Source organism: Peribacillus glennii (genome assembly GCF_003429105.1).
GTDB lineage: Bacteria > Bacillota > Bacilli > Bacillales > DSM-1321 > Peribacillus > Peribacillus glennii.
Window position 1 is genome coordinate 173015 of record NZ_QVTD01000010.1, and the last position, 57671, is coordinate 230685.

A 57671-nucleotide genomic window follows, 5' to 3' on the forward strand; every position below is an offset into this window, starting at 1 on the left:
TTGGTGTATTTTTAAGACCTTCAATCGTAGTAATTGCTTTCTCTTCCCCTTCTACTGCCAGCATTAAACATGATTTCATCGGTGTACCATCCACTAATACTGTACAAGCGCCACAATCACCATTCAAACATCCCGGCTTTGAGCCTGTAAGTCCCAGATGTATACGAAGTGCATATAAAAGTGTGTCAGCCGGTCTCACGGTTACCACGTTTTCTTCAGAGTTTACAACTAACAAAAAGCTGCATAACGGATTATTAGACACCTCTTTCACCCTCTAACTCCCCAATGGCATCAATCATTGTATTTTTTAATACAAACAAACGATATTCGGCTGAACCCTCGACATCACTTAACACAGGCCCGGGCATAGATCGTAATGCTGTTTCTACCCTTTCTTCTACAGGAAGCCCCTTTTCGTTCAACGCCTTTTCCATCTCGAGCGACCGAAACGGAAAAGGACAGACCCCGCTAACTGCCATTCTAATTAAATTTTCTTTTTTAATGGCCGCAACTGTTACAAGCGGATAACCAACGTCCCACTGTTTTCTCCGTTTAATACTGACAAACGGCATAGTTACATACATCTTATCTATAAGAATAGAAAAAATAAATTCTCCTTCTTTTAAATGGATTTGTTTATTAAAAATCTTGTGTATAGGTTGATAGACTATCCCCCCTGCTTCAGAAATTCCTAATAAGCAGTCTGATATCAGTAACGGCAAAATTGCTTCACGGTAAAATATTTGACCGCATATGTTTCCTCCAATGGTGATTTTGTTACGGGAAGTCCGATCTGCAATCTCACTCGCGGTTTTACCCAGCAATGGAAACACATTGGCTTCCTCAATAGCGGTTAAGGTCGCCCCTCCACCTATGACTAAATAATTTTCATAAAAGAAAATAGACGAATACTCATGAATTCCTTTTAAATCAATAACAGCATCTGCATACACCAAATTCAGCCGGCCCAACGTAATCAATTCGGTACCGCCGGAAAAGTAAAATGCCTTTTTATTTTCCCGATTATATTCGTAAAATTGCCTGACTGCTTCTTGAATCGTTTGGGGTTTACTATATTGGAAATTAAACGGTATCATTGATTTACCTCATTGCTGATACGCCATAATTGCTCCGGTACAAGGGGTAGTTTGTTTAGCTGAACACCAAGGGCACTTGATAAACAGTTGCCTAAAGCTGCAGGCATTCCAAGCAATCCATGCTCACCAGCACCTCTGGCTCCATAAGGTGCAGCAAGGTGAGGGGTTTCCACAAACTCTATGATATATTCAGGCTGTTCCCCATAATGGAGAGGCCGATATGTTCGAAGTTGTGGATTCAATACTCTGCCATAATCATCAAAAACAAATGTTTCTCTCCCCCCGAAGGCAATTCCCATACTCATTGCACCCATCACCTGGCCTAACGCGGCTTTTTCATTCAATACTTTTCCTATATCAATAACAGAGTAGGCTTTTAGAATTTTATAGGTGTAATTTCTTGTATCCAATTCAACTTCCATTCCTTGAGCCCCTACCGTCCATTCAGGTCCCGGATCCCCTTTCCCAGTTTCTGGGTCTATATAAGTCATATGGGGTATCGTGTAGTTTCCACTGACAATGATCTGCCCTCCAATTGTATTTCCATTGGGAAATGTATATCCATAGGCCAAATCTTTTATATCTATACTAAAGTCCGGGTTATCCGCTACATACACTTTTCCATAACCAACCTGTAAGTCCTCGGCTGGCGCTCTCAATATGCAAGCCGCCCGATCCTTTAATTGCCTAATCGCATCATTCGCTGCCGCTAGTACTGCCCTTCCTGCCATAAAGGTTCCCCGGCTTCCGACCGTCTTCCAATGTTCAGGAACGGTTTGGGTGTCAACGAGCATCTTAACATGGATCATATTTATGTCTATCTTCATTCGTTCAGCCAAAATTTGCGCAAGCACAGTTTTTGTCCCTGTTCCAATCTCAACCACTCCGGACATTAGATTAATGCTTCCGTCTGGGTTAAAAGTAAGGATCACACCGGAAGTTGCATCGGGATCAAAGGTTGATGTTTTCCAAATACAGCATGCACCCTTGACTCTAATCTTTCCGCCATCCATTTCATTGATTTGACCCTCTCCCCATTTCATCAGTTCCTTTAACCGTTTAATGCAAAGAGGCAAGTTTCCAACCCTGCTTGAGTCCAATAATACTTGTGTTGGCGTTGTATCACCTGGAAGAATGGCATTTTTATAGCGTAGATCTAACGGGTCCATTGATAATTTTTCAGCCAGTACATCCATCGTCCGCTCAAATGCAAATAATACTTCAGAATGGCCGTAACCTCTATAGGCGCTGGCATAAGGGTGATTGGTATACATGCAATAACAGTTACACCATACATGGTCGATACGATACGGCCCCGTACAATCCACCGCTCCCGCCCGGCTTATATCTACCGCTTTATCAGAATAGGCACCGCCATCAAATAAATATTGGATTTCGGCCGCCTTTAACATTCCATCCCTTGTCGCCCCCAGCTTAACAGTAGCATCAAGTCCAATATGAACAGGTGAGGTAATCATATCCTCTTCCCTTGTATTGAATAGTTTTACCGGTCTGCCCCCAGTTGCTTTGGATGCTAAATAAGCAATAACCTCTAACTGGATCGAAGCCTTTCCCCCATAGGCTCCGCCAACAATTGGCGTTTTAACGATAACTCTTCCGGGCTCAATGCCAAAATACCATTTCATTAATTTTTTTAGTGCAAAAGGAGCCTGGCTGGAAGTAGTAAAAATAACCGTTCCATCCGGACGAATTTCAGCAATCGCACATCGTGTTTCCATTGCTGCATGATCAGAGGGATGAAAGGAGATGGTAAACTCCGCCACTACATCACTTTCCATAAAACCCTGTTCAATATTTCCTTTTCTGATTTTGTTTAGATTTGCAATATTCGTGTTGGGAATTGGATACACCCGCTCCTGTTTTTCATAGCTCTCCATATCTTCATGAAGGAGGGGGGCATCCTGTTGAAAGGCTTCACGAGGGGAATTTACAACTGGAAGAGGTTCATAGGAAACTTTGATTGCATCCACCCCCCTCTTAGCAATAATCGGGGTTTCTGCCACAACCACCGCAACAGGCTCGCCATGGTATCTCACTCTTTTGTAGGCTATCGGAGATCTGTCTTTAATTTCTTCTCCGACTAGCGGATAGGGTTCATCACCCAAAACCGCTTTTATTCCGGGAATTTTCCATACTTCTGAAAAATCGATCGAAACGATATTTGCATGGGCATACGGGCTTATCAGCAGGTTAGCGTGCAGGGTTCCTGCTTCTTGAAAATCATTGGTATATTTCGCTTCACCGGTCACTTTATCTAATGCGTCTTTCCGAATGACACTCTTCCCAATATAGTCCAATTCATTCTTCACCCCTCCCTCTCATTCGTATATCTTTCGACAACCGACACAACAAAGAATAGTCATCCAGTGTATCCACATCATAAAAAAGCATTGGGTTTTGAAAATCAATGATTTTCCCATGGCGAGCAAGCTTTCCACAATTGAAACAAGATGGAAAACATGCGGCAGAAAACAATACAGGCGGCATCGGTGACTCACCTTCTCCAGCTGCTATAAAGAAAAGGCTGCGTTCTTTTTGATAATGATCAAAGAAAGCATTTATGATTTTTGATGCAACAAAAGGTTGGTCTGCCAGAAGAATTATGATAGCATCAGGATCCAACTTCATTGCTTTCTTTAAGCCGCATTGTATGGAATGCCCCTGGCCCTCCCATGCACGGGGGCAATCCGCACGGTTCCATTTACTTAAAAGGCAATAAAAAAAACGAAGGCAAAAGCCAATCCGATGAGTCTTCGTTTCTCATAACCACTACAATATGATGAAGTTTTGAATATAACGCTTGTTTAAGTGCAACAGACCCTAATGGTATTTGATTTAAAGGCAAGGATCGTTTATCCAACCCCATTCGTTTGCTTTCACCGGCTGCCAGGTAGATTCCTATGATTCTCATACGTTCACTGTCCCGGTGCTACGCATTTTATGAATCATCTCGCCTACAACACTTACAGCAATATCTAAGCTTTCCTTTATTAACAAAAGGTTTAGCCGAAAATCCTCTTTAACCGGCTCCAACAAAACCGTGATAACCCCATTGCAGCCTTGTCCCTGCCCCCATGACAAATCATGTTCTTCGCTCATATTATATTGGACTGTCCAGGTCTTTCCTGCTGCCCACACCTGTTTTGCCCTTTCGCTTAGATCCTCTTCAAGGCAACCTGCTGTTAATGTTCCAACTCTCATGCCATCTCCCGTTATCAACATGGAGGATCCTTCTTTCTTATAAACGGATCCTTCTGCTTTTATGTTGATAGCCAAAACCATAGGTTTATTGCCGGAACAAGCTACGGCATATAAAATTGAATAAATGTCCTCCACGTGCTACCCCGATTTTACATCTCAATCCTACATCTCTATATAGATATTCCGTTTCACATCCATTTATGTTAAGTTTTTTACTAATTTCATTATTCAAGATAGAATGATTCCTCAAAAAAGTGCCTGTCACTCCCCGGATTTTGTCGATTCCTATTCGACATATTTCGGGTGGTGACAGTGGTTAACCCCCTTATAATGGACAAATAAGTTACTATAGAGATACGACGTATCTGAATTTAAGGGGATTACTAACATGAATAACAAACGTTCATATTCACATACTAGTGTCGAAGTAAAGACAGAAGCAGTACGGCAAGTTTTGGAGGGGGAAAAATCCGTCATTGAAGTGGCTACTGGATTAAACCTACACCGCGACACGGTAAATCGCTGGGTGAAGTCCTATAAAGAGAGAGGAAAAGAAGGCTTAGTAAATCCAAACGCTCACACATCGGCAGATTCAAAAAATAATAAAAAAGTGAGAGAGTTAGAGAAAAAGCTAAAGGAAAAGGAACTGGAGAATGAGATATTAAAAAAGTTTCAGGCCTTTCTCAAAGGGAACGAATGAGCAAGAAATTCGAGGCCATTTCCTTCTTGAGAAAGGATTATTCAGTTACCCTTCTTTGCCGCATATTAGGTGTTTCAAAAAGTGGTTATTATGCCTACATTAAAAGACCAAAAAGAAAAGTACCTAGTGGAGACCGGCAGCTGTTAACAAAAATTAAACGGGCTTATGCGCTGCATAAAGGAACCTATGGAGCAAAGAGAATTACAGGATATTTAAAAGCAAAAGGAACGATTGTCAATCACAAGAAAGTGGCTCGCATCATGAAGGAGGCCAATATAAAAGCGACTATAAGACGGTCAAAAACAACGAAAAAAACAAAGGCGCAAGCTGCTGGATATGTATATGAACATCTTTTAAAACGTGATTTTCATGCCAATCACCCCAATCAAAAATGGGTAACAGATATGACAGAAATCCAAATTGGGCAAGAAAAGTTTTATATTTCCGCTATTATGGATTTATTTAACCGAGAAGTGATTGCCTTCGAACTAAGCTCTAGCCCCAATCAGGAGCTTATTAAAGCTACTGTTGAAACATCCAGAAAAAAGAGAAAACTAAAGAACGTTGAAGGGATCATCATACATAGCGATCAAGGCAGTGTGTATCGCTCTTTCGATTATCATCAGTTGGGGCAGACTTTGAGATTCACAGCAAGCATGTCCCGGAAAGCAAACTGTTGGGATAATGCAGTAATCGAAAGCTTTTTTTCTCACTTGAAAGTAGAGTATCCTTGTTTTTTTCCGAATATTCAAGTTCAAACTTTACAACAGGATTTAAATCATTATATCCGTTATTTCAACGAAAAACGAACCCAATATAAACTTGGATCCGTTTCTCCTAAAACATATTATTTAAATTACCAAAAAGCAGTCTAATGTCGTATTTTACTAGAGTCTACTTTTTAGGGGCTTGACCACAGGCACTAATTAATAATAGGAGCGCCGTCACTCTCTGAACGGCGCTCCTATCTTTTACGGTTTCATTGTCATCCAACTGCCAACATGGTGAACGGCGATTCCACTATACCCAGGTGTACCGGCATAAGAATCTTTAACCTTAACCAGTTCCTGGTTCATATAGGCTTGTCCTTCTTCAAAGAAGGTCAGCATTCCGCCTTCACTCGTCTGTCCAGTTTCTACACCGATAACCAGCTGTTTATTATATTTTGCTGCAAGGGCCATTTCTTTTGCGACTAATTCAATAATCATTGAGGCTGAATCCCTATAAGCCATAATTGTAACACTGTTTGTATTCGCTATCATCCATTCAGCAAGAATCCCTTTTCCATATGTGTTTTTATACGAAATTTCATCAAACCAAAATGGTATGTCAGCCTCCAGTGCAAGAGCTATAGCCGTTGCACTGCTTTTAGCTTTCATGATTAATGCTTGATATGTTTTGACAGTGGATGCTTGGTTAGTGGACCATCCACTATACAAGTAAGGCTCTACGTCTAAATGTACACCAGCAAACTTTTGGAAAGAAGAAGATTCATTTTGGTAAGTTTTTAACCAATTCATTAATCGATCCAAGCTTTTGTAGCCATCTGGAGCGACCCACTGAGGAGCGCCATCCAGTGCATAAATCTTCATTCCCTTGGAAGAGGCTTTCTCAATGAAGCTTCGGTAAACAGTTACAGGAATGTCACGGTCGATTTGCAAATACACTTTGTTCAGATTCTTCTCTTCCAAAAAAGCAATAGTTCCTGATTCGTCGTTTACAATCATCCATGGATTCCAAAGCCATGTAGCCTTAGTCTCAGTTACCGTCGCTTTCGCACTCCCTCCAACGCCCCCGGCAAAAGATAGGAAAACTACTAGTGCTGCCATTATTAACTTTTTCATGAATTGCCCTCCATTCTGTCAGCCTAGGCCCACAGAATGGAACCTGGCAGCCTGACGACCATACACAACAAATTGTGCTTAGGCTCACGGCTTTGCGTCCTTCCCTTTCGAAGAAGTTTGCCTTTTTTCAGAATAATCATTTTATTTATTATACCCCACTGCCTTTGTAAAGTAATTATAATATTTGTCATTTTGTTGAAAAATAATTTACCAATGATTATAAACTCATTTCATCTGCATAATTTGCACTTTAATAGTTGTATTTTACTGCACGTCTTCCCAAGCAGAAATTTCTTCCCGTACAATTGGTGCCACTTCTTTCCCTAAAAGCTCAATGGCTTTCATCACATCCACATGTGGCATGCTCCCAACTGGGACATGCAGCATAAACCTTGTGATCCCTACTTTTTTTCGGAGGTGAATGATTTTTTGTGCCACGGTTTGCGGGTCCCCGACATACAGTGCTCCTTCAAAGCTGCGTGCCGCATCGAATGCTGCCCGGTCATAATGACCCCAGCCCCGCTCCCTTCCAATCACATTCATGGCTTGCTGGGTGGGAGGGAAAAATTTGCTTGCTGCCGTCTCGTTATCCTCGGCAATGAATCCATGCGAATGGGAGGCAACCGGCAATTTGGATACATCATGGCCCGCCTGAGCCGCCGCTTGTTTATAAAGCTGGACAAGTGGAGCGAACTGCACTGGACGGCCTCCTATGATTGCCAGAACAAGTGGCAGCCCCAGCAGCCCTGCCCGGATGACCGATTGGCTATTGCCCCCGCTCCCAATCCATACAGGCAAAGGCTCTTGCACGGGACGAGGGTATACACCAAGATTGTTTATGGCGGGGCGATGTTTGCCGGACCAGGACACAACTTCGGACTTTTGTAATGTCAGCAGCAAGTCCAGTTTCTCATCAAAAAGCGCATCGTAGTCTCTTAAATCATAGCCAAACAGCGGAAATGATTCGATAAAAGAACCACGTCCTGCCATGATTTCTGCCCGCCCATTCGAGATGCCGTCAAGCGTAGCGAAATCCTGGAATACCCGAACCGGATCTGCAGAGGAAAGTACGGTGACCGCACTAGTCAGCCTAATACGCTTTGTCCGTGAAGCTGCGGCAGCTAACACAACGGCTGGAGAGGATGCTGCATAATCCTTACGGTGATGCTCCCCTACCCCAAATACATCCAATCCTACTTGATCGGCAAGCACAATTTCCTCGACGACTTCACGCAAACGTTGCGCATGACTGATCACTTCCCCCGTTTTAACATCCGGTGTGGTTTCTACAAACGTGCTGATTCCAATTTCCAATTACATCACTCCTGGATTCGCATATTTTACAATTCAACATATTTTTTGTTCCCGCTTCTTCCTATTTATAGCAATTTATATTAATATACCTTACATTCGAGATTTATTCATTAAGAAGGATCGAGCAGGAAAACCAATAAAAAAAAGTGCCTGTCACTCCCGAGATTGTCGACTCCAATTCGACTGATCAGGGTTGTGAAAAGCACCATGTTAATTTTTTGAGGCATCAGCCATTTTCTACATCACTGGGTTTGGCTATAAGATAAAAATCTAATTTTCCCTTAATCAGGTTCGGGTGATTTTTGATATAGGCATCCCTGCGGTTCATATACCTCTTTTTGTGCATACTTTTTGCCAGTGCCATCATCGGCAGAGAAATGATCAGTGGCGTAAACGCATACCATACCGTAAAAAATGTTGATTATAGTAGAAACAATTGTCCATGATAAAATATGATACCTATTCCCTCATTTTTCGCCCAAAGGATTAACTATAGACTGGCTCTTTTTCGCTTAGACCTAACGTCTCGGCTGTAGCCGTATGAATTTTGTTCAGAAGCTCTGGGTTTTCCATTAATGACACGCCATAAGATGGAATCATTTCTTTGATCTTTGTTTCCCAGTCTTTTATTTGCTGCGGGAAACATTTCTTGATTACTTCAAGCATAACGTGAACTGCCGTAGAAGCACCCGGAGAAGCACCCAGTAATGCTGCAATCGAACCATCAGCAGCAGTAATCACTTCCGTACCAAATTGAAGTGTTCCTTTACCGGCCTCAGTATCTTTGATTACTTGTACACGTTGACCCGCTACTACTAAATCCCAATCCTCGCTTTTCGCGTTCGGGATAAACTCTCGTAACTCTTCCATGCGCTGTTCTTTCGATAGCATGACTTGCTGGATCAGGTATTTTGTCAATGACATCTCTTTTGCGCCTGCCGCTAACATCGTCAAGACATTATTCGGTTTTACGGAAGTGACTAAATCAAGCATTGAACCAGTTTTTAAGAACTTTGGCGAGAATCCGGCAAATGGTCCAAATAGCAACGATTTTTTCTTATCAATATATCTTGTGTCAAGATGCGGAACGGACATTGGCGGTGCACCAACCTTCGCTTTCCCGTATACTTTGGCATTATGCTGCGCTACAACTTTTGGATTATTACATACCATAAATATTCCGCTTACTGGGAATCCCCCAATATGTTTGCTTTCAGGAATTCCGGTTTTTTGCAGTAAATGCAGGCTTCCGCCCCCGCCTCCGATAAAGACGAATTTTGCAGTATGGCTCTCCACGCTGCCGCTATCGACATTACGCACTTTTAATTCCCAGGAGCCATTGCTGGTACGTTTAATAGTATCAACACTATGTTTGTATTGGATATCAACGTTTTTAGTCTTTAAGTGGTCAAATAACATGCGTGTTAAAGCACCAAAATTGACATCCGTTCCAGTGTCGATTTTTGTTGCCGCCAGCTTTTCATTCGATGTACGGCCTTCCAGAATAAGTGGAATCCAATCCATCAGTTTTTCCGGGTCATCGGAAAATTCCATCCCTTTAAACAGGGGATTCTTTGATAGCGCTTCAAAACGTTTCTTTAAAAAAGAGACATTTTCTTCCCCTTCCACCATACTCATATGAGGCAGTGGCATGATAAAGTCCTGCGGGTTGTTGATGAGCTTGCTTTTTACAAGATAGGACCAAAACTGCATTGAAACCTGAAACTGTTCATTAATTTTAATTGCTTTGCTAATATCTATAGATCCGTCTGGTTTTTCGACAGTGTAGTTAAGCTCGCACAATGCGGCATGCCCTGTTCCCGCATTATTCCATTCGTTAGAGCTTTCCTCGCCCGCTTTTTCGAGTTTCTCAAACACTTTGATATTCCATTCCGGCACTAACTCTTTCAATAGTGTCCCTAAAGTCGCACTCATGATTCCGGCACCAATTAAAATGACGTCTGTTTTAGTTTCCCTGCTGCTCATTTTTACCATCCCTTATACCCTAAAATTTGCAGAAAAGATTGCAGGCACGACCTAGTCAGCACACCTTTTCTGACTCACTTACCCGTATGAATAATTATTAGATTCAAAATATCTACTATTATCTAATAATTATATACTATTTAAAGCTGGTAAAAAAGTGAGAAGTCCGTTCAAAATGTACTAGAAACACAAAAAAACCTTAACTTACTTCTAAAAAGAGTTAAGGTTTTTGTTTAGCCGTTACATATCCTCCGGTTATCCGTGACTTTTTTAAATGCGTTGTGACAAAATAGCTTATAGTTAAAATCAAACAAAAAAGGAGAAGGGAAATCAACATCATACGATTTCCTTTGTCCTTTTAAAATCATTCGGTCCCTCTTTCTATAAACGAGCTCTTTAAGATAAAGTTTACCGTTACTTATGTTGAAGTTGTTAAGCAGGAAGAAAAATCTCGTGAATTTGCGATAGAAATGAGGTGCAAAGAAAAAGGCTGCCGAATTTTGACAGCCTTCCTTTACTTCCTCAATATGGATCAGCTTCGTGGCCTTTCTTCACCGCATCTTCTGTTGCTTTGTTTGCAGCTAATGAACCTTGTGCATATTTAGATTTGCCTGCTTCACGTCCTGGAATTTGGTTTTCCATGTTCATTCCCTTGATTTCTTTCATTTTCATTTCGATGCCTTCCTTTACACGGCGGCCATACTCTTCATCGGCTTGTGTAAAGTGCTCAACCATAGCATCCTGGATTTTTTTGTCGCATACCGCTAGCGCCCCGGACAGGTTTTTAATCAATTCATCGCGCTCCCAATCCTCGAAACTGCGATAAGTTTCGCCCGCTTGGCCATAATTATTGGGACGATCAATTGGTGCACTCATTGCCGCCGCATTAAACGTTGGGCGGTGCTGTGGACGTTCTTCTTTATTTGCTTCCTGATAGCCGCCGAGCATGGATGGCTCATAGTTGATATGTGGATTATCTCCAGACTCCTTCGGGTCACGGATATCCATTTGGCCGCGATGCTGATTCGTACGGACAGGTGCTTTCGGCGCGTTAACAGGCAGTTTTAGGTAGTTCGCTCCTACACGGTAGCGCTGCGTATCGGAATAAGAGAAGGTACGGCCTTGCAGCATTTTATCGTCCGAAAAGTCCATTCCGTCGACGAGCACCCCTGTACCGAATGCTGCTTGCTCAATCTCTGCATGGTAATCAACCGGATTGCGGTCTAAAACCATCCGTCCAACCGGGTGCCACGGAAATTTATCTTCCGGCCAAAGTTTCGTATCATCAAGCGGATCAAAATCGAGTTCCGGATGGTAATCGTCCTCCATGATCTGTACAAAGAGCTCCCATTCCGGGTATTCCCCTCGTTCAATTGCTTCATACAAATCCTGTGTCGCATGGCTGACGTTCTTCGCTTGAATAGAATCAGCCTCTTCCTGTGTTAAGTTGCGGATCCCTTGTTTCGGTTCCCAGTGGTACTTCACCAGTACAGCCTCACCTTTATCATTTACCCACTTATAAGTATTAACACCAGAACCCTGCATGTGCCGGTATGTTGCTGGTATGCCCCATGGAGAGAACAGGAATGTAATCATATGTGTTGCCTCAGGCGTACGTGAAACAAAGTCAAACATCCGTTGCGGATTCGGCACATTTGAAGCCGGATCGACTTTAAACGCATGAATCATATCAGGGAACTTCATGGCATCACGGATAAAGAAAATTTTAAGATTGTTGCCAACCAGATCCCAGTTGCCATCTTCCGTATACATTTTTACTGCAAATCCACGCGGATCGCGGGCTGTTTCCGGTGAATCTTTCGCGCCTGCCACTGTAGAGAAACGAACCATTAAAGGTGTTTTCTTCCCGGCACCCGAAAATACTTTGGCTCGGGTATACTTCTCTACCGGTTCATCTCCAACTTTTCCATACGTTTCAAAATAGCCGAATGCCCCCGCACCCCTTGCGTGTACAACCCGCTCTGGTACCTCTTCACGGTCAAAATGGGAAATCTTTTCAATGAAATGATAATTCTCAAGTGTGGCCGGACCACGGTTGCCAATTGTACGGATATTCTGGTTATCCGGTACCGGATGGCCCTGTCTGGTTGTCAATATTTCCCGTTCAACTTCTTGTCGGTTTGGAGCATTCTTATCCTGATTTTCCGCCAAAATGAAAAACCTCCTCATAATTAGTCAGAATGTCTTTACCCACTTTCACTAAACATCATGCAATGTTCTGCCTATTTATTTATAATTTTTCTTTTTCTATAACGATTTTAATTAGTTTATAATTTCAAAAATTCCCGGATAGGAATTAAATAATAGAAAGGCACCTTACTTTATTTCTGAATAATAGAGGAACACCCTTTCATTATACTTATAAACGGATTGCCGTGATGTATGTAAATAGGGTTAAGCATTTCTGCTATTTTTTGGACGATGAGAGGTTTTTAGCTTTTTCAATATTTTAGTTCTGCTTTTTGCAAGCTTCAGGTTTTTGGTCGCTTTACCTTCATCAAAGAAAGTAAGCGTTGCTCCTTTACTGGTCAGCCCTGTCTGTACACCCTAACAATATGTCTAAGTGATATAGCCTATTTCTATACGTACTTCATTTTTCTTTATATCTTCATTTGAAACGCACGAAAAAAAGAGATGATAACTCTTTAAGAGCAAACCTCTCCGACCCTTTATCATAATTAGTTGTCCTATATATTCACCCGCCAGTGACTTCATACAAAGCTTATAGGCTTAATAAGTTCACTATCTTTCAATAGGCCAATCCCTAAATCCCGTAGCCCCTGTTTATCCTGTAATAAGTAAACAACATTCGATGCATCGCCATCATAGAAAAATACCCAACACGTTAGATCTTTCTTAAATTCAACCGGAATACTTGCCTTAAGCTCCCCGTCCTTATGTCGTCCGCTGATATGGCTTTAACACCTACTTTCCAATCTTTATATGCCAAATGTGGATGGCTGTTCCTCCATATAGTGTCTAAATACTTTAATCACGCTCATGTTATTGCTCGCTCCCCTTATAGGTTGATAAAAATGGAAAAAGGAGAAGATAAATCATCGTCACTGGATTGATTTATCTTCTCCCTACTTTGTAAAGTGCCTAACCACTTCATTATTCATTTGAATTTGTATCGATTCAATTTTACGGTCATTAGCTATCGTAATTTTATTGATTAGCAAATGCAAAAGCTGTTTTCTCTGTTCGTCTGTAATGGAATTCTTATAACAATCCTCAAAATGATTCATTACCCGTTTGACCATTTTAAATGATATTTCTTGCTTGCTGCCTTGCCCCAATTTTTGCTCAATCGGCATAATTCGGTCATCCAATAGCCTTTTTTCTTCATCTAACTTTTCCAATCGGTCCTTTAAATCGGTCTTGTTTTATATTCCATCTTCGCACTTAATTTTTGGTGTATTTTTCTTACATTTGGATAGCCAAAAGCCTACGGTATTAATTCCGTAGGCTTTCGATTATATGAAAATTCAGGGAGGAATGTAGAATTAGCTTAATGATTTTACTAAAGCTTCTCCAAATTCTTTAGCGCCATCTGGACCATCACCAGTGATAATATCATCATGAGCAACAACATGTTTTTCAACATATGTTACTTTATTCGCTTTTAATTGGTCTTTTTGTACATCTACTGGATAGCAAGTTGCTTCTCTTCCAGTAAGTAAACCCGTTTTAGCTACAGTAACCGCACCTGCACAAATTCCTGTTACAAGAACTTTATTAGTATACGCTTGCTTCAAGTAGTCTTGTAATTCTTTATTTTCCCATAGATGATCGTTCGTACCAGATCCACCAATAACAGATACAACATCATAGTCAGAAGCACAAACGTCTGAGAAAATGACCTCAGCAGTTGCTTTACCTTCATAATCCCCTATGATTTCACCTGTTTTTGTACTTGCAATTGTCACATCAATTCCGTTGCTTTCCAATTCCGCTTTTGGTTGAAATAATTCGTCTTCATTGAAACGTTCCGGTGGTATAATTAAAAGTGCTTTTTTACTCATTTGTAGTTCCTCCTCATTAATGAAAAAGATTTGCCGGTAAGACGACCATTTCATTCTACTGCTTGTTTTCTTCACTGTGAAGAATGCACTTTTTTGTAAGGAGGTTACCGACAGGTTACAATTGATACAAATAAGGAGGTAAGAATTTATGCCAGATACATTTAGAGATGAAGTTAAAGAAAAGATCATAAATGGTGATTATAATTGTGAAAAAGAACTTACCTTATCAATTATAAGTGGTAAATGGAAAATTGTTATTTTATGGCATTTGGGAGTAGAAGGACCACATCGATTCAGTGATCTCCAAAGACTTTTTCCAAAAATATCTCATAAAATATTAACGAATCAATTAAGAGAACTGATGGAAGATGGAATAGTTCATCGCGAGGTTTATCCAGAAGTTCCACCGAAAGTGGAATATTCCATGACTGAATTGGGGATGACTTTACTTCCTATCGTTGAAATGATGTATGAATGGGGAAAAAATCGGATAGCAGAAATCATAAAAGAAATGGATATATCGGAATTAAACAATTAAGCATAAGCTTACATTTATAATGTTGCTTTACAAAACCTATTAGAAAAGAAGCACCTCAAACTGAACGATGCCTATACTCCTCTTTACGGCGGAATACCAAAAGATGGGCGTGTTGCACAGCCTGAAGATATAGCGGAAACTGGTACATCGGTACTTATCGATGGTGGAGCTCATTTAATCTAATCCTGCGATATCAAATTCGACTGATTAATTGATTTAGAATAGAACTGATAGGGATGACTCAAAGTGTCAGATACTTTGAGTCATCCCTGCCTTTTTGTTTTTTTGTTACTAATAAAAGCAGAAATAACCACCTCAGCAACAAAGAATGATTTTATTGGTTTGTACTTTATATTACGTGACATGAAAATTCTTCTTCTACAAGACACCAATATAGAAAAGAAAATAATGGAGATTTAAAAAATGCATTAGCAATTGCGGTTATTGAAATCCCTCTTAGGTTGTTAACTCCCTCATCAAGGGTCCAATCAAATTTTCTCAATGAGTTTAGGAAATGCTTAATCAAGTCTATTGAGATTATTTTCAGTCAATCTTTGCTGCTTCAGCAATTGCTAAAACGTATTCTTCTTGCACTGCGTTTGGAATGGCGATGACGTTATTCGATCGGATCTTCCAAGCAAGGGCGCATTGTAATAACTAGTTATTTTTTTTAATGTCTCTTATTTTTTCTGTTAACTGGAAAAGCTAATTCAATCCAAAAGCTTCATTTACTTATGATAAGGTGCATCATATCATGTTTGAAGCGAAATTTTTAAGTACCTTGAAAGGGTTCCATATATTTGGCAAGGGATTTGGGGACTTGTGGGGTTTGAACCCTGTCCGACAATATCGGCTTCAACGGGGCTTTTCGATGGAGAATATGACTGTCCAAAACGCCTTTTTCGGTTCTCCCACTTCGTTAAACAACAACGGCCAGTTTTTTCTTCCTTTTACGGGGGAATATTTCAACCAACTTGTCTGTAACTCCCCAGAATGTGACACCCGAAATTAAATCCGGGTGTATTAATTTAGATAAACTTCAAATATTCCTTTGCCCCTTACCACGTCCTGAGGCGTTAACTTTCTCAGTTCTTCAGGCGTTGGGAAAAGGAGTAGTGTCGCCAATGAGCCTCTGCACATCAGGTTCTTAAATACTTGTCGCAGTTCAGGGAACACACGTCAACCCAACGATGAATTTGATTCTTCACACTAACGAATCTCGTAACGACGGAGTCTTTGTTGGAGAGAAAGACTCGAAGCTCTTCAAAAGCTTCAGGCGTGTTGTGAATGAATAGTAGCCGTTTTTCACCATGTCTGCGATGACGAGGGCATCTTTTTTGTCGCTCTTCGATGGTGTATTGTCGCGGTTTTCCTTATTCTTTTTATCCCTCTGATCTTAATCCAGTGGAAGCTCAAAAACAGTAGTATATCCCTTTTCTTTAAGTTTTTTACGGCTTCAGTTAATTTTGACCCTGGACGGGATATGATACTGCTACTTTTGCCCCTTTATCAAGAAGGGCTTCTGCCATGGCATAACCTAAGCCGTCGGAGGCACCGGTAATGACAACATGTACATTTTCTAATGCTTTTACCATTCTTTCACTCATTCAAATTGTTAGAGTGCTATCCACTTGATTATAAACAATTATGTGAAGAAATCCCCTGTTCCGTTAAACTCCCGTTAATAAATCCCTGCATTTTCAAACCTGATATTCCCCCATTTTCAGTCCTGACCGCCGATTTTTTTCCGTGGAACAATTTCAAAAAAACGGCTGTGTTCGCATCGTTTTCGAAAGAGCCGTTTTTCGTTTTTCTCCGGATTGCTCGACATAGCTGCCCAAGTTACCAAAAAAGGGGACCAGACACCTTCACAAAATAACTGATTTTATACAGATGTCTTTATCAAAAGGAAATATTTGTAACAGTGCACGCACCTGATATATACTTAATAATCGCAGGTATAATATTCAAGTCCTTACATGTCATTTTGTCTCCTTCATTTTAATATTTTAATCACGTAATTTTTATCAACTCCTGTATTGCGTCCACAAACCGTTCCTTTCCGTCATAACACACTTTAGGATAATACAATTGAGAGCAAGAAAAGAAGCGGAATTTTACCCGCTCCATTCATGGATGTACGAATGCCTATGATGACGGGATCGAATGCATATCTAAAGCGTATGATTCATATCATGTATCGATCAGTCGAGAGGGAGAGGATGCAGATGTTGAAAATCACTCTGGAGGTCGCCAAAGTGTTGATTCACGCAGCGGAACTCCGGGCAAGGGAGCTCGGGATCGCGGAAGTGATTGCCATCGTAGACGATGGCGGGAATTTCGTTGCTTCTCATCGGATGGACCATGCCTGGCTGGCCAGTGTCGACATCGCCCATAATAAGGCATGGACGGCGGTCGCGCTAAAAATGCCCACGGCGAGCCTTGCTCCGTTGGCGGTCCCGAGCGGGGAGCTGTACGGGATTAATACGACCAACCACGGACGCGTGGTCGTGTTCGGAGGGGGGATTCCGTTGTCGTTCGAAGGGAGAATCGTCGGGGCGGTCGGCGTAAGTGGCAGTAATGTTGCAAACGACATTGAGGTTTCGAAAGCGGCGGTGCGGGCTTTCGAAACCTATCCGAAGGCGCGGATCGGGTCTTCCGGGAGCTTGCTGTAGACCTGCCGGTTTTAGCCCTATAACGAAACTAGGTCCCGCCAATATTCCCGAAAAATCGGCAAAACACATGGGGCTGTCCTTCAGGGTACAATACCCCGTGGCACAGCCCCTCTTCTCATGCCATCATTTAAGGCTTAAGGACGAATTTAATGCATTCGTCCGCATGGTTGTAAAAGGTGTTGTACGCGTTATGCGCCTGATCGAGCGGCACTTTATGCGTGATGATCTCCGTCGGATCGAACTCGCCTGCCATAATTTTTTGATACAGCATTGGCATGTAATGAATCACGGGCGCCTGTCCCATGGTCAGCTTCACGTTTCGTTCCCAAAGGTTTCCGAACATGAACTGGTTGTATTTAGAACCGTATACCCCCGTAATCTGAATCGTGCCGAATTTCCGCACCGCATTCATCGCGATGTTGATCGGGCTGAGCGTTCCGCCAACCAGCTTGGCCTTCTGCTCTTCCTCCTCCAATGGCGTCTTCTTGCCGTCCATTCCGACGCAATCGATGACGACATCCGCACCCCCGCGCGTTATTTCTTTTATATGCAGCCCCATGTCTTTGAAATCTTCAAAGTTGAAGATTTCGACGTTATTCATTTTTTTGGCATGGTTCAGCCGGTACGGGAGATTGTCGATCGCGATGACCCGTTTGGCCCCTTTCATCCAGGCGAATTTTTGCGCCATCAAGCCAACGGGGCCGCAGCCGAGCACCACCACCGTATCCCCCTGCTTCACGCCGCCGTTGTCCACGCTCCAATAGGCCGTCGGCAGCACGTCGGACAGGAACAGGAGCTTCTCATCCTCCAATTCACATGACTCCGGAATAACGAAAGGCATGAAATTGCCGTACGGCACATAAAGCAATTCGGCTTGTCCGCCCGGATAATTCCCGTAACGTTCGGTAAACCCAAAGTAAGCTCCCGTATCCACTTGGGGATTGGGGTTGGAGTTGTCGCATTGGCTCTCCATTTCATGCTGGCAGTAATGACAGCTGCCGCACGAGATATTGAAAGGGAGCACGACCCGGTCCCCTTTTTTGACCTTTGTCACCTCAGGGCCCACTTCTTCGACGATGCCCATCGGTTCATGTCCGACCACGTATCCGGTTTGGGCTTGAATCGCCCCCTGGTATATATGGAGATCGGAACCACATATGGCGGTCGAGGTGATCCTGACGATAATCCCGTCTTTTTTCTGAATCGTCGGATCCGCGACCTGCGTCACTTGCATGTTCTTCACGCCATTGAAAGTTACAGCCTTCATAATCACCCTCCTGTTATAGCATGCCTTGATTTTGATACATGCTTCTATTATGGAATTGGAGAGTGAGGATTATACATTCGATGTACGGTATTTTCGACAGCCGCGGAGCGCCTAAGAACAAGAAAGGAGAGGGAAGACGAAGCGTTAATGAATACCGCATGGAGTCACTTTCGCCGGTTTGAAGCCGCTCACCGAAATAGCATATGGCAGGACGATGTGCAGCACACGCTTTATCTACCGGATCCGGAAAAGCCCGGCAAGAAGGCGATGTCCTATCTGGTTATTTTCATTCACGATGCCTTATGTAAAGATTTACATAAGGCATCATCGATAAAGGCGGCAAGATACATTTGTTTCTTCACTCCATTTGAAGCAATCGGCAAGTAAGGGCCATACTTGAAATCTGATTGCCAGAGTTGGTTTCGATTCCGTTTATGGAACCTCCGGGCAGCTACTCCCGTCTGGGAATAGAGTCACATATGTCGTGTGCTGTACCCTTTTTCAGTCAGCTTTTCCTGGAGTGTTGACCTTTTGATTTGTCCTGGGCCTGCCAGCCCGTCCCATTCGAGAATCTGGATGATTTGTGCTACTTTCCGGCTTGGCACTTCCTTACGAAGAAGTATTAACACTAAATTTCACTGATGCTTAGAAACTATAGGCTAATAGTAATTATTTTAAGCCATTACTAATAACAGGTATACTAATAAGGAAAGGATGTGGTTCATCATGAATACAATGAAGGCGGTAGGATTGACTCGTTACCTTCCAATTGACAATCCCCAAAGCCTGGTGGACGTAGTTGTAGAAAAACCAAAAGCAACGGGTCGTGACATTTTGGTCAAAGTTGCGGCCATATCGGTCAATCCTGTTGATACAAAGGTACGAGCTCCTAAGGAAAGAGTTGAGGAAGTTCCTAAAATTCTAGGTTGGGATGTAGCAGGAGTCGTCGAAGAGACAGGACCGGACTGTTCATTGTTTCGTCCGGGAGATGAAGTTTTTTACGCTGGCAGTATTGCACGACAAGGCGGAAACAGTGAATACCATTTAGTTGATGAACGAATCGTTGGGCGCAAACCTGTTTCCTTAAGTTTTGTGGAAGCCGCAGCTCTTCCCCTAACCTCCATTACAGCTTGGGAAGCGTTATTTACCCGAATGTCTATTTCCCAAGATCCGGGCCCTAACAAAGGAAAGGCTCTGCTGATCATTGGTGCAGCCGGGGGTGTAGGTTCCATTGCCACTCAGCTTGCAAAACAAGCGGGGCTTACTGTAATCGGGACTGCTTCCCGATCGGAAACTGTTAGCTGGGTTAAATCAATGGGCGCGGACTATACCATTAATCACCATGACCCGCTCCTACCACAACTTCAAGCAATTGGATTTACAAACGTTCCGTACATTTTTTGCCTGAATGCTTTGGAAATGCACTGGGCCGGTATTAGCGAAGCTATTTCTCCGCAAGGAGTTGTGTGCGCAATTGATGATCCAGCCTCTCCGCTGGACCTCAAATTGCTTAAGCAAAAAAGCGTCACCTTCGTGTGGGAGTTTATGTTTACTCGCCCTGTTTACGAAACAGATGATATGATTGAGCAGCATCTATTGCTTAATCGCATTGCTGATGCTGTGGACCATCAAAAATTAAAGACAACACTGGCCGAAGTCCTTGGACCGATATCAGCAGAAAATCTCCGTCAAGCCCACAAATTTTTGGAGAGCAATAGGACGATTGGTAAAATTGTACTAGAAGGTTTTGTTTAAAAACCTGTTTGCAGAGAGAATAAAAAACAATGAGGTTTCCCGTTAAATCGGTGATTCGATAATTGCAATTGGATAAAAATATAAAGCCGACTGCTGATCGCAGCCGGCTTTAATTACACAGAAAAACTTTCTTTTACTTATGATATGGTTCTTCGTAATCTAAATGAGGTTTTCTATATTTATCTGGCTCACTTACGGCCCAATTTTTTCATTTTTATTTATTGGATTTTTTACATTAACATAGGGGGTTTTGAAAGCTGAACTAAAAACTGTCGAGGATTAACAAAGCAAGTTAAAGATGGTTTAAGTTGGACTACTTTCTTCTTTGGTTTTCTAACGGCGTTATTCCGCCGAGATTTAAAATGGGCTATTATAATGCTTAATTGTGGAGTATTTGGATCATTTACGCTATGGATTGGTTCAACTGTAACAGGGATTGTGTTTTCTTTTATTTAAAATGAATTATACATAAAAAGAACTAATTGAAAAGGTTACCAGCCCGCTAATGATGAATCAAGGGCCTTATTAGAAAATAACCAAATCATTTCCAAAACTGCATAATCCAAAAGGCTGGCTAAAAGAAATTTCTGTTTTTTAGTCAGCCTTTTTGCTTGAATAGCCTGTCAACATCCTTTCACAGTGCTAGTCAATTTAAAGACTGGATTAAATAGATTAAGTGTTTTTCAATGTTTTGATTCTTATATTTCCTCAAAAACCTCATTTACTTATGATACGGTTCACCATAACACATCTAAGTGAGGTTCTTTTATTTACCTTAATGATTTTCTAGAACCCCATTTGTCTATGTTAAGTCCTCGCTTGACAGGCTTCTAGAGTTCTATGTATAGCATAGTTTGCTAGAGTAATTAGTTCTATAATGAATAAACTGCCCAAAGAGTAAAAAACACTACAGACAAATGTAAAATTCACCTGTAGTGTAATTCATAATCATAAACTATATTCTATTAGCACATAAATAATTTCTTAGACTAGACTATGTTCAACATGTTTCCTAACCATATTTATTGGATAGGTGTTTCTTTAGATGTTAACTTCTGCATTAACACTAGTATTTTAAGGGTCGTTTTCTTGAAAAATAATGTTTTAATTTAAAATATCTTCAATAGAATTTGTCACACGAATAGCGCGTGGTTTATAGTCGGAGACATAAGTGACTGACCCTTGGCCGCCAAGATAGAAGGCTATATCAATTTGCTTTTCAGCAAATTGATCCAATCTTCGCAGCAGCTGAGGATCTGTTTCAAATGGTATGGTAGTTGTAGCAGATAACAGAACTATATTCGGATTTAATTTACACACCAATGATTCAATTGCGCCTGGGGCAGGGGAAGCTCCAATTAATTGAGTTTTCCATCCCTTTATCATGAAACGCAATAGTACCAGATGTAGCGGTACTTCATGATGTTCATATGGCAGACATGCTCCGAGAACAAATGGAGCAGATTTCCGATATTGATAATTTCGTCGAATTTGAACCAAGAAATCCCTTACAATCAGGCTCGATACAGATTCCTGATATTCATCCCACTCATGATTTTTCCACTTTCTCCCTACCTCTTTTAAAAAAGGAACGGCGATATGCGTTAAAAAACGCTCTAGCCCTACATGATGATACGCTTGTTTTAAGATCAAATTTAATTCTATTTCATCACAGTGACTCCCCTTTTCTAGAAGCTGGAAGACATACTCATTCCACTGCTCATTATCGAGTGATTCCCCCTTTTGGATCGGTACTTCGAGGTCTTCATCTACATCTTTTGCAAAAAGAGCGGCTTGTTTAAGCAAGTGACCTTGTTCCGAAAGTAATTTGACTTTTAATAGCATTTTGACATCCTGTTGACTATATATTCTATACCCATTATCCAATCGGTTCGGCTGAATAATCTCATAACGTTCTTCCCATTTTCGAATCACTTGTTTCGATAATCCGGTTATATCTGCAACTTGTTGAATCGTAAATACTCCATTTTCATCGGATTGAATCATCCGTTTCATCTCCTTAACACCGTATCCGAATATCCATAGACATTAGTATAACGAATACATGTACTTTATACAAAGTTATCCGAATAAACATTATACAAACATTAATGTTGATAGCATTTCCCCTTAATGCACCTTATATTTTATGTATAATGATTTGTATATTTAATTATACAAATCATTGACAATAAAATATTTCCGATTGATAATCAAATAGAAATTGAATATTTTAATTTAGAAATGGGAGTGACAGTGTGTTTTTAGCCTGGCAGGAAATTAAAAAAAATAAACTCCGTTTCACCTTGATTACTGGAATTTTAATGCTGGTTTCTTTTCTTGTATTTTTTCTTTCTGGACTTGCAACAGGTCTCGCTGATCTAAATAGGGAAGCGGTTGATAAATGGGAAGCATCTGCTATTATCCTTACCGAGGAATCCGATAAAAGCTTGTACCAATCATTCATGTCGACCGATCAGCTAAAAGACGTTGAAGCTGAAAAAACAGCTGTACTTGGTCAGCTAAATGCTATTGCTACCAACGGCGACAACAAGAAAAATATATCTCTCTTTGGGATTAACAAAGAAGAATTTCTATTGCCAAATGTGACAGAGGGTAAAGCTTTTGAAAAAGCAAATGAAGTTGTGGCTGACGATTCACTGAAAGACGAAGGATTCGATTTAGGTGATACATTATCCTTATCCTCCAGTGACCAGCAGTTAACAATTGTTGGGTTTACAGAACAAGCTCGATTTAATGCTGCACCTGTTCTATATGCCAGCCTCGAAACTTTCCATTTAGTCAAATTTGGTGAAGTAGCCGATCAGAAAAAGGATCAAATTAATGGGATTGTTGTTCAAGATGATTCGATTTCAAATCTCACTCAAAATGAGGAGCTGAAGGCCATTGAAATAGAATCATTCATCGAAAGTCTACCTGGCTATACGGAACAAAAACTTACCTTGAACTTCATGATTTACTTCCTTTTTGGTATTTCATCGATCATTGTAGCCTTTTTCTTATATGTGTTGACGGTGCAGAAGATCAGTATGTTCGGGGTTATGAAGGCGCAAGGGATTTCCAGCTCTTATCTATCTAGGTCTGTTGTGGCGCAAACCTTTATTTTATCGTTCATAGGAACAGTGATAGGATTTGCCTTAACACTTATTTCAGGAGCTTTTTTACCGGCAGCTATTCCTGTTTCATTTGATCTGACCTCGATGATGCTCTATGGAATCATCCTAATAATTGTTGCAATGGTTGGTGCTGTTTTCTCAGTCTTGACGATTGTTCGAATTGATCCACTGAAAGCGATAGGAGGATAAAAATGATGGCTGTGTTAGAATTACATCAAGTAAAGAAGAGTTATGGTAGCGGTCATACGAAAGTGGACGCCTTAAAGGAAACCAATTTTCTTGCCGACCGAGGTGAGCTGATTGCCATCATTGGTCCGTCGGGGTCTGGAAAAAGTACCTTTCTCACGATTGTCGGGGGACTATTATCCCCAACCTCAGGTGATGTCATCATCAATCGACAAAATCTGACGGATTTGAATGAAAAAACGCGCTCACAAATCCGACTCAAAGAAATTGGATTCGTGTTACAAGCGTCGAACCTAGTTCCCTTCCTCACCGTGGCCAATCAATTGAAACTATTGGACAAAGTGAAAAAGGGAAATATATCGAAAAGCGAGCGAAATCAACTAAACGAGGACTTAGGTATTGCTGACTTACTAATGAAATATCCGTCCGACTTATCTGGCGGGCAACGTCAGCGTGTAGCGATCGCTAAGGCTCTGTATAGCAACCCTTCCATTATTTTGGCTGATGAGCCCACAGCCTCCCTTGACTCGGATCGTGCCTATGAAGTGATGGAGCTATTGCAAAAAGTAACGAAGCAGAAAAAAACAACAACTATTGTCGTGACTCACGATATTCGGCTCGTGGACTTTTGTGACAAAGTTTACAAAATGACAGATGGTGTCCTTTTAGCATTAGAGAAACAGGATGAGAAGGAAATCAATCATATACCTCAATAAGAGGAGATAAGAATATCATTTATCGAAACATACCGACACTCGTTGTTTCCCTTTTCCTTCCCGACCAACTTAATTCGGAACTAAAAGGTAGCTCTGGCCTGTGCATAGAGCTACTTTTGTTCATGCTTAATGATTACAATTTACCAATAAACAAACGTCCATCAGCATAATGATTTAAAAAACGATAGGAGTTGATGGCTTGAGTACTTTTAATTCAGAAAAACTATCTGTGGAATACATGGAAGGGTTGCTGCTAGGAAACCAGTTATGCCAAGGCGTTACACACTAACCCACTCTGATTTAACGGGAGAACTATTTTTAACCATTGGAATCAATTATGCTTGGGGAAAAATTAATTCTTTAAGAGATGAAGTTTTGGGGGATAGAAAAATATGGAAGTTCTTTATGTTTTTATGTTTGTGTATACATAGATCAAGGACAATATCCCTCGTCTGTTTCAGCAAAACGGACTGAAATATTTAGACGTGAATTACCACTTGCATTAACAGCTATAAGATATGGCGATAGGTTTCTTTTCAACACATTCCCTCATTTAGATCAAGCTCCTATCATTATTCACTTTATGTCCGCTTATCCCCAGTTTGCATTACAGGAGAATTGGGGGACCTTTCAAAAGATTAGCACCTAAATATAATTTCTTTCCTGAAGCAAGCAAGTAATGAAAAAGGAGCAGCCTTACAGAACGTCACAATTATTGTGGGTTCAACAGAAGAAAACATGGCGCCAAGATGTTGTCCTAACTCCAACGGCAAGTGCACCATTTCCTTATACTTCTTTATAAATGGGAAAGGTAAGCCTTGTTTATTTGCATACCTTTCTACATTATCCTAATGGTATATAATTTTTGCTGGTTCATTTTTGATTTTGAATTTACAATTCTTATCAAAAAACCTCATTTACTTATGATACGGTTCACCCCGATTAATCCGAAACGCCCGATAAATCTGCTCCACCAAAATCAACCGCATCAGCTGGTGTGGAAAAGTCATTTTTGAAAATGAGAGAGCTTCATCCGCTCGCTGCATGACAGAAGTGCCAAGTCCCAAAGATCCACCGATCACAAATACCACTTTGCTTTTCCCATAAGTCGCAAGCTTGTCCAGGGTGTCGGCCAGTTCGTCAGAAGATTTCATTTTCCCTTCAATAGCCAGGGCTATGACATGGGCATCCGCGCTGATCTTGCCAAGAATCCGCTCCCCTTCTTTTTCTTTGATTTGCAGCATTTCCACATCACTTAGTGTTTCAGGCGCCTTTTCATCGGGAAGTTCTATGATATCAACCTTTGCATAAGACGATAGCCGTTTTAAATATTCGTCGATTCCTTGTTTCAAGTACTTTTCTTTTAGTTTACCAACCGTTACAATTGTTATATTCACATTTCATCCCCACTTTACAAACAGTTTACAAACAACTTATCCACAGAACTTATCCACATGTCCACAATTTCTATCCACATGTTGTATGGGAATATTAGTTCCCTACCATATATACTGCCACATTTCGACAATATTCACAGCTTGTTGATAATTGTTTTTCCTTTGGGATCTCATTCAATAGCGGGTATGTTTCATGCTCATCAACTACTGTATCCAAAGCTAATTCCACATGTTCCTGGCAGCAATAGATCATCTATATCTACTCCCTTGATTTATTAATAATGGTTTCTTTCCGTTATCCATATAAACAGTTTTCGACGTTTGCATCCCATTTATCCACAATGTATCGTAACAAAACCCTGAAAGGGCAGCAACCATTTACATGATTCCCCATTAAAATACATCATTGCAACAAAAAAACAGGAAGCCGAAGCCTCCTGCATTCTCTTTTTTTACATCGTCTCTCCCGTTAAGCGAATTGTAGTATTCTGTTTCTTACCGTTCCTGTAATAAGTGACCTTCACTTCATCGCCGATTTTCTTCTCGTTGTATAGATGTTTTCTCAATTCCACAACATCTTCAACTTTCTTATCATCCAACTCGATAATTACGTCGAATTCCTTTAATCCTGCTTTGGAAGCCGGTGATCCCATTTGTACGCCAGTAATTGCGACACCGCTTGTAACATTGTTCGGCAGATTTAATGTGTTCTGCTGGTGGTAATGCGAAATCTCTTCTACAGATGCCAAATTCACACCCATGTATGGGCGTTTTACTTCACCATATTTCTCAATATCTGAGATGATTGGAATGGCTGAATCAATTGGAATGGAAAGTCCAATCCCTTCAACTGCTTCCTGCGCAATTTTCATGGAATTGATTCCGATGACCTGGCCATTTAAGTTGACCAATGCACCTCCACTGTTCCCCGGGTTGATGGCCGCGTCTGTTTGGATGACCTCTGCGTTCCAATCAACTTCACCGTCTTGGTTAATATCAATTTCAATTGTACGCTCTAAACCTGAAATGATTCCCTGAGTGATTGATCCGGAAAATTGCAGTCCAAGGGGATTCCCAATTGCCAGAACCGGTTCACCTGGTTTCAAAGCGGCTGATTTTCCGAATTCTGCAACGGTTTTTACATTATCGCTATCTACTTCAACAACTGCCAGATCAGTCCATGGGTCGCTTCCTCTTATCTTGGCAGGGATTTTCGTGCCATCCTGCAGTGTGACTTCGAGCTCATTCGCTCCTTCAATAACATGATGGTTAGTCACTATCCATGCTTTTCCGTCTGCCTTTTTATAGACGACTCCGGAACCGGTACCTGCTTCATTACCATCCCGTCCTCCACCTTGGTCCCAAAAGTCGGAACGTTGTATATTGGTTATGCCCACAACCGCGCCGCTTGCTTTATCAACCGCCTCTGTAACCGCCGTATTTACATTCACAGTTACATGCTGTTTAATGCCATTTGTCTCCGTTTCACGGCCGGTTTCATCTTGAGTTACAGCATTTTGGCCATCTCCAGCGAAATCGCCGATCCCAAGCCTCGGAAACGCGACCATCACCAGAAGAGCACCAATAATGATCCCCGCCAAAGCGGCTAGGAAATAGCCTTTACGGCTCCCTCTGTTTCGCTGGTTTCGATTTTCATAGTCTTGATCATAATATCCCAAGTCTGATCAACCCTCTCTATAAAAGATGAAAATTATAGCAATTTCTAGTCTTTCTTTATACCCTTAATTATACTCATCGAACAAAAAATTTCTAAAAAAAAGATCTTTCGGGAGCTGTCCTTTTATTTTTCAGGGAAAAGCTTAGAAATAAAAAAGGAATGAAAGCATATGCTTCCATTCCTAATCATTAATCACACAGTCACGAGTTCCGTAGGCGTTTTGGGATCAGTGTCATACAGCGAGAATTGCTGGCCAATGGTGATACCCCTCGTCTGCAACGTCTGTTCCACAGACATCCTTGCGAGATCCTTCATATTGTTATCAAGGCTCAGGTGTGCCAGGTAGATTCGTTTTGTTTTGTCGCCTGCGACTTCACTCATGGCAATGGCCGCATCCTCGTTGCACACATGGCCCACATCGCTCAGGATCCGTCTTTTTACACTCCAAGGATATCTTCCCATCCGCAGCATTCCCACGTCATGATTGCTCTCAAAAATATAGGCATCTGCATTGGAAATAATCCCTTTCATCCGATCGCTCACATACCCTGTATCCGTAATCAGCACAAGCTTCTTATCTTCCTGGTGGAAAACATAGAACATCGGTTCAGCCGCATCATGGGATACGCCGAATGATTCAATTGCCAGGCTGCCGAACGTTTTGACCTGTTCCATCTCAAACGTAAATTTTTGCTCAACAGGGATTTCACCAATGGACCGTTCCATGGCGTTCCAAGTCTTTTCATTCGCATAGATTGGAAGGTTATATCTTCTGGCCACAACGCCCAGGCCTTTAATGTGGTCGCTATGTTCATGGGTTACGAGAATTCCTGACAGCTTGGACATATCCCGCCCAATCCCTGAAAAAAGTGCTTCCATTTGCTTGCCGCTAAGGCCGGCATCCACGAGAAATGCATGTTCCTCCGTCTCCACATAAAAGGCATTTCCCGTACTCCCGCTTGCGAGAACACTAAAATGCATGGTCATGAAACTCACTCCAGTTGTATTTTTTCTTCTGTATCCAATTCAATAACTTCCCCGTCAAATGCTTTCACGTACATATCCTTGCCGTTGACCTTAATCCGCCAGGTTGGTGTTAATAAATAGGAAGAGGAGGAGGATTTAAGCAAGCTGTAATAACCAAGTTCCACATCCTCATTCGTTATCTTCGTACTTTCGGGAAGAGAGCCCTTATTGTACAACTGGACAATTGCCTTGTTTGCCGGCAAAATTTCTTGTTTTTTGTTCATTGGTTTGATATCTTCCAAATACGTTTGTTCATAGGCTACAATTTCCCGTTTCTCATTCAGCCTCAGGGTCAATTTTGCATTCGTATTATTATAGAATGTTTTGTTCCCGTAACTTTGGTAATAAATAATCCTATTGGAAGGCTGATCAAACTCCCAGAATTTATAGCTTTGTCCTTCATAAATATTCTCTTTCAGGAATCCAGCGAGCTCATTTGGGTCAAAATCTTTACTCACAGTGGTCGTTTTTTTAAAATTGGCAACCAGCCTAGTTTTGTCATCTAAAGACAATTCCTGGTTTTTAAATTTCTTGCTGTCGTCCTTTGAAAACTCTTTTCTATTTCCCATTAGGATACTTTCTTTTACCGGTTCGTTTTGAAATTCGGGAAGGGTAATCCGCTCTTGCTTCATTTGCTCTTCCGCAGTAGTTTCCGTCAAATAATCGGGTTGGTTTGTTTTTTTCTTCTCATAAAATTGATAGAGAAGAAAAATATCCAGCACAAGAAAAACCATGATAAAGATTGTCTTTGTTTTACTCCAGTCCAATTTTTCCACCTACCGGTTTATTGATCGGCAAAACAGTCCATGTACCTCCATATAGGTAATACCAGGAAGGCTCAAGCACAATCAATTTTGGCTCCAGCGGATCCCTTGATAATTTATACCCGACACGGATATCCTCTAAGTCCTGCAGTTCGATATTCCTGTTTTCTGTGAATTGCTGCAAGATCTGTTGTCCTGAAGGAAGCTTGACTTTATACGGATAATCCGTTTCAATAGCGAAAGCAATGCTGAAGTATGGCCGCCTGAAACGGTAAATTTCTTCATCGCCCCACGTCTGCTCAATTTCAGACATGCCCTGTTCATTGAAAACAGGGTATCCGCCCTTGAATAACCGGAATATGACTTTCTGCCCATCTTCACTTTGGGCAGAATAACGGAATCCGATGGTCTGCTGCCCATCTGTTTTCCTGCCCTCATCGTAATGATCTCCCCACCCGCCATGATTGCTTACGAAATCGATACTTTTTTGCAGCAGATCCACCGGGGCCCCATTGGAATAACTTTTTTGGGCCGGGTTCACAAATTCAATCGTCGAGAAATCCTGGTATTCAGACAGAAGCTTTGAACCATCTGTATATTCCTTTCCCCGGGTAACAGAATCCTGCACAACTTTATCCGGGTTCGTAAAAAGCGTTTCTTTAAAATTTTCATCAATATCCAAATAGTTAATGTAATATTTGACCTGGCTTAATTGTACGGCTTCCTTCGGCAAGAAAAGCGTACGCTGTGGATTAATCTCCTTGGAGATGTATTCTGGAAATCCTTCAGCCCGGCTTGCAAATGCATTGTTAAAATTCTTTAAATGTGCGGTGCTAACCTGTGATTGGTACACTTTCTTTTGTTTATAGTTGACGAAATAAACCTTTCCTTCACTTATGCCCGGCTCTGTTTTAAATATGATCCGGTCGAAGGACACCTTCGGTAGTTTTCTGTCATCGAAATTTAAAACCGATTTATATAAATTCAAGGGAATTTGATCAGGAAAAATCACTTCCGTATTTCCATCCGCATGGACAAAAGAGAGGAATTTCTTGTTTCCCGCCAGATGCGACGCATCTTTAAAATTAAAGAGGGTCCATTTGGCGATCTCTGTTTGAATTTTAATTATTTCTCCCTCATCATGGGTCTGAAAATGTTTCCCTTGGGTGTGGAAGAGCACGCGGTCGGGCTTTATCACTTCTGATAATTCCTGTTTTTGACTGTCGTCCCTAATAAATTCACTTTGATCAATTTTTTTAAATTCGGGCTGATAGGTCCATATATTCCAGGTCAATAACGCACTGGCAGCAACTAAAGTGGTCAAAATGATATTTTTTGCGCCCTCAAAGCTCATGACCACTCATCCTCTTGTTCTTGCTCATAAGGAAGTGTAAAGAAGATGGTTGTCCCTTTCCCTTCCTTGCTTTCTGCCCATATCTCTCCGTCATGGGCCTCCACCATTTCCTTGGCGATCGCAAGGCCCAATCCGGTACCCCCGAGATTTCTGGCACGCGCCTTATCGACCCGGTAGAATCTTTCAAATATCTTGCTAAGATTATTCTTTGGAATTCCCACTCCCTGGTCACTGATACTGACCACAATTTTTTCCGGCTGCTCTTTGATGCGGAACGAAATTTTCCCGCCTTCGGGAGAGTACTTAATCGCATTGGAAATGATATTGTAAAGCACCTGGGTAATCTTATCCTCATCAATATCTACATAGTAGGAGCGGGAAGGGATGTCCCGTTGAAACGTGATATGCTCCTCTATGGTCATCTCAAAACGGTCAATGATATGGTCAAAAAACTTGGTAAAATTCACCCAGCCTTTCGATAGATTGTAATCTTTACTGTCCATTTTGGACAACTGGAGTAAATCATTGACCAGCCGGATCATCCGCTCCGTTTCATTTTGGGTGACACTTAAAAAGGAGGGAGCAAGCGATTCATCCTTCCAAGCCCCATCTGCCAGGGCCTCCAGATAACTTCGCATCGTTGTTAGCGGCGTCCTCAGCTCGTGGGAAACGTTCGCAACGAATTCACGGCGTTCTTCCTCAATTTTTTCCTGTTCCGTAATATCATGAAGTACTGTAATAAGGCCATTTACAAAGCCTGTTTCTTTTTGGATGACTGAAAAATTGGCCCGTAAGATATACGGATCCTTATTGGTGCTGTAATCAAGGATTACGGATTCCCTTTCCTCAAGCAGCTCGTCAAAGGTGTATCGTTCCTCAAGCCCCAGCAACGTAATAATGGGCTGCGTTAACACTGTTTCACGTGAAACATCCAGCAATTTGGCTGCAGGTTCATTAATGAGGATGACTCTTCCTCTGCGATCAGTGGCAATCACTCCATCAGTCATATAAGCCAGAACGGACGACAGCTTCCGCCTCTCCCCTTCAGTGGTTGAGTTGGCATCCTGCAACTTCCTGGTTAGGTTATTAAAAGTGACGGCTAACTGCCCGATTTCATCATTGCCATACACTTTTACTTTTCTTGAATAATTTCCTTTTGCGAGCGCAAGCGCCTGTTTACGCATATCCGACATTGGCCTGGTAATTGTCCGGGCCAGCAAAATGCCTAGAATGGCCGTAATGCCAAGTGCGATTGCGGTTCCGGTTATGAAAATCTGATTGATCTGCTTCATCAGTTCGTACACTGTTTCCATTTCAGCAATCGAATACACTATACCGATAACCTTATCATCTTTGTCTTTTATCGGAGTTGCCAGGACCCACAAACGGTTTCCCGTTTTTCGATCACGGCGCGTTTCTTCTTCCTCAGTTCCCAGGGCATGCGCCCTTTTCACCAAGGTCTGGGTAGTTTTTTTGCCTACAATTCCTTGATTGTCATTTTTCGATGTCCCGATTACCTTGCCGCTGCTGTCAATAACACGCACTTCATGGAGATCAGTAGAAGGATTATCCTCAAGAATCGTCCGGATATTTTCCTTGTATCTGGCTTCATCCGCCTCATCCGGAACACCGCTTTGCAAATATGTCCTCATTTCTTCGCCAAGGCTGTATGTGAGAAGGTTAATATTATCCGAAGTTGAACTTTTAAAGTTATCAACCAATTTCTTTTCGAGGCCCTGCACAAAATATACACCAATGATTTGCATCGCAACCAAAATAAGCAACACATAGATGAGTACAAATTTTAAGTGTATAGAACGGAAAAAGCTTACCTTTCTCATCTATCTACTCCTGTTCAGGATTGCGGAGGTAATAGCCTACCCCTCTTCTTGTTACGATCCAGCCGGGGTGGCTTGGATTATCCTCAATTTTTTCCCGGAGGCGGCGCACGGTAACATCAACTGTCCGCACATCACCGAAATAATCATAGCCCCATACTGTTTGAAGCAAATGCTCCCGGGTCATGACCTGTCCGATATGTTTGGCCAGATAGTGGAGCAATTCAAACTCCCGGTGGGTCAGCTCTATCGTTTCGCCCCTTTTGGACACCACATATGCATCCGGATGGATTACCAGGGTTCCAATTGCAATTTCCTTCGGTTCTTCCTCAGAATCAGGAGCAGGGACCGCTGCTTGGCGGCGCAGGTTGGCCTTTACACGGGCAATGATTTCGCGGGTACTGAACGGCTTTGTCACATAATCATCCGCCCCTAGTTCAAGCCCGAGTACTTTATCAATCTCAGAATCCTTTGCTGTAAGCATAATGATTGGAATTTCATACTTCTTCCGTACTTCACGGCAGACTTCCATGCCATCGCGCCCGGGCAGCATGATATCGAGCAAGATCAGGTCCGGTTGAATTTCATCCACCAACCTAACCGCGTCATTGCCGTCATGGGCACATGTAACCTCATAGCCTTCCTTCTTCAGGTTAAACTGCAATATATCCGCAATTGGCTTTTCGTCATCTACAACAAGAATTTTCTTTTCCATGGATTTTCTCCTTTGAATATATTCTGCAATATTGGAAGATGGCCCACAACTCTGAATAGTGTACGGGGCCAATCATAAAATTCATTTTTAATTTCATTCATCCTTATTAAAGGACAAAGACGCATGTTTTCTATTCTACTTTATCATTTTATACATATTAATTCACCTTTTAGGTGATTTATCCCTGATAGAATATTTACCAGTTTCATAGGTTTACGGCTTTTACTCTCTGAAAAAACGGGGAAGAAACTTCGAATGTCCTGCTGTTACCGCGTATGCGGGGCAATATGAATAGAGGCAAAATAAAAAAAACGCCAAATGGGCGTTTTGAAAGATGGCTCAGGACGGAATCGAACCGCCGACACAAGGATTTTCAGTCCTTTGCTCTACCAACTGAGCTACTGAGCCATAAATTATGTATCTTTGTAATATGCATGGCGGTCCCGACGGGAATCGAACCCGCGATCTCCTGCGTGACAGGCAGGCATGTTAACCGCTACACCACGGGACCAAAAATATAGTTATTATTTTAAAAGTGACCCCTACGGGATTCGAACCCGTGTTACCGCCGTGAAAGGGCGGTGTCTTAACCGCTTGACCAAGGGGCCATATTATATAGATGGTGAGCCATGAAGGACTCGAACCTTCGACCCTCTGATTAAAAGTCAGATGCTCTACCGACTGAGCTAATGGCTCGGTATTTGAAATTCACTCCGCTATCCTCATTTTGCGGAAGATGTGCCCCATTTACCTCTTTTCAAGAAGTAAATTCTGCAACTTGCAGCTTATTCATGACGGAACGCTCATCTCTACCGACTGAGCTAATGGCTTGCCATGTAAAACGCCGTTCAGTTTTATGTAGCCTTTCGTGACGACGCTTTTGATATTATCATAGATTCCCATACTTGCGCAATAGTATTTTAAAAAAATTTTATTTATTTCAGTTTCCTAAATGATTGTCTTTCAATTTGTGAGGGAAAAAGGGCTTAAAACCACCAGCGGAACCATGAAAAAAGGAACTGCCAACAAAAGCAGTTCCGAAATACTTACATTTGGCGCCAAGGGCTTTTTACTACATTTGTTTGTGTACGATCTGGTCCCACTGAGAAAATCGATAATGGAATGCCGGTTAATTGTGATACACGCTCAATATAGTGGCGCGCATTTTCAGGCAGTTCATCAAGGGACCTGCAGCCAGTAATGTCTTCTGTCCAGCCCGGAAGCTCTTCATACACAGGCTCACATTCAGCGAGTACCTTAAGGCTTGCCGGAAACTCTTCTATGATTTCTCCCTGATATTTATAAGCGATACAAATCTTCAATGTATCAATGCCGGTAAGAACGTCGATTGAGTTCAACGATAAATCGGTAATTCCGCTCACCCGGCGTGCATGGCGGACCACTACAGAATCGAACCAGCCAACACGTCGTGCGCGTCCGGTTGTCGTTCCGTATTCGCGGCCGACCTCACGGATCTGATGGCCGATTTCATTGTCCAGTTCCGTAGGGAAAGGTCCGTCCCCTACCCGGGTTGTATACGCCTTGCACACTCCGACAACATGATTGATTTTGGAAGGGCCGACGCCTGATCCGATCGTCACGCCGCCCGCTACCGGATTGGATGAAGTAACAAAAGGGTATGTCCCTTGATCGATATCAAGCATAACACCCTGTGCCCCTTCAAATAAAACACGGCGGCCTTCATCAAGAGAATCGTTCAAAACTACTGAAGTATCGCATACATATTTTTTAACCTGCTGTCCGTATTCATAATATTCGTCTAGAATATCTTCAATCTTAAAACCTTCCGTTTCATAAAAACGCTCCAGGAGGCGGTTCTTTTCTTCCAGATTATGTGCAAGCTTTTCTTCAAAAACTTCACGGTCCAAAAGGTCGGCCATCCGAATTCCGATTCTGGCCGCTTTATCCATATAAGCCGGGCCTATTCCTTTTTTCGTCGTGCCAATTTTATTTGCGCCTTTACGCTCTTCTTCCACTTCATCCAGCTTTAAATGGTACGGAAGGATCACATGCGCCCTATTGCTGATCCGAAGATTATCAGTTGTCACGCCATGGCTGTGCAGGTATTCCAATTCCTTCACTAATGCTTTTGGGTCAACCACCATACCGTTTCCGATGACACAAATTTTATCACTATAGAAAATTCCTGATGGAATTAGATGCAGTTTATACGTCTCGCCGTCAAACTTAATCGTATGGCCGGCATTGTTGCCCCCTTGGTAACGGGCAATCGCTTCCGCATTTTCTGATAAAAAGTCCGTTATTTTGCCTTTGCCTTCGTCTCCCCATTGAGTTCCTACTACTACCACTGACGTCATGCGTCGCACCTCCAAAAATTCACGTAATACCGTTGCCGTGTTTCAACATCCGGTTCTTATCAAACAAACTCATTTTATCAGTTTTTCAATGGAGAAGTCAATGAAAACCGAACATTGTAATATTAAGTTATTATTTCGTTCGTAAATTGTATATCATTTCTCTTAATATGCTGTCCAAAGATTGCATTCCTGAAACACGTTTCCAGGCATATGAAATGCTTTTAAATTGTGCTTACATAAACAAAGAGAACGCCTTATTGATCGATCATTTTTTCTTAAATCACCACATTTTTGTGCTTAACTATGAAATTTTTTGTAACTCAATAGCATTAAAACGATGCCGAATAAATATAAAAACCATCCCCGGTCCTGTAGGGATGGTTTTAATGCTTTACCGCACAACTGAAATGGGAGACTGACCCCATTAAGCTGAGTCATCAAAGCGTCTTTCAAGATTGACGAATTTGTTATATTCCTTTACAAAAGCGAGAGATACTGTTCCAACCGGTCCATTACGCTGTTTGGCAATGATGATTTCTATGATATTTTTGTTTTCTGATTCCTTATCATAATAGTCATCACGGTACAGGAAAGCTACGATATCAGCATCCTGCTCAATACTTCCCGATTCACGGATATCGGACATCATCGGCCGCTTATCCTGGCGCTGTTCCACGCCACGGGAAAGCTGGGAAAGGGCAATGACAGGCACCTGCAACTCACGGGCCAACGCCTTTAGGGAACGTGATATTTCCGAAACTTCCTGCTGCCGGTTCTCGCCAGATCTGCCGTTGCCCTGGATGAGCTGGAGATAGTCGATCAGAATCATCCCAAGCCCCTGTTCTTGCTTAAGCCGGCGACACTTGGAACGGATATCCCCGATACGCACGCCGGGTGTGTCATCAATATAGATGCCGGCATTCGACAAGCTTCCCATTGCCATTGTGAGCTTGCGCCAATCTTCATCGGTCAACGATCCTGTCCGGAGGTTCTGTGCATTGATATTGCCTTCCGCGCACAGCATACGCATGACCAGCTGTTCAGCGCCCATCTCCAGGCTGAAGATCGCGACGTTTTCTTCCGTTTTCGTCGCCACGTTTTGGGCAATGTTCAAAGCGAATGCTGTTTTACCGACGGAAGGACGGGCAGCCACAATGATCAAATCATTGCGCTGAAAGCCTGCTGTCATCCGGTCCAGCTCGGCAAACCCTGTCGGAATACCGGTAATATCCCCTTTGCGGTTCGTCAGGACTTCGATATTGTCATAAGTTTTAACCAATACATCCTTGATATTTTGGAAGGCACCCGTATTTTTCCTCTGCGCCACTTCCATGATATTTTTTTCCGCTTCCCCCAACAGGCTTTCCACTTCATCTTCTCGGCTATAGCCTTCCTGGGCTATGTTTGTTGCCGTGCGGATCAACCTGCGCAGTAACGATTTCTCTTCGACGATACGTGCATAGTATTCGATATTGGCAGCAGTTGGGACCGATGCTGCCACCTCGCTCAAATACGAGACGCCCCCTACTTCTTCCAGATTTTTGGAAGCTGCAAGTTCTTCAGTGACCGTAATCAAATCGACCGCTTTTCCAAGATCGTTGAGCTTGATCATAACATTAAAGATTTTTTGGTGGGAGCTGCGGTAAAAATCCTCTGGAATCAGGATTTCAGAAGCAAGCGTAAGAGCGGAAGGCTCTAAGAAAATCGCCCCGATCACCGCCTGTTCAGCTTCAATATTCTGCGGCGGGATGCGATCCTGGAATAATTCATTCACTCTGCTAACCTCCTTTTTCCCGAGAAGGGGATTGTCAAACTTCAAACCTCTGTATATAAAAAAAATAGAAACTGGAGAACAATCGATTGCCTTATTGCCTAGTACGTAGTTAAAAACAAATTATCGCCTTAATGGAAACAACTTAAGAACGTAAAGATTCCTAAAGTAAAAAAAGTGATGGGACAATACGCCCAATCACATTTTTCTTTACCTTCTATTTTATCTAGTTTCTTTCAGATAGGAAAGAACTAAAATTAGTTAATTTCTTTGACATGGACTGTCAGCGTGGCCGTTACTTCCGGATGCAATTTGACCGGAAACTTAGTGTGGCCAAGCGTGCGGATTCCTTCACTAAGGTCCATTTTGCGCTTATCAATTTTGATTTTATGTTTCTTTTGCAGTTCCTCGGCAATTTGTTTTGTTGTAATGGAACCAAAAAGGCGGCCGCCCTCACCCGCTTTTGCCTGAAGCTCGACAGTGAGCTTTTCGACTTTTTCCTTTAATTCCTTGGCCTGTTCGAGCTCTTCGGCTGCCAGGACTTGCTGTTTATTTTGTTGTGCTTCCAAAGCTTTCATATTGGCATTAGAAGCTTCTACAGCCAGGCCTTGTTTCAGAAGGAAGTTTTGCGCATAACCGTCTGACACATTCTTCACTTCCCCTTTTTTTCCTTTTCCTTTTACATCCTTTAAAAAAATCACTTTCATTCGCTTTGTCCTCCTTCTAAATATTCATCAATCGCTGTTTTTAAACGTTCTTCCGCTTCCTCGATGGATGTGTAGAGCTGGGTGGCCGCATTCGTTAAGTGCCCTCCGCCTTCCAACATTTCCATGATTACCTGTACATTGATATCCCCAAGTGATCGCGCGCTGATGCTGACCATATCTTCCGTACGTCTTGAAATCACAAAGGAAGCGAGCACACCATCCATCGTCAAAAGGGTATCTGCCGCCTGGGCGATCAATACCTGATCATGAAATTCCTCAGGTGATCCCTTTGCAATTGCAATCCCGTTTTTATAAAAAGAAACTTTCTCAATCAATTTGGATCGTTTAATATACGTATCCACATCTTCTTTCAAAAACTTTTGGACAAGAACTGTATCCGCTCCATGCGCCCTTAAATAGGACGCCGCATCAAAGGTCCGCGATCCTGTCCTCAGCGTAAAGCTCTTCGTATCGACGATAATACCGGCAAGCAGTGCGGTCGATTCAAGCATATCGATCTTGCTTCGCTTCGGCTGATATTCCAGCAGCTCCGTCACAAGCTCAGCCGTTGAGGACGCATAAGGCTCCATGTAGACGAGCAGCGCATTGTTTATGAATTCTTCCCCCCGCCTGTGATGATCGATTACAACCACTTTGTCAATCCGGTTTAACAGGCGTTCCTCGATCATCATCGACGGTTTATGGGTATCGACAACCACAAGAAGGGTTTCATCGGTAATCATCTCAAATGCTTCCTCAGGCGTGATGAAACGGTCAAACAGATCGGGCTTGTTCTTGGTTTCTTCCATTAACCGGCGGACCCCAGTATCGAGTTCGTTAAAGTTTAAGACGATATAAGCATCACGCTCATTCATCTGGGCTACTTTCGTGATGCCGATGGCGGATCCCACCGCGTCCATATCGGGATGCTTATGGCCCATTACAATGACTTTGTCACTGTCAAGCACAATATCTTTAAGCGCATGGGAAATCACGCGGGCGCGGACCCTGGTCCGTTTTTCCATCGGATTGGTTTTGCCGCCAAAGAATTTCACTTTCCCATTGGCCAATTTGATGGCGACCTGATCGCCGCCCCTGCCTAAAGCAAGATCAAGGCTTGACTGTGCGAGAGTACCCAACTCCGGCAGTGAAGAAACACCCGAGCCCACGCCAATGCTCAAAGTAAGAGAAACATTTTGCTTCGCGGTCGTTTCCCTGATTTCATCCAGAATTGAGAACTTTCCTTTTTCAAGCAGTTGAAGGATGCTTTCATTGAATACAGCCATGAACCGATCAGAAGAAGTGCGTTTTAAAAACACGCCATTATCCTTGGCCCATTTGTTCAAAAGGGAGGTGACCAGGCTATTCAGGCTGCTTTTTCGCTGGTCATCCATTCCCTGTGTCAATTCATCATAATTATCCAGAGCAATAAAGGCGAGTGCTGTACGTTCATCTTCGTAAAGCTGTTCAATTTCGACCTGTTCGGTCACATCAAAGAAATAGAGCAGCCGTTCTTCCCTTTTATGGATCACTTTGAACTTCCGCGCCCGGAGCGTGATAGTTTCTGTTTCCACTTCCTGTTTAATCAACGGCACGATTGATTCCGCTACGTCATACAGCGACCTTCCTACAAGCGAATCCTCATCAAAGCAGGATGCCAAAAAAGGATTGGTCCATTCGATATAATAATCATCATTAATAAGCATAATCCCGATTGGCATTTCAAGCAGGGCCTCTTCGCCCACTTTTTTCAGCCGATAAGATAATGTAGAAATATATTCTTCAGTTTCACGCCGGTTTTTATATTCAATCCTAAATACCATGAAAAATAAAAAAGATAGAAGCGCAAGCCCTATTAAAGCAATCCACCAGGAATAATAGGCAACAAACCCTACAAGTGCGAGCGTTGCACCAAGCAAGCCATAAATGGGATACCTAATAGACTGCTTCTGTAAAAAAGATGGCATATTTTCAGCTCCTAAAAGCATGTCTAAGTATAAAATTTTATGATTAAACGATCTTTATTGCTTCTTGTTCCGAAGGGCATCCCTAATTGGAAATCCCAGATCAACGATTCCTGCTATCCGGATGAATGCCTGAAAGAACGGCATGAACAAGGATAAGACCAAAATAATCACCGGAACCGCCTTGGCCCACCCTTTTATATGACTGAAGAAAAATAATAGCGAGTAACCCTGAAGCAGCATCAACAACTGCAAAATCAAGAGAAGGTTGGCAATCACCATATAGAGATAGCTGTCTTCTTCCGGCCGAAGAAAAAATCCAGCTACCATCGTAATTAAATAATACCATAAAAGACTTTTTGGGAGTTGAAGTTCTCTTAAAGGAGGCCATGAAACTTTTTTCTCGCTGAATCTTTTTACGAACGGATTGGAGGCAAGGACAATAAGGGCTGCCATCACCATGGAAGTCGCAACCAATAAGGCAGGCAATAAAGTATTCAGCATATCGACCCAATCATTAATCCCCTTTGTAAAATCTTCCGGTACTTCTTGGCCCATGGCGGTCATCATATCAAGGGATTTGCCAACAGAATCCCTTAACATGCTAATAAAGTCCCCAATGAAATCGACATCAAAGAACCAGGCTGCCGCCCCGTACAAAGCCACTATTCCAATAATCAGAATCAGGACTGCGCCGACATACACCAGATATGCGGGTTTATTTCTTCTGATCAAAGCCCCGATTGTTACTCCTGTCGCCCCTGTGACCAAAGCCATCGGAATCGCCGTAATCGTGCCAAACAATGCTGACAGGCCGCATGCCACTAGGAGGAATCCTATGGACCATCCAAGGTCGTGCTTAATGGCCGTCAAAATAAAAGGTACCGGCAGAAAGAAAAATAATGGCAAACCCAATAAGGGAAAATAAACGGTCAAAAGCAGTAAAATACTATATAGAGCTAAAAGCGCTCCTCCTTCGGCAATCTTTCTTCCATTGTTCAAACTTCCACAACCTTCTCAATATTAGTAGCTCTTTAAATAAGTGCACAGCAGATAAGCTCTCTTGTATTGTAGCCATTTTTTTGGCCATTTTTCAAACGAACCATCTTTTTCTCAGGGGAAAACACAAAATGCGGGGAAAAATTGAAATGATTTTACAGGGAAAATGTTTTAGAAGAGGACAAGCGGGTAAATAAAAAGTGCAAGGATGATACAATACCAACAAGAAAGGGACTGATGAACATGGAACGTTTAACAGCGACTTCAAGTGAAGTATTGGCCGCCTTGTATGGGAAATTTGCCATTCGGGCTAAAGGCACTACGGTGTTGAATCGATATACGCAGCGTTAGAATCTTTTCCCGGTATTTTCCCACCCACCCCCGCTAAAAATGTGTGGTGAAAAAAGGCGTGTGCCAATCGGCCGCGCTTTTTTTCATATATACATAAGTTTGAACTTTCGAAACTGCTCTAATATGTTTTTCGGCTCTTTTATTTGAAATCCTGGTTTCACTAGCCTTTGAACAAAGCATAAGGCTTCTCCATTTAGAATACAGCAAAAAACCCTGATTGCGCAAAAAGCAAACAGGGTTTTTCTCAGCTATTACTCTCCAGCTACGTATGGAAGCAATGCCATAGTACGTGCACGCTTGATAGCAACTGTCAATTTACGTTGGTATTTAGCGCTTGTACCAGTTACACGACGTGGAAGAATCTTACCGCGTTCAGAGATGAACTTCTTAAGAAGATCTACATCTTTGTAGTCGATATGAGTAATTCCTTGTGATGTAAAGTAACAAACCTTTTTACGCTTACCGCGTCCTTTACGTCCGCCCATTGCCATAAAAATTCCCTCCTTGTATTTATAATTTTATTCACGACATCATTATTAAAATGGAAGATCGTCATCTGAAATGTCGATGGTCTTACCGTCATTTGCAAATGGATCATCATCTACACGAGTGTAGTTATTGTTGTTGTTGCGCTGATTCTGATTCTGATTTTGTCCAAATGGATAATCATTGTTTCGCTGATTGCCATAAGAACCGCCTTCATTTCTTTCACCCGCTGAACTGCTTCGTGGTTCAAGGAATTGAACACTCTCAGCCAGAATCTCTGTCACATATACACGTTTGCCGTCCTGTCCTTCGTAATTGCGCGTCTGGATTCTTCCATCCACACCGGCCAAACTGCCTTTTTTTAAGTAGTTTGCCACATTTTCCGCAGGCTTCCGCCAAACTACGCAATTGATGAAGTCTGCTTCGCGCTCGCCCTGCTGATTCGTAAAGCTACGGTTAACAGCAAGGGTAAAGGTTGCAACAGGCACCCCATTCGGTGTATATCGCAATTCAGGATCTTTTGTTAAGCGCCCTACTAAAATTACGCGATTCATCATCAGAATCAACCCCCAACTTTCCAAATGAATGGAAATGTGATCTATCTATTATCGGTTTATTCTTCTTCTTTTGTTGCCATTTGGCGGATAATGTCTTCGTTGATCTTAGCCAGACGGTCGAATTCCTGAATAGCTTCAGCCGGAGCGTTAACTTTAAGAAGCATATAATACCCGTCACGGAAATCATTGATTTCATAAGCAAGACGGCGCTTGCCCCATTCTTTCGCTTCCGTAACTTCCGCACCATTATCAGTAAGGATTGTGTTGAAACGTTCAACTAGCGCTTTTTTAGCGTCTTCCTCAATGTTTGGACGGATGATATACATAATTTCGTATTTTCTCATCACTGTCACCTCCTTTTGGTCTAAACGGCCCTAAGCGGGCAAGGAGCAATTATTATTAAGTAATTACTCACAAGTTGAAAGTATATCATAATTCCCTTTTCATTGCAATCCATTCTAGCAAATCACTCTGATTAAAAACATTAGCTCCCATAAATAAAAAACTCCGCAGAAAACTTCTGCAGAGTGATCCTCATCACACATTAAAACGGAAATGGATGACATCGCCGTCTTGAACGACATAGTCTTTCCCTTCAAGGCGGACTTTCCCAGCTTCTTTAGCAGCACTATGGCTTCCCGCAGCAAGGAGGTCATCATAAGCGACAGTTTCAGCACGGATGAAGCCGCGTTCAAAATCAGAATGGATGATACCCGCACATTGCGGTGCTTTCATGCCTTTACGGAACGTCCAGGCACGTACTTCCTGGACACCAGCTGTAAAATAAGTAGCCAATCCAAGCAAATTGTAAGAAGCGCGAATCAATTGATCAAGACCGGATTCTTCAATCCCAAGCTCGGATAAGAACATTTGTTTTTCTTCCCCTTCAAGCTCCGCAATTTCTTCTTCAATTTTCGCACAGACGACAATGACTTCAGCGTTTTCCGCAGCCGCATATTCCCGGACTTTCTGCACGTACTCGTTATCAGAAGGATTGGCTACATCGTCTTCGCTTACGTTTGCTACATAAAGAATCGGTTTAATGGTCAAAAGGTGCAAGCCTTTTGCCACCTTCATTTGTTCCTCTGTAAACTCAACGGTACGGGCGGGCTTTTCCGCTTCAAATGCTTCCTTAAGCATAGTCAGGATTTCATGCTCAAACATAGCTTCCTTATCTTTTTGCTTCGCCATTTTCCCGACACGTTCAATACGCTTATCAACGGTTTCAAGATCGGCAAGGATCAACTCCAAATTGATCACCTGGATATCGTCGATTGGGTCCACTTTGCCGGACACGTGTGTAATGTTATCATCTGCGAAGCAGCGGACAACCTGACAAATCGCATCGACCTGGCGGATATGTGAGAGGAATTTATTCCCCAGTCCTTCCCCCTTGCTTGCTCCTTTAACAATTCCTGCAATATCTGTGAATTCAAAGGCAGTCGGCACGGTTTTCTTCGGTTGCACCAATTCAGTTAACTTTTGTAAACGATGGTCAGGGACCTCTACAATCCCAACGTTTGGATCGATTGTACAAAACGGGTAGTTGGCTGACTCGGCACCTGCCTGTGTTATTGCATTAAATAAAGTCGATTTGCCCACGTTCGGCAATCCGACAATCCCTGCTGTTAGAGCCATACTTTTCACTCCTCTTTGAGAATACCTTATCTATAAAGAAACATTCATTTCAATATGAAAAACAGAATTGATAATAAACCCTTCACAATTATAGGTTTTACAAGCCAAAAACACAAGCAAATATGGTACGCTGCTTTAGCGCTTTAGCGGATTGGGGGAATGACCCCCAGGCCTTTAAAGCGGTAAAGTGCGCCCATAAGAAAAAGCATGATCATTCTTCATGCTTTTCTAATACCTTCTTTAATTTTCTTGAGAATTCTCTTCTCGGGAGCATTACGCTGTGGCCGCACCCTTCGCATTTGATTCGGATGTCCATGCCCAATCGGATAATTTTCCAGCGGTTGGCGCCGCATGGATGAGGCTTTTTCATTTCAACTACATCATTCAGAACAAATTCCTTTTCTTCCATCCCGTCCTCCCACTCCTTTATTCAGTTTGATTTTTGTGCCTGTCCTTTGTTTCCCCGATCATTAAGGCTAGACATAACCATCCTCGGAACGGGAATTTCAATACCATTTTCAGCAAGGACAGCCAGAATTTCCTTTCTCAGGACTCTCCCAATATACCAATGTCGCATCGGGTGTACCTCAGAAAGAACACGCAACACGATTTCTGTCGCGGTTATGGTTTGAATTCCTAATAACTCCGGGGGATTTACCATATCCTCATAACGCTCGGGCATGCCTTGAAGCAGTTCTTTTATGACATTCTCCGCTAGCTCCAAATCACTGTCATGAGGGATGCTGACATCCACCACCGCTACACTATTGAGAATCGAGAAATTAGTAACTTCAATAATACTTCCGTTTGGCAGCACATGCAGTTCCCCCGTCGCACTTTTGATTTTCGTCGTCCGGAGTCCGATTTCAAGCACTTCGCCTTCAAACTGGCCGACCCGAACATAATCTCCGACCGAAAATTGATCCTCGAGAATGATGAAAAAGCCGGTAATGATATCCTTAACGAGGCTTTGTGCCCCAAATCCGACAGCAAGGCCGACAATCCCTGCACCTGCAAGCAGTGCCCCCACCTTGATGCCCATGATTTCAAGAACCATGATAAAGGTAATGAAATAAACCGCATAGGTAAGAATGTTTTGCAGCAGCCTTAATATTGTGGCTTCCCTGCGTTCTGAAACCCGCAATGGGCTCCGTTCCCTCATTTCAAAAAACTTCCTAATAATTGTCTTTCCTATTTTAATGACAAAACCGGCTATCACGATGATCAATAGGATTTTAACCATGCCTTGCCCGATAATGACCCATGTATCTTCATTAAAAAAATGCTCTGAAAACCTGTCTCGAATTGTTTCGTAGTACTTCATACATTACACCTGCTTTTTAACGAAAATTCGTATAGTCAATATTGTATCGTAATTTAGGGGTTTTTGTATAAAAAAACTATGGGTATATAGGTAAAACAATATCAGGAACTTGGCAACCGTATTATATCTATACATTCACGCTATTATGATATAAATCATTGTCTGGCCTGAGCCTGCATTCTTTTATGATTCCCCGCAGGCACATGTATACAATTCCGTTTTTTTCCGTATACTGTTAATACTATTACAGAGGAGTGGTACCGATGAACCTAAAGCCCAGCTTTTTTGATAATAAAAATAGAATGAGCCGGATCTTGCATGAGGATTTGGATGCACCACGAAAGATTTCTCAGGAACTGCTTGCGCTGCTTCCTGAAGGACGGATCCAGCCTATTGTAATTGTTTGCATCGGTACGGACCGTTCAACCGGCGACTCGCTCGGCCCGCTTGTTGGTACCTTCCTCCAGGAAAAAGCCACTTCTCACTTTTTCGTATACGGGACACTCGATGAACCGATTCACGCCATGAACCTCGAGGAAAAGCTTGCGGAGATACGAACAACGCATGTGAATCCGTTCATCATAGGCGTGGATGCTTGCTTAGGACGTCTTAAGAGCGTGGGCGTCGTTCAGGTCGGTGAGGGCCCTGTTAAGCCGGGGGCCGGTGTCAATAAAGAGCTCCCATCGGTTGGGAATGCCCATATTACCGGAATTGTAAATGTAAGTGGATTCATGGAATTCATGGTACTTCAAAACACTCGTTTAAATCTTGTATTGAAAATGGCGAAGACGATTGCGAATGGCATCCATTTTGCAGGTAGCCAGCGACATAGAAAAACCAACCTTGCACGATTTGACTGGGCTTTCGACCAGGAAAAAACCCCGTGAGCACAATAACAAATACTTTTTAAAAAAATCCTTGCCATTTTAATGAATGATCAAGGATTTTTTTCTTCTGCTTTTTTATTATAGCTGGATGTCAAAGTAATAAAAAATCCAGGACAAGAGGGCTGTGACGAGAATGCCGGGAAGCAGATTGGCGACACGAATCTTTGTGATCCCTATCAAATTCAAGCCTATCGCAAAAATCATCACACCGCCAGTTGCCGTCATTTCCAAAATAAATGAATCCATTAACACCTTGGGGACAACCTTGTCTATTTGCGTGGCAAACAGGGCAATCGCCCCTTGATAAAGCACGACCGGGACGGCAGAAAAAATTACGCCGATTCCCAATGTTGTGGCGAGAATAGTAGCAGTGAATCCATCGATAATAGCTTTCGTATACAGCACATCATGGTCGTTCCTGATGCCACTGTCCAATGCGCCGATGATCGCCATCGCACCAATCAGGAAAATCAGCGTTGCTGTGACAAATCCCTGGGAAATCGTATTGCCTTCCTTAGCTCCGAGCTTTTTCTCCAGCCAATTGCCCAGTGCATTCAGCTTGGCATCTAAATCAATCCATTCGCCGATCACCGCCCCGGCCACAAGGCTTAAAATAACGATTAAAAACTGCTGGCTTTTAAAGCCCATTTGCAGCCCTAACACTACCACCGCCAGCCCGATTCCATACATAACGGTGTCTTTCATTTTTTGTGGGATCCGATGAAAGACCCTTCCGAGCAAGGTTCCGATAATGATCAAAACCCCATTTATAAGTGTTCCTGATAGTACCATTTCTTTTCACCTTCTGTTGAAAAGGGGTGGAGCTAGCGCTCACACGGCCTTTATTGGCTCATTATACGAATATAAACTTTCCTGTCAAATTAAGCAGGTCACCATAAGTGCGGCACGTTCCAAATATGTCTTTGTCTGTGTCAGACATATCCTGTCGACCCGGGCTGCATCTTTGTCTTTTCCATTCAAACACGCCCAACTACGATGTTTCAATGTTGGTTCAGCTAAATACACACCGTTTTGATCTCCAGATTGGGTGTTAAAACAAAACTCATGTGGATATGATTCATATAACGGGCAATAAAAGGAAAACCATCTCTCCAAGGATGGTTTAAGAGGATACATTCTCCGAATCAATGAGATCCAGGATCCTTTCCAGGTCTTCTTTTGAGTAAAATTCGATCTCGATCCTGCCTTTTTTCTTACTTTGTTTAATTGTGACGGGTGTCCCAAAACGTTCGCGAAGGCTATTTTCCCTTTCCTTAATGAAAATATCCTTTTTCGGTTTGGGAGGCGGAACCGTTTCATGTGAAACATTTTCATTTAACTGATTGATATAGTGTTCGAGCTGGCGGACATTCATGCTGTCTTTTATTATTTTTTCGACAACGGCCTTTAGTAGATTTTTTTTCTTTAAGCTTAGCAAAGTACGGCCGTGTCCCATTGATATTTCCCCTTCTGAAATGTACTTTTGAATGTCTTCCGGGAGGGATAGCAAGCGTATATGGTTTGCAATATGGGGACGGCTTTTGCCTAATCGTTTCGCAAGCTGTTCCTGCGTAAGGTCCGATTTTTCCAAAAGGGATTGATAGGCAATAGCTTCCTCAATAGGGTTGAGGTCTTCACGCTGCAGGTTTTCAAGGATGGCGAGTTCCATCATTTGCTGTTCTGTCAATTCCCGGACAACAACCGGAACCGTGGCCAACCCCGCTTCCTTAGCTGCCCGGAATCTTCTTTCCCCTACGACTATTTCATATCCTTTGATGCTCTTTCTTGCGATAATCGGCTGCAGAATGCCATGCTCGATAATTGACTGTTTTAACTCGCCAATCGCTTCGGGATCAAATAATTTTCGCGGCTGGTAAGGGTTCGGTCTTAGTTCCTTTACCTTGATCTCTTGTACTGCATCTTCTTTTCCGGCTTCCATGTTCGTAAACAGGGAGTTCAATCCCTTTCCAAGTCCTCTAGCCATTTGCCACCACTTCCTTTGCCAAGTCTAGGTAAACCTCTGCACCTCTTGATTTGGGATCATAAATAATGATTGGCTCTCCATGGCTTGGTGCCTCGCTTAATCGGACATTTCTTGGGATGATCGTTTTATAGACTTTGTCCTGGAAATACTTTTTCACTTCTTCTATTACCTGAATACCCAAATTGGTCCTTGCATCAAGCATCGTGAGGAGTACTCCTTCAATTTTCAGGTCCTGGTTCAGGTGCTTTTGGACAAGGCGGACAGTATTGAGGAGCTGGCTTAATCCCTCGAGAGCATAATATTCGCATTGGACCGGTATCAAGACCGCATCAGATGCAGTCAACGCATTTAAAGTGAGCAGCCCCAGCGACGGGGGACAATCAATGATGATGTAATCAAAACGGTCCTTTACCTCTTCCAATGCCCTTTTTAAACGAACCTCCCGGGATATCGTGGGCACCAGCTCAATTTCCGCCCCTGCAAGCTGAATCGTCGCCGGAATGGCGTACAGGTTTTCCACCTTTGTTGCCATTATCACTTCCTCAGCTTCGACATCATCCACCAACACATCATAAATGCATTGATTCACATCAGCTTTATCGATTCCTGCACCGCTCGTGGCATTTCCTTGCGGGTCAATATCGACGAGTAATACTTTTTTTCCTATGTATGCCAAACAGGCGCCGAGATTTACGGAGGTTGTCGTTTTTCCAACGCCGCCCTTTTGATTCGCAATCGCGAGAATCTTTCCCACGATGTCACCCACCTTCAACCTTACTATTTCAATAATCTATGTAAGAAGCAGCTTCTTTTATCTTAAACTATTAAATGCTTTTCTATTTTATCATGAAAAAAAGAAGTTTAAGTTTTTTTCTCGATAAACCACTTATTTTTTAGAAAATTGTAATAAAAGAGTAAATACAAAATAAAAAAGCCCGGCAAAATTGCCAGGCTGGTTAAAAAACATTACGCTTTTTTCTTTGGTATTTTTATCGTGAATTGGTAGTATTCCTCGAATTCCTCTTCTTCCGCGTCCAGATTGATTCCATTATCCGTAACCATGTTTAAAGATTGACGAATGGTGTTTACGGCGATTCTCATATCCTTGCTGAAAGCTTTTCTTTTCGGTTTCGGTTTTTGCACGGAATTATCGAGCAGTTTGACGACCCGTTCTTCGGTCTGTTTTACATTTAAGTTCTTCTCTATGATTTCCTGCAATAATTTAGTTTGTTTTTCCGGGTCCTTTAAAGGGATTAAAGAACGTGCATGGCGTTCCGTAATCAGCTTTTGCAGCACAGCCTCCTGCACTTCGCCGGGCAGCTTTAACAGCCTCAGCTTATTGGCGACGGTAGATTGGCCAATCCCAAGCCTTTGGGCCAGCGCTTCCTGTGTCAGGCTATGAAGCTCCAATAGCTTCCCATACGCAATGGCCTCTTCAATCGGGGAAAGTTCTTCCCGCTGCAAATTTTCTATTAGCGCAACTGAAGCCGTTTCAGTGTCATTGAAATTTTTCACGATGACTGGGGCTGTATCCCAGCCGAGTTTTTGTATGGCCCGAAAACGACGTTCGCCGGCGATGATCTCGAATTTCCCCTCTTCATACTGCCTTACGACTATGGGCTGGATGATGCCATGTGTATGAATGGTTTGGGCCAATTCGGTGATTTTGTCTTCATTGAATACTGTTCTGGGCTGATATCGATTGGGCACGATATTGGAAATGGAAACTTTCTTTATTTCTTCAAAATTACTTGGTTCTTCGATTTCCAGTTCAACTTGGTGCTCTTCTTTTTCGCCTATGCCAAAGAACCGCGAAAAAGGATGCTTCATTTCCCTACACCACCTTTAAGAAACTCCCATATTACATATTCTCTATCGAAGCGACAAGTCCTCCAAAAAGCTTGACAAATTTAAACAATACCATAGGTCTGTCGCACATCTATCTATCTTTTATAGTAAAAGAAAATGATAATGTACGCTACCGAAATTTTATTTTTCCAGAATACAGGATTTTTTTCCAATTTGTCCAGCCTTCTATTCAGCACAGTCATTCGATAGGCGTTTTATTCGGGGTCCCTGGTTTTCTTGGATATTTTTTAGGCGTAGGTTTCACCTTCTTGATAGTTATGATGTTTCTATCACTGTTTTCAAGCGGCAAAAGAAAATGGTGAATTTGTTCAATTTCCCCACCAAGCGTTGTGATCGCCTTTTTGCCGTTGTCCAATTCTTCCTTCGTGCTCGCGGCCTTCATGGCGATAAAGGTTCCATCCACTTTGACGAGCGGGAGACAAAGCTCACTTAATACTGACATCCTCGCCACTGCCCTTGCCGTCACAATATTATAAGCTTCACGATGTTCAGCCTTCTGTCCGAAGGTTTCGGCACGATCATGGAAAAACCCGACATTTTCAAGCTTTAGGGATTTCGCAAGATGCTCCAAAAAAGAAATCCTTTTATTGAGGGAATCTACAATCGAAACATGCAGCTGCGGGAAGACAATTTTCAATGGAATGCTTGGGAAACCGGCTCCGGCGCCTACATCAACAAGCTTGTAGGGTTTAGAAAGGTCGAAATAAAAGGCAGCACTTATTGAATCATAGAAATGTTTTAGATACACTTCTTCTTTATCCGTAATCGCGGTGAGATTCATTTTCTCATTCCACTCTAACAGCAGTCTATAATAGATTTCAAATTGCTCCAGCTGAAAGGGAGTAAGGTCAATGCCTTTCTCCTTAAGCAGCTGTTGAAATTGTTCAATTTTCATAGGTTGTTCATTCCTTTTCGGAAGTTCTGAACATTTGTCCGGAACCTTTCGGATATTGACGCGACGATTATTTGGAAACCCGTGCTATTTTTCCTTGTTCCAAATACACAAGCAAGATAGACACATCTGCAGGATTCACGCCTGAAATACGTGAAGCCTGTGCGACCGATAGCGGACGCACTTGTTTCAATTTTTGGCGCGCTTCATTCGCAAGGCCAGAAATGGCATCATAATCAATATTTTCAGGGATCTTTTTATTCTCCATTTTCTTGAGGCGGTCGACCTGCTGGAGTGATTTTTCGATATATCCTTCATATTTGATCTGGATTTCTACCTGTTCGGTCACATCATTATCAAGCTCCGTTTCGGATGGTGCGAGAAGCTTGATATGCGAATAATTCATTTCAGGGCGCTTCAATAAATCGGAAGCACGGATGCCATCCTTCAATTCGGTTCCCCCGCTTTGCCTGATGATTTCCTGTGTCTGTTCGTTCGGCTTGATGATAATGGATTGAAGCCGTGATTTTTCCGCTTCAACCGCTGCTTTTTTGTCCAGGAATTTCTCGTACCTTTCTTCCTTGATCATACCGATTTTATGGCCAATTTCTGTCAAACGCAGGTCGGCATTATCATGGCGCAGAAGCAAACGGTATTCGGCTCGTGACGTTAACAGCCGGTATGGCTCATTGGTCCCTTTTGTAACAAGATCGTCAATCAACACTCCAATGTACGCTTCCGAACGGCTTAAGATCAGTTCTTCTTTACCAAGGGCATTTAAGCCAGCATTGATCCCGGCCATCAACCCTTGGCCCGCCGCTTCTTCGTAACCGGAAGTCCCGTTAATTTGTCCAGCGGTATACAGGTTCTTCACTTTTTTCGTTTCTAGTGTCGGCCAAAGCTGCGTAGGGACGATCGCGTCATATTCGATTGCATATCCTGCACGCATCATCTGGACATTTTCAAGTCCTGGAATGGTTGCTAGAATCCTCCTCTGTACATCTTCAGGAAGGCTTGTAGACAGCCCCTGCACATAGACTTCCTGCGTATTTCGCCCTTCAGGCTCAAGGAAGATCTGATGACGCGGTTTGTCGTTGAAACGGACGACTTTATCTTCAATGGACGGGCAGTATCTCGGCCCTGTCCCTTTAATCATGCCGGAGTACATCGGAGAGCGGTGAAGATTGTCATCGATGATTTGGTGTGTTTCCAGGCTTGTATACGTAAGCCAGCACGGAAGCTGATCAGTTATAAACTTAGTCGTTTCATAAGAGAATGCGCGCGGCTCTTCGTCACCGGGCTGAATTTCCGTTTTGCTGTAATCAATCGTATGGCTGTTTACCCGTGGAGGTGTTCCGGTTTTGAAACGGACCAAATCAAAGCCAAGCTCCTCCAGATGTTCGGAAAGGCGGATCGAAGGCTGCTGGTTGTTCGGGCCGCTTGCATATTTAAGCTCCCCTAAAATGATTTCCCCTCTTAAAAAAGTACCGGTCGTAATGACAACCGTTTTTGCTTTATAAGTAGCGCCTGTTTGCGTAACCACACCATTACAAACGCCGTCTTCCACGATCAAACGTTCTACCATCCCTTGAATTAAAGTAAGGTTTGGTTCATTTTCAATCGTTTTTTTCATTTCCTGCTGGTATAAGAATTTATCGGCCTGGGCCCGTAAAGCGCGAACGGCAGGTCCTTTTCCGGTATTCAGCATTCTCATCTGGATATGCGTTTTGTCGATATTTTTCCCCATTTCGCCCCCCAGGGCGTCAATTTCCCTCACGACGATCCCTTTTGCGGGCCCTCCTACGGAAGGGTTACAAGGCATGAATGCCACCATATCCAAATTGATCGTAATCATCAGGGTTTTTGCACCAACCCTTGCAGCGGCAAGGCCGGCTTCACTTCCGGCATGCCCGGCCCCGATTACGATTACGTCATAACTGCCTGCATCGTATTGCATAGTTTTCCCTCCTTGCTTTATTTTCCTAAACAAAATTGTGAGAATAATTGATCGATCAAACTTTCGTGAACACTGTCCCCGATAATCTCGCCGAGCAATTCCCATGTCCTTGTAAAATCTATTTGAACTAAATCGACAGGAGTTCCGGCTTCTATTGCCAAAATTGCATCTTCGACAGCTTGTTTAGCCTGTCCCAATAAGGCTATATGGCGTGAATTCGACACATACGTCATATCTCCCGCTTCAATATTGCCCTCAAAGAATAAGGATGAGATTGCCTCTTCCAACTCATTGACTCCCTTATCCTCCAATAATGAAGTGGTGACGACCTTTCCGTTTCCGGCAAGCTCTTCCACATCTTCCAATTTGATTTTTTTTGGAAGATCCGTCTTATTCACAATCACAATCACATCCATGCCTTTTACGGCTTCGAAAAGCATTTCATCCTCAGGCGTCAGATCATCCGAGTAATTCAACACAAGCAAGATTAAGTCCGCTTCCTTCAAAACGGCCCTTGAGCGTTCAACCCCGATTCTTTCCACGATATCTTCCGTTTCACGGATTCCTGCCGTATCAAGGAGCCTTAGCGGCACGCCGCGGACATTGACGTATTCCTCGATCACATCCCGGGTAGTACCGGGAATGTCGGTAACAATCGCTTTATTTTCATGAACAAGACTATTTAATAAGGATGATTTCCCTACATTGGGCCGGCCGATAATCACCGTAGAAAGCCCTTCGCGTAAAATCTTTCCTTGCTGCGATGTCTGGAGCAGTTTTTCAATTTCCTTGCGGACATACTGGGCTTTATCCATAAACAAACGGTGGGTCATTTCCTCTACGTCGTCATATTCCGGATAATCGATATTTACTTCTACCTGCGCCAGTGTTTCAAGAATTTCCTGGCGAAGCTTACGAATCAGTTTCGATAACCGCCCATCCATTTGGCTAAGTGCAACATTCATCGCCCTGTCCGTTTTGGCGCGGATCAAATCCATGACCGCTTCTGCCTGTGATAAATCGATACGTCCGTTGAGAAACGCCCTTTTCGTAAATTCCCCTGGTTCAGCAAGACGGGCACCCTGTGAAAGAACCAGCTGCAACACCCTGTTTACGGAAACCAAACCGCCGTGGCAATTGATTTCGACCACATCCTCACGGGTGAATGTCTTCGGCCCCTTCATGATCGATACCATAACTTCTTCTACTGTCTCACCTGTTCTCGGATCAACCAAATGCCCGTAATGAATTGTATGGGACTCCACTTCTGAAAGGCTCTTCCCCTTCGGACCCCGGTATATTTTATCACTGATGGCCAAAGCCTCGTCGCCGCTGATCCGGACAATGGCAATCGCCCCTTCACCCATCGGGGTTGATATCGCGGTAATCGTATCGTATTCCATTTTTTTCACCTCATTTTTACCAAGGATATATATTTGAAATATTTTATTATTTTTTTGCTAAATTAATACAATACCACAGACCGGACATACATGAAAAGCAGATAACATTTGAAAGACAAAAGTTATCCACATTATGAAACCATTTGAATTCGCACCCTTAATTTTAACTTATCCACATGTGAATAACAACAAACGCCGGCAATGAGCTTTTTCGGAACCTTTGATGCTACTTTTGAAAATGAATAACCGTTTGCAAGCGGTACATATGAATACTCATACCTTGACCTTGGTCCAATACGTACCCAACAAACATTTAAGCCGCCGGTCCACCTTCCAAAGTACAATAAAAACCCCCATGTGAATCCGAGTCACACGGGGTTGCCGTACATGTTATTTAGTTGGGGTAATCACCAAATGGCGGTACGGTTCCGTCCCGCTCGAAGTGGTTTTAATCTTCGGGTAATTCATTAAAGCTGTATGGATGACCTTACGTTCATAAGAAGGCATCGGCTCGAGCGACACTTGTTTGCCTGAACGGACAGCCTGGGCCGCCATTCTTTCCGCGAGCTGGATAAGTGTGTCTATACGGCGCTTGCGGTAGTCCTCAGCATCCACTGTTATATTCAAGTATTGATTGGAATAGCGATTGGCCACCAGCTGGGTTAAATATTGTATAGAATTTAACGTTTGGCCTCGTTTCCCAATCAAAAGGGCGATCTTTTCACCAGAGAGCCAAAATGTAAGATTTTTTCCATCCTGTCGCACATCAACTTGGACGGTGACCCCCATCTTTTCACTGACGTTTTCCAGGTACTTAACAGCTTCCTCGATCGCATCAGGCCTAACTGTGACCTTCACAACCGCTTGCCTGCCACCGAACAAGCCCAGAAACCCTTTTTTTCCTTCATCAACAATTTTAATTTCTGCACGGTCCCGGGATATATTCAACTGAGCTAAAGCGGAATCTACTGCTTCTTCGACAGATTGTCCTGTAGCAGTTACTTGTTTCACTTTTTCTTTGCTCCTCCCGCATTTCCGGCAGCTGCTTTTTTCAGATCCGGAGCTTTAATGAAATATGTTTGAATGATCATGAATATGTTACCAACTACCCAGTATAGAGAAAGGGCAGCAGGGAAATTGATTGCGAAAACAACGATCATGATTGGCATGATATAAAGCATCATCGTCATCTGGGCAGCCATTTGCGGATTGGTATCCATCCCGACCATCGTGATCTTTTGCTGAATAAAGGTAGTGATACCCGCCACGATAGGCAATATATAATATGGATCTGCATCGCCAAGGTCAAACCATAAGAAGTTGTGATTTGCGATCTCCCTAGTACGGGTGATAGCATGGTAAAAACCAATCAAAATCGGCATTTGCACTACCAAAGGAAGACAGCCTGCCAAAGGATTCACTCCATATTTCTGGAATAAAGCCATCGTTTCCTGCTGAAGCTTTTGCTGGGTAGCTGCATCCTTTGAGCTGTATTTTTCACGAAGCTCCTTCATTTCAGGCTGGATGGCCTGCATCGCTTTAGAACTTTTCGTTTGCTTAATCATTAATGGCAGAATTGCCAGACGAATAAGAATGGTTACGACAATAATCCCTAATCCATAGTCTCCTAAAAACTCAGATACGGACGTAATCAGCATGGATAATGGATAGACGATATATTCATTCCAGAACCCTGTGCTTTCTGAAGTAATCGGCTTATTTACCTCTGTACATCCAGCAAGTAAGAGCATCATGGAAACAAGCCCAGTTATGAGTAATAATCTTTTTTTCAACCGTCTTTTCCTCCTGTCTATATACAAATCTTCTAAAACGCCTGCATGACCTTTCTCCAATGGAAAAAACTTGTCCAAAACCATGCAGTTTCCGCAGCATCGGGTACACACAAGTCTTTGCTTCTATCATTTATATGGAATCCATTTTTTTTGCAGGTAAGAAAGTATAAAATTTCTTACTGCATGAAGTTTAACACAGGCTAAGTGCGCTACATTTTATAGCAACACCTGTATGTCCCACATCCTTCGGGCCTAACTGTGCCTCTGTCTTCTTCTTTATAAAGGCTCGCCAATCGACGAGTTTTTTAATACTATTTGTTCCCCTTGAATACATACGAAAGAAAAATGGATAGGTTTCATTAATCCTTATTTATAGGTTTTCTTTTGAATGCAAATGAATTCGAACGCTTCAATACATGGATCAGGCTTTTTTTCACCTGAAAAAAATCCATCTCAGATGTCGGCTTCCTTGCGATCACAACATAATCGCGGCCAATCTTAATATCGTCCATCAATTCAAGGAACGATTGCCTTATGTATCTTTTTATCTGGTTCCTGACCACGGCATTGCCCATTTTTTTACTTACGGAAAGGCCAATCCGAAAATAATCCTGATTGGGCTTGTCAAGGACATAGACAACAAATTGCCTGTTCGCGAATGATTCACCATTTTGAAAAACATTCTGGAATTCATCATTCTTTTTAATTCTTAGCTTCTTTTTCATCCTTACACCTTCAATAAAGTAAATTGGGGCCGGGATTTTCACTTTAATCCCTGGCCTGTACCCGCACCCGATTGTGACAACTAGTTCCGGGGCGGGCTCAGGCGACAGCTCAGTCTTTATGGAAAAAAAGACCACTGAGACTTTTCAGTGGTCTACGCAGATAATACTTTTCTGCCCTTGCGACGGCGTGCAGCTAATACTTTACGTCCGTTTTTTGTGCTCATGCGTGCACGGAAACCGTGAACTTTGCTGTGCTTACGCTTATTTGGTTGATAAGTTCTTTTCATCTATGACACCTCCCTGAGGAATAACAGTTAAAGACAGTCTCTATGATTATATAGAGGATACTTAAAAAATGCAACCTCTTCTAAAAAAAATCTTCATCTTCCTAACGATCGACAGCAGATTGATCTTTCTCTTTTTTTCTCTATAAAATCCAGTCTGCAAAAACGTGTCCTTAGCCTGTGGATATGTTTTCGACATTTTTCTCACTATCCACAGCAACAAATGACAAGTTTTACACATAGTAAAAGCCTGTGGAAAAGTTTTTCCCACAGGGAGGGGGAGTTGTGGATAAACTTATAAAACCATTGCAAGCATGGTAAATATCTGATATTATATTTGTGTTTTCACTCTTAATAACTTTATCAACAGTTAACGTTATCCACAGATTGTTAATAACTTGTGGATAGCTTTTTCAGCAGATGTAGATAAATTTGTCCACAAACAGTGGATATTGTCGAAAAACCGTTTTTCTTCTTTATATTATA

Annotated in this window: 54 protein-coding genes, 4 tRNA genes, 3 pseudogenes and 1 riboswitch (1 of these 62 cut by a window edge); of the genes and pseudogenes, 10 read left to right on the forward strand and 51 right to left on the reverse strand. The window is 42.5% G+C overall.

Annotated features, from left to right (window positions below):
- The 6 genes from D0466_RS14960 to D0466_RS14980 form a co-directional block, all read right to left on the reverse strand.
- Positions 1-262, reverse strand: partial view of a (2Fe-2S)-binding protein gene (locus D0466_RS14960; protein ID WP_117323427.1) — the 5' portion only. 215 nt of this gene lie to the left of the window's left edge; 262 of the gene's 477 nt are visible here — the first part of the coding sequence; its start codon is at positions 260-262; its stop codon lies beyond the left edge, outside the window.
- Entirely contained in the window at positions 255-1097 is an 843-nt protein-coding gene (locus tag D0466_RS14965; RefSeq protein ID WP_117323361.1) for an FAD binding domain-containing protein, read from the reverse strand. The genes D0466_RS14960 and D0466_RS14965 overlap by 8 nt, the downstream gene beginning before the upstream one ends.
- Positions 1094-3415 (reverse strand): xanthine dehydrogenase family protein molybdopterin-binding subunit, encoded by a 2322-nt coding sequence (locus D0466_RS14970; RefSeq protein WP_117323428.1) that lies wholly within the window; start codon positions 3413-3415, stop codon positions 1094-1096. The genes D0466_RS14965 and D0466_RS14970 overlap by 4 nt, the downstream gene beginning before the upstream one ends.
- Position 3416: 1 nt before the next feature.
- Complete coding sequence (locus tag D0466_RS23355; protein ID WP_267897394.1) at positions 3417-3746, reverse strand: NTP transferase domain-containing protein; 330 nt, start codon at positions 3744-3746, stop codon at positions 3417-3419.
- Positions 3747-3819: 73 nt separating this feature from the next.
- Complete coding sequence (locus D0466_RS23360; RefSeq protein WP_267897395.1) at positions 3820-4029, reverse strand: NTP transferase domain-containing protein; 210 nt, start codon at positions 4027-4029, stop codon at positions 3820-3822.
- On the reverse strand, positions 4026-4454 hold the full coding sequence (locus D0466_RS14980; RefSeq protein WP_117323362.1) for an XdhC family protein: 429 nt from the start codon (positions 4452-4454) through the stop codon (positions 4026-4028). Before D0466_RS14980 ends, D0466_RS23360 begins: the two co-directional genes overlap by 4 nt.
- Before the next feature lie 253 nt (positions 4455-4707).
- Here D0466_RS14980 and D0466_RS14985 point away from each other — a divergent pair, with 253 nt between their 5' ends.
- Both D0466_RS14985 and D0466_RS14990 read left to right on the forward strand, forming a co-directional pair.
- On the forward strand, positions 4708-5019 hold the full coding sequence (locus D0466_RS14985) for a helix-turn-helix domain-containing protein (protein ID WP_117323363.1): 312 nt from the start codon (positions 4708-4710) through the stop codon (positions 5017-5019).
- On the forward strand, positions 5016-5894 hold the full coding sequence (locus tag D0466_RS14990; protein WP_117323364.1) for an IS3 family transposase: 879 nt from the start codon (positions 5016-5018) through the stop codon (positions 5892-5894). The genes D0466_RS14985 and D0466_RS14990 overlap by 4 nt, the downstream gene beginning before the upstream one ends.
- Positions 5895-5990: 96 nt before the next feature.
- Here the strand turns inward: D0466_RS14990 and D0466_RS14995 are convergent, their stop codons facing one another.
- The 6 genes from D0466_RS14995 to D0466_RS15025 form a co-directional block, all read right to left on the reverse strand.
- Positions 5991-6863: an amidase gene (locus tag D0466_RS14995; protein ID WP_117323365.1), complete on the reverse strand. Its 873-nt coding sequence runs from the start codon at positions 6861-6863 to the stop codon at positions 5991-5993.
- A gap of 42 nt (positions 6864-6905) precedes the next feature.
- Positions 6906-6995: riboswitch (cyclic di-GMP riboswitch) on the reverse strand.
- Between the two features lie 132 nt (positions 6996-7127).
- Positions 7128-8177 (reverse strand): LLM class flavin-dependent oxidoreductase, encoded by a 1050-nt coding sequence (locus D0466_RS15000; protein ID WP_117323366.1) that lies wholly within the window; start codon positions 8175-8177, stop codon positions 7128-7130.
- 486 nt (positions 8178-8663) lie between these two features.
- Positions 8664-10163, reverse strand: a complete 1500-nt coding sequence (locus D0466_RS15005) for a malate:quinone oxidoreductase (protein ID WP_117323367.1) — start codon at positions 10161-10163, stop codon at positions 8664-8666.
- 522 nt (positions 10164-10685) lie between these two features.
- Entirely contained in the window at positions 10686-12335 is a 1650-nt protein-coding gene (locus tag D0466_RS15010; RefSeq protein ID WP_117323368.1) for a catalase, read from the reverse strand.
- A gap of 935 nt (positions 12336-13270) precedes the next feature.
- Positions 13271-13546, reverse strand: coding sequence for a hypothetical protein (locus D0466_RS15020; RefSeq protein WP_117323369.1), 276 nt, complete (start codon positions 13544-13546; stop codon positions 13271-13273).
- Between the two features lie 144 nt (positions 13547-13690).
- Complete coding sequence (locus tag D0466_RS15025) at positions 13691-14209, reverse strand: DJ-1/PfpI family protein (RefSeq protein ID WP_117323370.1); 519 nt, start codon at positions 14207-14209, stop codon at positions 13691-13693.
- 148 nt (positions 14210-14357) lie between these two features.
- Between D0466_RS15025 and D0466_RS15030 the strand changes: the two genes are divergently transcribed.
- Positions 14358-14747, forward strand: a complete 390-nt coding sequence (locus D0466_RS15030) for a winged helix-turn-helix transcriptional regulator (RefSeq protein ID WP_031537027.1) — start codon at positions 14358-14360, stop codon at positions 14745-14747.
- 1053 nt (positions 14748-15800) lie between these two features.
- On the opposite strand, the pseudogene D0466_RS23015 reads toward D0466_RS15030, so the two are convergent.
- Positions 15801-16131: pseudogene (locus D0466_RS23015) on the reverse strand (IS110 family transposase); the annotation flags it as partial.
- 76 nt (positions 16132-16207) lie between these two features.
- A complete protein-coding gene (locus D0466_RS22580; RefSeq protein ID WP_199484568.1) occupies positions 16208-16354 on the reverse strand; it encodes an SDR family NAD(P)-dependent oxidoreductase in 147 nt (48 codons plus the stop codon).
- A 621-nt stretch (positions 16355-16975) separates the two neighbouring features.
- Between D0466_RS22580 and D0466_RS15060 the strand changes: the two genes are divergently transcribed.
- On the forward strand, positions 16976-17422 hold the full coding sequence (locus D0466_RS15060; RefSeq protein WP_117323372.1) for a GlcG/HbpS family heme-binding protein: 447 nt from the start codon (positions 16976-16978) through the stop codon (positions 17420-17422).
- 127 nt (positions 17423-17549) lie between these two features.
- On the opposite strand, the gene D0466_RS15065 is transcribed toward D0466_RS15060, so the two are convergent.
- Positions 17550-18689, reverse strand: coding sequence for a zinc-dependent alcohol dehydrogenase (locus D0466_RS15065; RefSeq protein WP_117323373.1), 1140 nt, complete (start codon positions 18687-18689; stop codon positions 17550-17552).
- Between the two features lie 147 nt (positions 18690-18836).
- On the opposite strand from D0466_RS15065, the gene D0466_RS22585 reads away from it, so the two are divergent.
- Positions 18837-19076: a hypothetical protein gene (locus D0466_RS22585; protein WP_199484573.1), complete on the forward strand. Its 240-nt coding sequence runs from the start codon at positions 18837-18839 to the stop codon at positions 19074-19076.
- Here the strand turns inward: D0466_RS22585 and D0466_RS23765 are convergent.
- A pseudogene (locus D0466_RS23765) lies at positions 18992-19312 on the reverse strand (transposase); the annotation flags it as partial. The gene D0466_RS22585 and the pseudogene D0466_RS23765 sit on opposite strands and share 85 nt — an antisense overlap.
- A 91-nt stretch (positions 19313-19403) precedes the next feature.
- Here D0466_RS23765 and D0466_RS15075 point away from each other — a divergent pair.
- A complete protein-coding gene (locus D0466_RS15075) occupies positions 19404-20444 on the forward strand; it encodes a zinc-binding alcohol dehydrogenase family protein (protein WP_117323374.1) in 1041 nt (346 codons plus the stop codon).
- 1104 nt (positions 20445-21548) lie between these two features.
- Here D0466_RS15075 and D0466_RS15085 read toward each other — a convergent pair.
- Positions 21549-22451 (reverse strand): MerR family transcriptional regulator, encoded by a 903-nt coding sequence (locus D0466_RS15085; RefSeq protein WP_158555914.1) that lies wholly within the window; start codon positions 22449-22451, stop codon positions 21549-21551.
- 251 nt (positions 22452-22702) lie between these two features.
- Here D0466_RS15085 and D0466_RS15090 point away from each other — a divergent pair, with 251 nt between their 5' ends.
- The 3 genes and pseudogenes from D0466_RS15090 to D0466_RS15100 all read left to right on the forward strand — a co-directional run bounded on the left by D0466_RS15090 (position 22703) and on the right by D0466_RS15100 (position 25132).
- Positions 22703-23770: an ABC transporter permease gene (locus D0466_RS15090; protein ID WP_117323376.1), complete on the forward strand. Its 1068-nt coding sequence runs from the start codon at positions 22703-22705 to the stop codon at positions 23768-23770.
- Positions 23771-23775: 5 nt separating this feature from the next.
- Positions 23776-24483: an ABC transporter ATP-binding protein gene (locus D0466_RS15095; RefSeq protein ID WP_117323429.1), complete on the forward strand. Its 708-nt coding sequence runs from the start codon at positions 23776-23778 to the stop codon at positions 24481-24483.
- Positions 24484-24750: 267 nt separating this feature from the next.
- Positions 24751-25132, forward strand: a pseudogene (locus tag D0466_RS15100) (staygreen family protein).
- Positions 25133-25400: 268 nt separating this feature from the next.
- Here the strand turns inward: D0466_RS15100 and rlmH are convergent.
- The 23 genes from rlmH to D0466_RS15215 form a co-directional block, all read right to left on the reverse strand.
- The gene (gene rlmH / locus D0466_RS15105; protein ID WP_117323377.1) at positions 25401-25880 is read right to left on the reverse strand and encodes a 23S rRNA (pseudouridine(1915)-N(3))-methyltransferase RlmH; all 480 of its coding nucleotides are present in this window, start codon (positions 25878-25880) and stop codon (positions 25401-25403) included.
- A gap of 94 nt (positions 25881-25974) precedes the next feature.
- Complete coding sequence (locus D0466_RS15110; RefSeq protein ID WP_117323378.1) at positions 25975-26133, reverse strand: CxxH/CxxC protein; 159 nt, start codon at positions 26131-26133, stop codon at positions 25975-25977.
- A gap of 199 nt (positions 26134-26332) precedes the next feature.
- Positions 26333-27559 carry a S1C family serine protease gene (locus tag D0466_RS15115; RefSeq protein WP_117323379.1) on the reverse strand — a complete coding sequence of 409 codons (1227 nt, stop codon included), beginning with the start codon at positions 27557-27559 and terminating at the stop codon, positions 26333-26335.
- 191 nt (positions 27560-27750) lie between these two features.
- A complete protein-coding gene (locus D0466_RS15120) occupies positions 27751-28545 on the reverse strand; it encodes an MBL fold metallo-hydrolase (RefSeq protein ID WP_117323380.1) in 795 nt (264 codons plus the stop codon).
- Positions 28546-28550: 5 nt separating this feature from the next.
- Positions 28551-29351: a two-component system regulatory protein YycI gene (locus D0466_RS15125; protein WP_117323381.1), complete on the reverse strand. Its 801-nt coding sequence runs from the start codon at positions 29349-29351 to the stop codon at positions 28551-28553.
- Positions 29338-30702 carry a YycH family regulatory protein gene (locus D0466_RS15130; RefSeq protein WP_117323382.1) on the reverse strand — a complete coding sequence of 455 codons (1365 nt, stop codon included), beginning with the start codon at positions 30700-30702 and terminating at the stop codon, positions 29338-29340. Before D0466_RS15130 ends, D0466_RS15125 begins: the two co-directional genes overlap by 14 nt.
- The gene (walK, locus tag D0466_RS15135) at positions 30699-32543 is read right to left on the reverse strand and encodes a cell wall metabolism sensor histidine kinase WalK (protein WP_117323383.1); all 1845 of its coding nucleotides are present in this window, start codon (positions 32541-32543) and stop codon (positions 30699-30701) included. The genes D0466_RS15130 and walK overlap by 4 nt, the downstream gene beginning before the upstream one ends.
- A gap of 4 nt (positions 32544-32547) precedes the next feature.
- A complete protein-coding gene (gene yycF, locus D0466_RS15140) occupies positions 32548-33255 on the reverse strand; it encodes a response regulator YycF (RefSeq protein WP_117323384.1) in 708 nt (235 codons plus the stop codon).
- Between the two features lie 335 nt (positions 33256-33590).
- Positions 33591-33663, reverse strand: a tRNA-Phe gene (locus tag D0466_RS15145).
- A 27-nt stretch (positions 33664-33690) separates the two neighbouring features.
- A tRNA-Asp gene (locus D0466_RS15150) sits at positions 33691-33766 on the reverse strand.
- Positions 33767-33791: 25 nt separating this feature from the next.
- Positions 33792-33863: transfer RNA gene (locus D0466_RS15155), tRNA-Glu, on the reverse strand.
- A 12-nt stretch (positions 33864-33875) separates the two neighbouring features.
- A tRNA-Lys gene (locus tag D0466_RS15160) sits at positions 33876-33951 on the reverse strand.
- Positions 33952-34301: 350 nt separating this feature from the next.
- The gene (locus tag D0466_RS15165) at positions 34302-35594 is read right to left on the reverse strand and encodes an adenylosuccinate synthase (protein ID WP_117323385.1); all 1293 of its coding nucleotides are present in this window, start codon (positions 35592-35594) and stop codon (positions 34302-34304) included.
- A 424-nt stretch (positions 35595-36018) separates the two neighbouring features.
- Positions 36019-37368: a replicative DNA helicase gene (gene dnaB, locus D0466_RS15170; RefSeq protein WP_117323386.1), complete on the reverse strand. Its 1350-nt coding sequence runs from the start codon at positions 37366-37368 to the stop codon at positions 36019-36021.
- Between the two features lie 254 nt (positions 37369-37622).
- Entirely contained in the window at positions 37623-38072 is a 450-nt protein-coding gene (rplI, locus tag D0466_RS15175; RefSeq protein ID WP_117323387.1) for a 50S ribosomal protein L9, read from the reverse strand.
- On the reverse strand, positions 38069-40039 hold the full coding sequence (locus D0466_RS15180) for a DHH family phosphoesterase (RefSeq protein WP_117323388.1): 1971 nt from the start codon (positions 40037-40039) through the stop codon (positions 38069-38071). The genes rplI and D0466_RS15180 overlap by 4 nt, the downstream gene beginning before the upstream one ends.
- 54 nt (positions 40040-40093) lie before the next feature.
- Positions 40094-41038 (reverse strand): YybS family protein, encoded by a 945-nt coding sequence (locus tag D0466_RS15185; RefSeq protein WP_117323389.1) that lies wholly within the window; start codon positions 41036-41038, stop codon positions 40094-40096.
- A 599-nt stretch (positions 41039-41637) separates the two neighbouring features.
- Positions 41638-41877, reverse strand: coding sequence for a 30S ribosomal protein S18 (rpsR, locus tag D0466_RS15190; protein WP_101634357.1), 240 nt, complete (start codon positions 41875-41877; stop codon positions 41638-41640).
- A gap of 45 nt (positions 41878-41922) precedes the next feature.
- Complete coding sequence (gene ssb, locus D0466_RS15195; protein ID WP_117323390.1) at positions 41923-42429, reverse strand: single-stranded DNA-binding protein; 507 nt, start codon at positions 42427-42429, stop codon at positions 41923-41925.
- Between the two features lie 56 nt (positions 42430-42485).
- Positions 42486-42773, reverse strand: a complete 288-nt coding sequence (gene rpsF / locus D0466_RS15200) for a 30S ribosomal protein S6 (protein ID WP_117323391.1) — start codon at positions 42771-42773, stop codon at positions 42486-42488.
- A gap of 193 nt (positions 42774-42966) precedes the next feature.
- A complete protein-coding gene (gene ychF, locus D0466_RS15205; RefSeq protein WP_117323392.1) occupies positions 42967-44067 on the reverse strand; it encodes a redox-regulated ATPase YchF in 1101 nt (366 codons plus the stop codon).
- 211 nt (positions 44068-44278) lie between these two features.
- On the reverse strand, positions 44279-44476 hold the full coding sequence (locus tag D0466_RS15210) for a DUF951 domain-containing protein (protein WP_117323393.1): 198 nt from the start codon (positions 44474-44476) through the stop codon (positions 44279-44281).
- Positions 44477-44497: 21 nt separating this feature from the next.
- Complete coding sequence (locus D0466_RS15215; protein WP_117323394.1) at positions 44498-45391, reverse strand: mechanosensitive ion channel family protein; 894 nt, start codon at positions 45389-45391, stop codon at positions 44498-44500.
- A gap of 263 nt (positions 45392-45654) precedes the next feature.
- Here D0466_RS15215 and yyaC point away from each other — a divergent pair, with 263 nt between their 5' ends.
- Positions 45655-46278, forward strand: a complete 624-nt coding sequence (gene yyaC, locus D0466_RS15220; RefSeq protein WP_117323395.1) for a spore protease YyaC — start codon at positions 45655-45657, stop codon at positions 46276-46278.
- A gap of 78 nt (positions 46279-46356) precedes the next feature.
- Here the strand turns inward: yyaC and D0466_RS15225 are convergent, their stop codons facing one another.
- The 11 genes from D0466_RS15225 to rpmH form a co-directional block, all read right to left on the reverse strand.
- Complete coding sequence (locus D0466_RS15225; RefSeq protein ID WP_117323396.1) at positions 46357-47070, reverse strand: DUF554 domain-containing protein; 714 nt, start codon at positions 47068-47070, stop codon at positions 46357-46359.
- A gap of 331 nt (positions 47071-47401) precedes the next feature.
- Positions 47402-48262, reverse strand: coding sequence for a ParB/RepB/Spo0J family partition protein (locus D0466_RS15230; protein WP_117323397.1), 861 nt, complete (start codon positions 48260-48262; stop codon positions 47402-47404).
- Positions 48255-49016, reverse strand: coding sequence for a ParA family protein (locus tag D0466_RS15235; RefSeq protein ID WP_117323398.1), 762 nt, complete (start codon positions 49014-49016; stop codon positions 48255-48257). The genes D0466_RS15230 and D0466_RS15235 overlap by 8 nt, the downstream gene beginning before the upstream one ends.
- 212 nt (positions 49017-49228) lie before the next feature.
- Positions 49229-50092, reverse strand: a complete 864-nt coding sequence (gene noc / locus D0466_RS15240) for a nucleoid occlusion protein (RefSeq protein ID WP_117323399.1) — start codon at positions 50090-50092, stop codon at positions 49229-49231.
- Positions 50093-50309: 217 nt separating this feature from the next.
- Complete coding sequence (gene rsmG, locus D0466_RS15245; RefSeq protein WP_117323400.1) at positions 50310-51026, reverse strand: 16S rRNA (guanine(527)-N(7))-methyltransferase RsmG; 717 nt, start codon at positions 51024-51026, stop codon at positions 50310-50312.
- Positions 51027-51093: 67 nt separating this feature from the next.
- Positions 51094-52980, reverse strand: coding sequence for a tRNA uridine-5-carboxymethylaminomethyl(34) synthesis enzyme MnmG (gene mnmG, locus D0466_RS15250; protein WP_117323401.1), 1887 nt, complete (start codon positions 52978-52980; stop codon positions 51094-51096).
- Between the two features lie 17 nt (positions 52981-52997).
- Positions 52998-54383, reverse strand: a complete 1386-nt coding sequence (gene mnmE / locus D0466_RS15255) for a tRNA uridine-5-carboxymethylaminomethyl(34) synthesis GTPase MnmE (RefSeq protein WP_117323402.1) — start codon at positions 54381-54383, stop codon at positions 52998-53000.
- A gap of 390 nt (positions 54384-54773) precedes the next feature.
- Positions 54774-55394: an RNA-binding cell elongation regulator Jag/EloR gene (gene jag, locus D0466_RS15265; RefSeq protein ID WP_117323404.1), complete on the reverse strand. Its 621-nt coding sequence runs from the start codon at positions 55392-55394 to the stop codon at positions 54774-54776.
- A complete protein-coding gene (spoIIIJ, locus tag D0466_RS15270; protein WP_117323405.1) occupies positions 55391-56176 on the reverse strand; it encodes a YidC family membrane integrase SpoIIIJ in 786 nt (261 codons plus the stop codon). Before spoIIIJ ends, jag begins: the two co-directional genes overlap by 4 nt.
- 359 nt (positions 56177-56535) lie before the next feature.
- Positions 56536-56901, reverse strand: a complete 366-nt coding sequence (gene rnpA / locus D0466_RS15275) for a ribonuclease P protein component (protein ID WP_117323430.1) — start codon at positions 56899-56901, stop codon at positions 56536-56538.
- A 152-nt stretch (positions 56902-57053) separates the two neighbouring features.
- A complete protein-coding gene (gene rpmH / locus D0466_RS15280; protein WP_019243402.1) occupies positions 57054-57188 on the reverse strand; it encodes a 50S ribosomal protein L34 in 135 nt (44 codons plus the stop codon).
- Positions 57189-57671 lie beyond the last annotated feature (483 nt).

Bases quoted from the DNA above. Each gene is read 5' to 3' on its own strand.
- D0466_RS14965 (WP_117323361.1), bottom strand. From the start codon at position 1,097: ATGATACCGTTTAATTTCCAATATAGTAAACCCCAAACGATTCAAGAA.
- D0466_RS23355 (WP_267897394.1), bottom strand. From the start codon at position 3,746: ATGAAGTTGGATCCTGATGCTATCATAATTCTTCTGGCAGACCAACCT.
- D0466_RS23360 (WP_267897395.1), bottom strand. From the start codon at position 4,029: ATGAGAATCATAGGAATCTACCTGGCAGCCGGTGAAAGCAAACGAATG.
- D0466_RS14985 (WP_117323363.1), top strand. From the start codon at position 4,708: ATGAATAACAAACGTTCATATTCACATACTAGTGTCGAAGTAAAGACA.
- D0466_RS14990 (WP_117323364.1), top strand. From the start codon at position 5,016: ATGAGCAAGAAATTCGAGGCCATTTCCTTCTTGAGAAAGGATTATTCA.
- D0466_RS14995 (WP_117323365.1), bottom strand. From the start codon at position 6,863: ATGAAAAAGTTAATAATGGCAGCACTAGTAGTTTTCCTATCTTTTGCC.
- D0466_RS15005 (WP_117323367.1), bottom strand. From the start codon at position 10,163: ATGAGCAGCAGGGAAACTAAAACAGACGTCATTTTAATTGGTGCCGGA.
- D0466_RS15025 (WP_117323370.1), bottom strand. From the start codon at position 14,209: ATGAGTAAAAAAGCACTTTTAATTATACCACCGGAACGTTTCAATGAA.
- D0466_RS15030 (WP_031537027.1), top strand. From the start codon at position 14,358: ATGCCAGATACATTTAGAGATGAAGTTAAAGAAAAGATCATAAATGGT.
- D0466_RS22580 (WP_199484568.1), bottom strand. From the start codon at position 16,354: ATGAGTGAAAGAATGGTAAAAGCATTAGAAAATGTACATGTTGTCATT.
- D0466_RS15060 (WP_117323372.1), top strand. From the start codon at position 16,976: ATGTTGAAAATCACTCTGGAGGTCGCCAAAGTGTTGATTCACGCAGCG.
- D0466_RS15065 (WP_117323373.1), bottom strand. From the start codon at position 18,689: ATGAAGGCTGTAACTTTCAATGGCGTGAAGAACATGCAAGTGACGCAG.
- D0466_RS22585 (WP_199484573.1), top strand. From the start codon at position 18,837: ATGAATACCGCATGGAGTCACTTTCGCCGGTTTGAAGCCGCTCACCGA.
- D0466_RS15075 (WP_117323374.1), top strand. From the start codon at position 19,404: ATGTGGTTCATCATGAATACAATGAAGGCGGTAGGATTGACTCGTTAC.
- D0466_RS15085 (WP_158555914.1), bottom strand. From the start codon at position 22,451: ATGATTCAATCCGATGAAAATGGAGTATTTACGATTCAACAAGTTGCA.
- D0466_RS15095 (WP_117323429.1), top strand. From the start codon at position 23,776: ATGGCTGTGTTAGAATTACATCAAGTAAAGAAGAGTTATGGTAGCGGT.
- D0466_RS15110 (WP_117323378.1), bottom strand. From the start codon at position 26,133: ATGATCTATTGCTGCCAGGAACATGTGGAATTAGCTTTGGATACAGTA.
- D0466_RS15120 (WP_117323380.1), bottom strand. From the start codon at position 28,545: ATGACCATGCATTTTAGTGTTCTCGCAAGCGGGAGTACGGGAAATGCC.
- D0466_RS15130 (WP_117323382.1), bottom strand. From the start codon at position 30,702: ATGAGCTTTGAGGGCGCAAAAAATATCATTTTGACCACTTTAGTTGCT.
- walK (WP_117323383.1), bottom strand. From the start codon at position 32,543: ATGAGAAAGGTAAGCTTTTTCCGTTCTATACACTTAAAATTTGTACTC.
- yycF (WP_117323384.1), bottom strand. From the start codon at position 33,255: ATGGAAAAGAAAATTCTTGTTGTAGATGACGAAAAGCCAATTGCGGAT.
- D0466_RS15165 (WP_117323385.1), bottom strand. From the start codon at position 35,594: ATGACGTCAGTGGTAGTAGTAGGAACTCAATGGGGAGACGAAGGCAAA.
- rplI (WP_117323387.1), bottom strand. From the start codon at position 38,072: ATGAAAGTGATTTTTTTAAAGGATGTAAAAGGAAAAGGAAAAAAAGGG.
- D0466_RS15180 (WP_117323388.1), bottom strand. From the start codon at position 40,039: ATGCCATCTTTTTTACAGAAGCAGTCTATTAGGTATCCCATTTATGGC.
- rpsR (WP_101634357.1), bottom strand. From the start codon at position 41,877: ATGGCAATGGGCGGACGTAAAGGACGCGGTAAGCGTAAAAAGGTTTGT.
- ssb (WP_117323390.1), bottom strand. From the start codon at position 42,429: ATGATGAATCGCGTAATTTTAGTAGGGCGCTTAACAAAAGATCCTGAA.
- rpsF (WP_117323391.1), bottom strand. From the start codon at position 42,773: ATGAGAAAATACGAAATTATGTATATCATCCGTCCAAACATTGAGGAA.
- ychF (WP_117323392.1), bottom strand. From the start codon at position 44,067: ATGGCTCTAACAGCAGGGATTGTCGGATTGCCGAACGTGGGCAAATCG.
- D0466_RS15210 (WP_117323393.1), bottom strand. From the start codon at position 44,476: ATGGAAGAAAAGGAATTTGTTCTGAATGATGTAGTTGAAATGAAAAAG.
- D0466_RS15215 (WP_117323394.1), bottom strand. From the start codon at position 45,391: ATGAAGTACTACGAAACAATTCGAGACAGGTTTTCAGAGCATTTTTTT.
- yyaC (WP_117323395.1), top strand. From the start codon at position 45,655: ATGAACCTAAAGCCCAGCTTTTTTGATAATAAAAATAGAATGAGCCGG.
- D0466_RS15225 (WP_117323396.1), bottom strand. From the start codon at position 47,070: ATGGTACTATCAGGAACACTTATAAATGGGGTTTTGATCATTATCGGA.
- D0466_RS15230 (WP_117323397.1), bottom strand. From the start codon at position 48,262: ATGGCTAGAGGACTTGGAAAGGGATTGAACTCCCTGTTTACGAACATG.
- noc (WP_117323399.1), bottom strand. From the start codon at position 50,092: ATGAAGCATCCTTTTTCGCGGTTCTTTGGCATAGGCGAAAAAGAAGAG.
- rsmG (WP_117323400.1), bottom strand. From the start codon at position 51,026: ATGAAAATTGAACAATTTCAACAGCTGCTTAAGGAGAAAGGCATTGAC.
- mnmG (WP_117323401.1), bottom strand. From the start codon at position 52,980: ATGCAATACGATGCAGGCAGTTATGACGTAATCGTAATCGGGGCCGGG.
- mnmE (WP_117323402.1), bottom strand. From the start codon at position 54,383: ATGGAATACGATACGATTACCGCGATATCAACCCCGATGGGTGAAGGG.
- rnpA (WP_117323430.1), bottom strand. From the start codon at position 56,901: ATGAAAAAGAAGCTAAGAATTAAAAAGAATGATGAATTCCAGAATGTT.
- rpmH (WP_019243402.1), bottom strand. From the start codon at position 57,188: ATGAAAAGAACTTATCAACCAAATAAGCGTAAGCACAGCAAAGTTCAC.